The organism is Micromonospora sp. CB01531 (assembly GCF_001905095.1).
Taxonomy (GTDB): Bacteria; Actinomycetota; Actinomycetes; order Mycobacteriales; family Micromonosporaceae; genus Micromonospora.
Map to the genome: position 1 here is coordinate 1 of NZ_LWLS01000074.1, position 57671 is coordinate 57671.

Annotated in this window: 33 protein-coding genes and 4 pseudogenes (1 of these 37 running past the window's edge); 20 read left to right on the forward strand and 17 right to left on the reverse strand. The window is 67.2% G+C overall.

The genetic code is table 11. The features are described from left to right. Positions 1–42: 42 nt before the first annotated feature. Positions 43–537 (forward strand): annotated as a pseudogene (locus A6A27_RS43275) (DUF6308 family protein); the annotation flags it as partial. 49 nt (positions 538–586) lie between these two features. Here the strand turns inward: A6A27_RS43275 and A6A27_RS43280 are convergent. Continuing rightward, positions 587–1891: a DUF6602 domain-containing protein gene (locus A6A27_RS43280; protein ID WP_143194094.1), complete on the reverse strand. Its 1305-nt coding sequence runs from the start codon at positions 1889–1891 to the stop codon at positions 587–589. 353 nt (positions 1892–2244) lie between these two features. On the opposite strand from A6A27_RS43280, the gene A6A27_RS21315 reads away from it, so the two are divergent. The 3 genes and pseudogenes from A6A27_RS21315 to A6A27_RS46070 all read left to right on the forward strand — a co-directional run. Continuing rightward, positions 2245–2451: a hypothetical protein gene (locus A6A27_RS21315; RefSeq protein WP_198940391.1), complete on the forward strand. Its 207-nt coding sequence runs from the start codon at positions 2245–2247 to the stop codon at positions 2449–2451. Then, the gene (locus tag A6A27_RS21320) at positions 2435–3232 is read left to right on the forward strand and encodes an IS110 family transposase (RefSeq protein WP_198940392.1); all 798 of its coding nucleotides are present in this window, start codon (positions 2435–2437) and stop codon (positions 3230–3232) included. The genes A6A27_RS21315 and A6A27_RS21320 overlap by 17 nt, the downstream gene beginning before the upstream one ends. Before the next feature lie 201 nt (positions 3233–3433). Continuing rightward, positions 3434–3661 (forward strand): annotated as a pseudogene (locus A6A27_RS46070) (IS110 family transposase); the annotation flags it as partial. A 3-nt stretch (positions 3662–3664) separates the two neighbouring features. On the opposite strand, the gene A6A27_RS43285 reads toward A6A27_RS46070, so the two are convergent. Further along, positions 3665–4591 (reverse strand): hypothetical protein, encoded by a 927-nt coding sequence (locus tag A6A27_RS43285; protein ID WP_143194095.1) that lies wholly within the window; start codon positions 4589–4591, stop codon positions 3665–3667. Further along, positions 4591–5415, reverse strand: coding sequence for a hypothetical protein (locus A6A27_RS43290; RefSeq protein ID WP_143194096.1), 825 nt, complete (start codon positions 5413–5415; stop codon positions 4591–4593). The genes A6A27_RS43285 and A6A27_RS43290 overlap by 1 nt, the downstream gene beginning before the upstream one ends. A gap of 474 nt (positions 5416–5889) precedes the next feature. Between A6A27_RS43290 and A6A27_RS21335 the strand changes: the two genes are divergently transcribed. From A6A27_RS21335 to A6A27_RS47550, 4 genes and pseudogenes are all read left to right on the forward strand, one after another. Beyond that, the gene (locus tag A6A27_RS21335) at positions 5890–6087 is read left to right on the forward strand and encodes a hypothetical protein (protein WP_073836409.1); all 198 of its coding nucleotides are present in this window, start codon (positions 5890–5892) and stop codon (positions 6085–6087) included. A gap of 121 nt (positions 6088–6208) precedes the next feature. Continuing rightward, positions 6209–7605 (forward strand): annotated as a pseudogene (locus tag A6A27_RS21340) (IS1380 family transposase). Positions 7606–7989: 384 nt separating this feature from the next. Beyond that, positions 7990–8574, forward strand: a complete 585-nt coding sequence (locus tag A6A27_RS21345) for a hypothetical protein (protein WP_073836410.1) — start codon at positions 7990–7992, stop codon at positions 8572–8574. Between the two features lie 355 nt (positions 8575–8929). Beyond that, positions 8930–9217: a transposase gene (locus tag A6A27_RS47550; protein WP_443189988.1), complete on the forward strand. Its 288-nt coding sequence runs from the start codon at positions 8930–8932 to the stop codon at positions 9215–9217. Between the two features lie 189 nt (positions 9218–9406). Here the strand turns inward: A6A27_RS47550 and A6A27_RS21355 are convergent, their stop codons facing one another. The 7 genes from A6A27_RS21355 to A6A27_RS21385 all read right to left on the reverse strand — a co-directional run bounded on the left by A6A27_RS21355 (position 9407) and on the right by A6A27_RS21385 (position 24666). Beyond that, a complete protein-coding gene (locus A6A27_RS21355; protein ID WP_073836411.1) occupies positions 9407–12289 on the reverse strand; it encodes a pPIWI_RE module domain-containing protein in 2883 nt (960 codons plus the stop codon). A 36-nt stretch (positions 12290–12325) separates the two neighbouring features. Then, entirely contained in the window at positions 12326–15841 is a 3516-nt protein-coding gene (locus A6A27_RS21360) for a signal recognition particle (RefSeq protein WP_073836412.1), read from the reverse strand. Further along, positions 15834–16988 (reverse strand): restriction endonuclease-related protein, encoded by a 1155-nt coding sequence (locus tag A6A27_RS21365; RefSeq protein WP_073836413.1) that lies wholly within the window; start codon positions 16986–16988, stop codon positions 15834–15836. The genes A6A27_RS21360 and A6A27_RS21365 overlap by 8 nt, the downstream gene beginning before the upstream one ends. Continuing rightward, complete coding sequence (locus A6A27_RS21370; RefSeq protein WP_241825381.1) at positions 16960–18681, reverse strand: PD-(D/E)XK nuclease family protein; 1722 nt, start codon at positions 18679–18681, stop codon at positions 16960–16962. Before A6A27_RS21370 ends, A6A27_RS21365 begins: the two co-directional genes overlap by 29 nt. 273 nt (positions 18682–18954) lie before the next feature. Then, positions 18955–20568 (reverse strand): GTPase domain-containing protein, encoded by a 1614-nt coding sequence (locus A6A27_RS21375; protein WP_073836414.1) that lies wholly within the window; start codon positions 20566–20568, stop codon positions 18955–18957. Between the two features lie 2 nt (positions 20569–20570). Further along, positions 20571–24371, reverse strand: coding sequence for a GTPase (locus A6A27_RS21380; RefSeq protein WP_073836415.1), 3801 nt, complete (start codon positions 24369–24371; stop codon positions 20571–20573). After that, the gene (locus tag A6A27_RS21385) at positions 24343–24666 is read right to left on the reverse strand and encodes a hypothetical protein (protein WP_073836416.1); all 324 of its coding nucleotides are present in this window, start codon (positions 24664–24666) and stop codon (positions 24343–24345) included. The genes A6A27_RS21380 and A6A27_RS21385 overlap by 29 nt, the downstream gene beginning before the upstream one ends. Positions 24667–24995: 329 nt before the next feature. On the opposite strand from A6A27_RS21385, the pseudogene A6A27_RS46075 reads away from it, so the two are divergent. Next, positions 24996–25234, forward strand: a pseudogene (locus tag A6A27_RS46075) (IS5/IS1182 family transposase); the annotation flags it as partial. 200 nt (positions 25235–25434) lie between these two features. Here A6A27_RS46075 and A6A27_RS21390 read toward each other — a convergent pair. From A6A27_RS21390 to A6A27_RS21415, 5 genes are all read right to left on the reverse strand, one after another. Next, positions 25435–25899: a DUF4190 domain-containing protein gene (locus tag A6A27_RS21390; RefSeq protein ID WP_073836417.1), complete on the reverse strand. Its 465-nt coding sequence runs from the start codon at positions 25897–25899 to the stop codon at positions 25435–25437. Next, complete coding sequence (locus A6A27_RS21395) at positions 25896–26300, reverse strand: hypothetical protein (protein WP_143194097.1); 405 nt, start codon at positions 26298–26300, stop codon at positions 25896–25898. The genes A6A27_RS21390 and A6A27_RS21395 overlap by 4 nt, the downstream gene beginning before the upstream one ends. Further along, on the reverse strand, positions 26297–28762 hold the full coding sequence (locus A6A27_RS21400) for an AAA family ATPase (RefSeq protein ID WP_073836418.1): 2466 nt from the start codon (positions 28760–28762) through the stop codon (positions 26297–26299). Before A6A27_RS21400 ends, A6A27_RS21395 begins: the two co-directional genes overlap by 4 nt. A 118-nt stretch (positions 28763–28880) precedes the next feature. Continuing rightward, on the reverse strand, positions 28881–29813 hold the full coding sequence (locus tag A6A27_RS43295; RefSeq protein WP_143194098.1) for a hypothetical protein: 933 nt from the start codon (positions 29811–29813) through the stop codon (positions 28881–28883). 79 nt (positions 29814–29892) lie between these two features. After that, the gene (locus A6A27_RS21415) at positions 29893–30423 is read right to left on the reverse strand and encodes a DUF4352 domain-containing protein (protein WP_073836421.1); all 531 of its coding nucleotides are present in this window, start codon (positions 30421–30423) and stop codon (positions 29893–29895) included. A gap of 99 nt (positions 30424–30522) precedes the next feature. On the opposite strand from A6A27_RS21415, the gene A6A27_RS21420 reads away from it, so the two are divergent. From A6A27_RS21420 to A6A27_RS21450, 7 genes are all read left to right on the forward strand, one after another. After that, a complete protein-coding gene (locus A6A27_RS21420; protein ID WP_073836422.1) occupies positions 30523–32475 on the forward strand; it encodes an N-6 DNA methylase in 1953 nt (650 codons plus the stop codon). A 99-nt stretch (positions 32476–32574) separates the two neighbouring features. Next, positions 32575–33639 (forward strand): serine/threonine-protein kinase, encoded by a 1065-nt coding sequence (locus tag A6A27_RS21425; RefSeq protein ID WP_073836423.1) that lies wholly within the window; start codon positions 32575–32577, stop codon positions 33637–33639. 14 nt (positions 33640–33653) lie between these two features. Further along, entirely contained in the window at positions 33654–36455 is a 2802-nt protein-coding gene (locus A6A27_RS21430; RefSeq protein WP_073836424.1) for a helicase-related protein, read from the forward strand. Next, entirely contained in the window at positions 36452–41362 is a 4911-nt protein-coding gene (locus A6A27_RS21435; protein WP_073836425.1) for a restriction endonuclease, read from the forward strand. The genes A6A27_RS21430 and A6A27_RS21435 overlap by 4 nt, the downstream gene beginning before the upstream one ends. Continuing rightward, positions 41359–47787 carry a DEAD/DEAH box helicase gene (locus A6A27_RS21440; protein ID WP_073836426.1) on the forward strand — a complete coding sequence of 2143 codons (6429 nt, stop codon included), beginning with the start codon at positions 41359–41361 and terminating at the stop codon, positions 47785–47787. The genes A6A27_RS21435 and A6A27_RS21440 overlap by 4 nt, the downstream gene beginning before the upstream one ends. Next, a complete protein-coding gene (locus A6A27_RS21445) occupies positions 47787–49955 on the forward strand; it encodes a UvrD-helicase domain-containing protein (RefSeq protein WP_073836428.1) in 2169 nt (722 codons plus the stop codon). Before A6A27_RS21440 ends, A6A27_RS21445 begins: the two co-directional genes overlap by 1 nt. A gap of 46 nt (positions 49956–50001) precedes the next feature. Then, complete coding sequence (locus A6A27_RS21450; protein WP_073836429.1) at positions 50002–51267, forward strand: serine/threonine-protein kinase; 1266 nt, start codon at positions 50002–50004, stop codon at positions 51265–51267. Positions 51268–51523: 256 nt separating this feature from the next. Here the strand turns inward: A6A27_RS21450 and A6A27_RS21455 are convergent, their stop codons facing one another. Beyond that, on the reverse strand, positions 51524–53620 hold the full coding sequence (locus A6A27_RS21455) for an HsdM family class I SAM-dependent methyltransferase (protein WP_083672754.1): 2097 nt from the start codon (positions 53618–53620) through the stop codon (positions 51524–51526). Positions 53621–53716: 96 nt separating this feature from the next. On the opposite strand from A6A27_RS21455, the gene A6A27_RS44330 reads away from it, so the two are divergent. Next, positions 53717–53890 (forward strand): hypothetical protein, encoded by a 174-nt coding sequence (locus tag A6A27_RS44330; protein WP_158074023.1) that lies wholly within the window; start codon positions 53717–53719, stop codon positions 53888–53890. 47 nt (positions 53891–53937) lie between these two features. Beyond that, positions 53938–54645 (forward strand): hypothetical protein, encoded by a 708-nt coding sequence (locus A6A27_RS21460; RefSeq protein ID WP_241825376.1) that lies wholly within the window; start codon positions 53938–53940, stop codon positions 54643–54645. 288 nt (positions 54646–54933) lie between these two features. Here the strand turns inward: A6A27_RS21460 and A6A27_RS21465 are convergent, their stop codons facing one another. Continuing rightward, positions 54934–55863: a serine/threonine-protein kinase gene (locus A6A27_RS21465; protein WP_241825377.1), complete on the reverse strand. Its 930-nt coding sequence runs from the start codon at positions 55861–55863 to the stop codon at positions 54934–54936. 340 nt (positions 55864–56203) lie between these two features. Here A6A27_RS21465 and A6A27_RS43300 point away from each other — a divergent pair, with 340 nt between their 5' ends. Beyond that, positions 56204–56557: a hypothetical protein gene (locus A6A27_RS43300; RefSeq protein WP_143194099.1), complete on the forward strand. Its 354-nt coding sequence runs from the start codon at positions 56204–56206 to the stop codon at positions 56555–56557. 39 nt (positions 56558–56596) lie between these two features. Next, on the forward strand, positions 56597–57671 hold the 5' portion of the coding sequence (locus A6A27_RS21475; protein ID WP_073836432.1) for a hypothetical protein. Its footprint extends 32 nt past the window's final position; only the first 1075 of its 1107 coding nucleotides appear in the window; the start codon lies at positions 56597–56599; its stop codon lies off the right edge, out of view.

A 57671-nucleotide genomic window follows, 5' to 3' on the forward strand; every position in this document is an offset into this window, starting at 1 on the left:
CCACCGTGATCGGCCAGTAACACAACACTCTCTAAGTATGCCGGCGACACGTTCCTCGGACTTGCTCCCAACGAGCCGTACGCGGTCGGCGTCGCCGACCTGCTCGCCGTCACGCTGCTGGACGTGAATCCAGGTGCGGCTGCGGCGCGAGCGCTCCTGCCTGGGGGGAAACTCGCCAACCACACGTCGACGCTGCTGGCCAGGATTCCACTCGGTGTCGCCATCTGGGAGGCGACCGACGACGACTTGGCTTGGTCCGGTTCGTTGTGGTCGCTGCTGCGAAACGTTGATGGCGTAGGGAGGACGATTGCTGGGAAACTCTTGGCGCGGAAGCGTCCCGAACTCATCCCGATCGTCGATGATGTCGTGCACGGCCGTCTTGGCTGCATCAAGGGCACCTACTGGAAAACATTTCGCCGCGTCCTCCAGGACCCCGCCCGTCGAGCGCGCATCGCCTCGCTCGCACCTCACGTGCCCGCACTACGCGCACTGGACACCTTGATGTGGATGCATTGGAAGAAGCATGGTCTGTCCTGAACACGAACTCGGCGCAGGACGGCATGAAAGTAGACCTCTGTGGATCACTTCAGCTGCCGCCAACCGTGCGGCGTCCGGCATCTAGGTGGCGCGCTACCCATCTCGACAGGCGCCCAGTGTTATTTTCTGCGGCAACCGCTTGGCCATCCGGAAGCATGACGCATTGACATTCTTCTGTAATCAGCTGAAGTTCGCGTCCGCTAGTTCCAACCAGGCCCGTCTCTAGAAGTCCATTAATGAAGCTCTCAGGATCTATTCCCGCTTGACTCAAAAAGGTTAGAAACTCATAATTATCAGTCTCGACAACCCAGCCGTTACACAGGGCCTGAATTACCACGAACTGCTCATGAGAAAGGCGGGCGGGTTCCCATTCAACCGATGTCTCTTGCGCCGCTAGGTGCTCTTCGCTTGCGTCTACTATCTCATACACCCAGCCGGTCCTGCCGTCGCTTTCGACAGCGTCCGCCAACAAGAATGCACTGAAATTCTCAATTGATAGGTCTTCCCCCCAAGGGTCACCCATTCCGAACTCGCGGTGAAGCCGCGTCCAAATGAGTTCTAGAAGCAGTTGCAGGGGGTTGGTCGACGATGAAACGCAAAACGGCCACTTGCCATCTTGCAAACGCGTAGAGAATGGCTGGCCGTTGGCTTTGAGCAACGAGTAGCCGCCCGACACGATAAGCTGCGGAAAACTTCCTGGACCGAAGCCACGAACGCCAGTGTTGCTCCCTAAGTACTCAGCCAGCGACCTTCGGAAGTTGCGCTCCCTTGCAAATCCGCGATATCCGAAGATTACTCGGACAGCACAAACCTGCTCCATCACGAGAGCATGCAAGATCAGTTGATGGCGCAGAGTTAGCCTCGACTTTATCTCGCTGAATGGTGGGGCGACAACCCCAGTTGTCTCCGCAAACGCTTTTTGAGCCGAGCGGACGTCCACGCGTCCCGCCTCACTGTCTCGAGATCGAATATAATTCGACTCCAGTGCGCGCACGTTGGCGAGATGCTCGAAAGCATCCGCTAGGTCACTGCTATAAAGCGTCTTTTTGATTTCAAATACAGCAATTACATCCCGCACGTGCCAGATATATTCTTTAATGTACGGGAGCCTCTGCCCTTCGCCTCGCACTAGCATGCAATCGATTTGCCCGGACTGCCCGCCAGTTCCGTCAGTGATGAACCCACTCACTACCTGCAGACCAAGGTGTTGCGGGACCGCCTGGCTCAGGATCTCCTTGGACAGGCCCTCGAACATGTCTCCGATAGTTGGCCCGTGCTTGATGTTGACGGCTTCCAGTCTCTTGATCTCCTCCTCTTTGAGGCGGAGTAGCAGCTCGGCAACCGTCCGGATCATGACTACTCCACACTCATCCCGCGTCAGGTCAGCATGTTCGACGTGTCAATACAGACTATAGATGGCCAGCGACACGTATCCGCGCTCCAGAGGCGTCAGCTACCTCGGTGGCAGGCAATAGCTATCAACGCACTCTTCTCGGCTACCTATTGACTGGTGGTACGACCGCAGCCCGGCCAGGCTTGGTCGAGGTGACCGGTGGGGTCGCTCTCATCTCGGCTGCCCACCGCAGGCTGGTGTGGCTCTCATCTGGCGTGCGCCCCGCCGGTCACCGCGGCGGAGAGAGGCTCAAGAGGGGACTGACCGGCTCAAGGTAGCGCTCGACGAACACTGCCGGATCGAGGGAGGACACGATGGCTCAGGCCATCATCGGCGTGGACCCGCACAAGCGTTCCGCCACCATCGAAATCATCAACGCGCGGGAGAAGACGCTCGGGCAGGGCCGGTTCGGCACCGACCGCGACGGCTACCAGGCCATGCTCGCCGCCGGCCGCAAGCACAAAGACCGCCTTTGGGCGGTCGAGGGCTGCAACCCTCGAGACGGTGCGGATCGGCAATGACCCGGTCGCGCTCGGGTTGGAGATCGCCAAGGCGGGTCCGGACCCGGACGTGGTCCTGGAGGCCACCTATGGCTGGTACTGGGCGGTGGATGTGCTGACCGCGGCCGGTGCTCGGGTGCATCTGGCGCATCCGTTGGGAGTGAAGGGGTTCGCCTACCGGCGGGTGAAGTACGACGCCCGGGACGCCGCGGACCTGGCGGATCTGCTGCGGATGGGCAGGCTGCCGGAGGCGTATGTCGCGCCGCCGGCGGTGCGGGAGCTGCGGGAGCTGGTGCGGCATCGGGCCAAGCTGGTCGCGTGGCGTTCGGGGTTGAAGGCGTCGGTGCATGCGGTGTTGGCCAAGCAGGGCGTGCACATCGCGGTGTCGGATCTGTTCGGCGTGGGCGGGCGAGAACTCCTTGCCCGGGCGCCGCTGGACGGGGCGTATCGGGGTCGAGTGTCGTCGCTGTGCCGGCTGATCGACGCGGTCGATTTCGAGATCGACGCGATTGCCGGTCCGATCCGGGCCAGACTCTGCGGGCACGGCGGTTACACGGCGATCCAGGCCATCCCCGGTATCGGACCGGTCCTGGCGGCGGTGTTCGTCGCCGAGATCGGCGAGGTCGACCGGTTCCCCGGCCCAGCGCAGCTAGCTTCGTGGGCTGGGCAGGTCAAAACCCTACCCTTGACCGGCCCCGCTCCTTCATGGATGACGTGGCGGGCCGGGCGGCGGCCCGCTCCCCGGAGGGCGGGCCGATGGCAGACAGTGAGGATGGTGGGGTGGGTCGCCGGGCCGGTCTGACTCACCGGCAGACCGACGGTTGCTGTCCTCATCCCGATCCGTCGGCCGGCCCGGTGGCTCCGCGAGCAGCATGTCACCGGTCAGGCGTCGTGACCTGATAGGAGCCTGTGCGAGAGGCGCCCACCACTGTGTTGTCCCTCTGCCTGACCGGTGACGTGTCCACACATCTCGACGCAGACGAGAAGGGCGGACCTCACCAGCATGGCAGCCAAGAAGCGACCCGTGATCGGTGGTGTCGACACCCACCACGCGGCGATGATCGACAGCAATGGCGGACTACTGGCCGACGCCGAGTTCCCCGCGACCACCGCCGGCTACGCGGAACTGCTGGCCTGGATGCGCTCCTTCGGCCGCTTGCTCGCCGTGGGCGTCGAGGGCACGGGCAGCTACGGCGCTGGGCTGGCCCGTCACCTGGCCGCCCGCTCACTCGGATTATCGCGGGGTCGCTCGGCGCCACCATTGATCGAACGGTGGCCGCTCGGAAGTAGGAGAGATCTCCGAATAGTCGTTCTTAAATAAGGTGTTGATAGGAGGAACGTTCCAGACAACCTTGTCGTCGCCCAGCCAGCGGTCGTGCCAATCTCGCACGCCCCGGCGATCGACCCGCCATTGGGCGACGATGTTGTAATTGCTCATTTCCTGTTGAAAACGCTCAAAGTCTTTCAGTGACTTGTTGCTGATCACATTCTCGGCGTCGCCTGAGATAATCCTAATTTCTGTTACATCCTCTAGGCGAAGCTCCTCGGCCAGTTCCTCTAATGCTCGTGCGCCGAAGTGGGGGTCGGCCCACCAGACAACGCCCTTCAGTGGTCTAATAACCCGACGAAGCTTTACCACATTCAGGAAAGGAGTTCGCGGGGAGATCATGGATGCTATCGCTTGAACCTCACCCGCAAGTGCCGCATCGGGGGCTGGCGCAAGACTTCGGACGGTCTTGAGTTTGGTCGAGTAGGCGAGAAGTCCTACGCCGCTCAACCATCGCAACGTGGGTCGGATATCTGTAACAGTCGTTTCGGTCGAGACTGCGCGATGCTGATGCAGCAAATCGAGTACGCCATCTTCTGGCACAGGGCCAAGTCCTCTCAACTCCTGTTCAATCACTTGTAGGGGATTGAGTTGTCGCAGCGCTTGCCCAAGCGCTTGGTTGGCTTCCTTATCTTTTCGCATCACCCAGGCAAGCTTGAACAGCGCGAGTCCCGCATCCGTCAGTTGAGACTCCCCGAGTAGGCCACACCGAGCGAGGAGGTATTTGGGTATCGGTTCAACATCACCGCCTGAGGCGGCAGTACGAATTGCGGACAATAGCTGCTGAGGAGGTATTTCGAAGAGGGAGCTATCATTTGGTGTGTCGGCAGCCACTACTGGAATCCCCTCAGGGATTGCAAGATTTGAATGACTTCATCCGCCCTATACTTCGATAAATCGAGCGATACCGAGATCGACAAGGCGGGTTGAGGGTACGCTGCACCGGGCCGGCTGGTGCTTTCAATGCTCTGCTCCGGATCTTCTTCATGTGGCGGCTCGTCCTCAGCCTCAAATGCTCGGTCCAGTTCGGCATCGTCCGCGTCCGTGTCCTCGACCACGTCTCTTTGGACGGGGATGGAAGCTTGCTCCTGGTCTGCATTGGCCGGCGGCATATCTCCGATTCCCGCTTTGCGGACGATGTTCAGGCCGTCGACCATTCCCGCATGGTGAAGCGATTCAACGAAAGCCTGCGCGGCTTTCTCGGCAAATTCCGCGGACTTGCCATAGTCGAACTGCAAACGCGAGGACAGGGCCGACAATTGAGGAAGCTCCGTGCCATCGAAACTATCCACCAGTTCACGGTATGCCTTCAGGTTCAATAAGGCGATCCGTCGAGCTTCGCGTTGACCATCTGCATTTGATGTGTTCACCAGCTTCTGACCTAGCTCCGACAGCCCAATCTGCTCGCCATCGATGTTTATCAGCTTAAAGCCGCGTAGAAGTGCTATCCGCGTATCCCAGTGGTTGCCCGAGGCGCGGTTCCAACCAAGCTGCTTCGCGAACGCTTCCTTGGAGGTCATGCCAAGCCGCGCGATGTTCCATAGCTTTGAGGCTGAGCTCTCGGCCACTGAAAGGCCCTGGCTAGGCAGCCCTTTCTTGAATGCCGGATTTCGAGCGGGCGTTGACGAGATAGCCGGGGTGGATGGCTGCTGCGACAAGTGGTCCTCCGGTAACGACGGCGGCAAGCAACACTAGGACGCGGCGGGGCGACTCGCCTCCGCCAGCTGGGTCCTACACGATCCTCCCTTAGTTCCGCACCTAAGGCATCCCGCGACACTGCTGCTTCGCATGGAGTCTGATGAGGGGTTTGGCAAAGCGTTGCCAGCAATCCCATCGGGGATGCCGGGAATCGGGCACGAGGTGGCACCAGGCATGATGGGGCAAACGGTGCTGATTCGGGCGTCACCCAGGTGTTTCCGGGCCGTGGGGGGTCGTCAAGTGGGGACCACCGCTGACCGACGACAACAAGCAGCGCTTTACAAGCGAGGGGGGCGAGCGCCTCGAACTGTCGTATCGCGGACAGAAGACCATGCAACCTCGCTCAGCTAGGCTGACCGCTCGACCTCTTGGAGGCTCAGGTGTCTGTCGGCAAGGTCTCTGTCGAGCGTAGCGCTCTTTCGTCTACTCATCTCATGATCATGCAGTTCGATCACACAACCGCAGAAATGGTTAGGTTCGGCGACACCTATGCGGACTCGGACTACAACCGGGCCGAGGCGGAACGCGACGCAGCCAACTATGCGCAGCAGGCGGGGGCGAAGGGCCTGTCGTTGCAGTATCTCGTCGTGCGAGTGGAGACCTTGGTGGCGTTTGGACCCGACAAGTTCTAAGCCTGAATCCACCGATAGGCATCGGGTTACGCCGGCGCGGTAGACAGGAAGATGCCCTCTGACCGGGGAAAATGGGAGTTCTCGAAGCTTCCATCAGCCTGGTCGAGAGGGCATCTGTCAGGTGCGATTGTTGCATGGCCGCCGCGGCGTGGACGCGGTGTTTGATGATCCGAATTTGGTGTCGTGTGCCGGGTTGGTCCCGGTGATGCGCTTGGCCGAGCAGGTGGATCTTGCTGGCCTGGTCGCAAGGCGGGTACGCCCTGACCTGTCGACCGGAGCCAACGCTGGGGGTAAAGCCGCGGCGATTGTGGCCGGGATGGCCGCCGGCGCGGACTGCATCACCGATCTGGACGTGCTGCGCCACGGCGGGATGGGTGGCCTTTTCGCCGGGGTGTACGCGCCGTCGACGCTGGGATCGTTTTGCGGTTCTTCACCTGGGGTCACACGCTGCAGTTGGAGGCCGCCGCACGGGACCTGCTGGCTGCCCTCGCCGCGCGGATGCCGCTGTTACCCGGCGCCGGGCAGTTGGCCTATGTGGATGTGGACTCGCTGTTGCCTCGCGTGTACGGGCACGCGAAGCAGGGCGCGGCGTTCGGGCACGCCAAGGTCGGCGGCTACAACGTGCGGCTTCGTGGCCTGTCACCGTTGGTCGCCGCGATCAGCACCCCGCAGGCCGCCCCGGTGGTCGCCGCCACACGGTTGCGTGGCGGTAACGCCGGTTCGGCTCGCGCCGCGGCGTCGCTGGTGAAACAGGCGATCTCCACCGCCCGCGCGTGCGGGGCGACCGGTCAGATCCTGGTACGCGCCGACTCGGCGTTCGGCTCCGGCCCGGTGGTCTCGGCCTGCCGCAAGGCAGGCGTGAACTTCTCGGTCACCCTGCAGACCAACCCGAAACTACGGGCCGCGATCGACGACATCGGGAAGTCAGCGTGGACGCCGGTGCGCTACCCCGGCGCGGTCCGCGACGACGACACCGGGCAGTGGATCTCCGACGCCGAGGTCGCCGAAACCGTCTACACCGCGTTCGAAACAACCACCCACAAGATCACCGCCCGGCTGGTCGTGCGCCGTGTCCGAGAGAAGAACCCGGCACCAGCCGGACAGGAAGAGCTATTCCCCACCTGGCGCCACCACGCGTTTCTGACCGACACCAGACTGTCCACCGTGGAAGCCGACCTGACCCACCGGGCCCACGCCATCATCGAGCAACTCTTCGCCGACCTGATCGACGGGCCCCTGGCCCACATGCCCTCGGGCCGATTCCCGGCCAACGCCGCCTGGCTGACCCTCGCCGCGATGACCCACAACCTCACCCGAGCCACGGCGACGCTCGCCGGACCGGCCCACGCCAAAACCCGCGCCGCCACCATCCGCCGGCAACTCATCAACGTCCCCGCCCGGATCGCCCACCGAGCCCGACGAATCATCGTTCACCTGCCCACGCACTGGCCCTGGCAGACCGCCTGGCAGCAACTGTTCACCGCCGCCCACGCACCACCCGCACCCGCCGGCCCCTGACCGACCACCCACCACAGGCCCGAGCACCAACACGGAGCAAGCCGGAACAAGCCGGCAGGCTAACCACGCCCGCCACCCCAACCATCAACACACATCAACGAATGATGATCAATGCCGCCAACCAAAGATCACAGCGGTGGATTCAGGCTAAGCCGTCGCCAGGCCGTCAAACGGATGAAGCGCCCAAAACGACAAGCGCGGGGTCAGGGGGTTGGCCGAGTTGAAGCCCGCGGCTCTTCGTTTCCACTACAGCCAGCGTCGGCGAGCAGCAGGGGAGCACCGAGCGCGGCCGCCATCCGACTCGTCGCGCTCGGCATCGGCATAGCGGCGAAATGACGCGGCACGGTGGTCTAATGAGGACTCGCCCCCAGTGAGGAGCTTGACGTGGGTCTCGCTGACTTCATTCGGATCGCCCGAGGAAACCTGACCGCCGAGGAGCTAGCCGAGCGTGACGCTCTCGCCCGCGAGCGCTCTGAAGCTCGGCGGGCCGAGGCCGAGCGGGCGCGTGTCGAAGCCGAGCAGGCGTTGCAACGTCGACGTGCGCAGATCGCCGCGCGGGACCGGCACCCGGAGCGCATGGAGGTGGCCGTTGGCATCTCCTCGATCGAACTGGTCTGCCATGCCGACACGCTGACTGCGTTGCTAGTCATGCTCCAGGACACGTCCGGCTGGACGAGCCCCCGAGCGCAGGAAGGGCGGATCGAGGCCCTCGACGGCAACATGGTGCGTGTTCACCTCTCTGGTCACCAGGTCTCCCTCATTCTCTTCAGGACGGCTGAGCGCGCGCAGAATGCCTGGCAGGGACAGGCTGTTGTTGCCAAACGTCTATACCGAGCGTTTGCCGGGATCATCGACCAGGTGGATCCGGACGCGCCTTCTGCTGAGCCGATTCCGCCGGTGGTGCTGGACGACCGGGTGGGCGTGCGTCGCGGTGAGGATGACGAGATGGCTGAGCCCGGCCAGTCGTAGCCGAGGAAGGGGCCAGGCGGCGTGCGGCTGGGCCTAGCATCTGGGGGCACGACGTCATGGTCCTTGGCGCCTTGATCGGTTGCACGCCTACGAGGCAGCGAAGAGGCAGCGAGACGACCGACAGCACCCGGTAAGGGATGACGAGAGGCAACAGAGTCACCGTGCTCGGCGGCCAAGGACGCCAGCGGATGACATTTAACCGTGCCGCGGACCCGCGTTCACACCGAAGCGTTCTGTGCAGATGCGCCCAGGCTGATCCAGCACCGAGTGCTAGAGCACCCACCGCGGCTGTTGTCGGCAGCCGTAGCAGATCCTCGCCATGATTTGCAGCCGCTAGATCCTTGGGTTCGAGAATCTGAACGATGCCCAGTGGGCCCTGGTCGAGCCACTGCTGCCGGCGCCGAACAAGGGCGAGCGCCCGGAAAAGCATCCGCGAACTGGTGGACGCGATCTTGTATGTGGTGCGTACCGGCTCGGCTGCTCGTGGCGGCAACTGCCGGTCGATTTCCCGCCATGGCAGACGGTGTACTGGTACTTCACCCGCTGTGAGGAGAACAAGGCCGCCGAGCGGATGCTGGTCGTGCTGCGCCGCCGGGTTCGTGCCGGAAGTCGAGGAGGAACTCCTTCTTGCCCTGGCCGATGATATCGGAATGATGGTCGACGAGGCACCGGGAAGCGCTACTGATCCGCACGCGCGATAGGCGAAAACAGCGCCCCACTCGATAATTCACAAGTGATAGTTCTGGGACGCGGCCGTCGGTGCCTGGGCCAGGCTGGGCACCTCGTGCGGAGTGAGGTGCCCAGCCCGTGTGTCCGTTTGTTGCGGAGGGCCTCAGGACTCGAAGTCGAAGGCTAGTTGAATATCGCCTTCGGGTTCGGGTTGATCGTCGATGTTGTCGCCTTCGTCTTCGAGGGTGTCGTCGGCGGGTAGGGCGTATTGGTTGGTGAGTCGTGCGACGTGCATGATCAGGGGCCTGCTGAGGGCTGCCCGGTAGTCGTCAAAGCAGTGGCGTTGCTGGTGCAGAAACCCGGCCCAGGTTGCAGGGTCTTCACCCTCGGGGTGAGCGACGACGACGAACTCGAGTAGTTCAGCGTTCCAGGCGTTCTTAGAAGGGTCGAGATAGTTCCTCGCACCTTCTAGCTTTCCGTCGTCGGGGGAACGGCCCTCTGAGGGATCGGGAGCATCGGCCTTTGCCGGGTTCTCCTTGTAATGAGGCGTAAGTTTGGCTAAGTCGATGACGATGGAGCTGTGGGTAGCCGGCTTGTCAACCGTGCTGTAGTAGACGCGCGTCTGCTCGGTGTTTCCGGTTCCGTCGTCGTGTCGCCACAGCCCGTCGGAAATGCCGATGCTGTCGCCCTCGAAAGCCCATGACTCGGGGGTTTCGAGGCGATCGTTGCCGCAGATCCGCACCAGCCTCATTTTCTTGCCGAAAAGGCTGATTTTCTGGGGTCGCAATTCGCCAAGCTGGAGGTGGTTGGGAAGCATATGAGCGTTCTGTACCGTGGTGAGCCGATACCGGATGTTGTGGGCTTCAGTCACGATCAGGGTCTGCGTGTTCCGGAACCGGGTTAGGGTGCTTCGGATGAAGGCAGCGAGCCGCTCCTTCTGTTCGTCTTCCTTGGCGGGGCTGGCGTGGTAGTTCGTGCCGGCCAGGGTCTTGAGCAGGGTCGGGTAGGGCACCCAGTCGGCCATGCCCTCCGTTTTGCCCATGATGTGCTTTTGGCCGGGCCGGATCAGGATGGCGATCGGGATGAAGATCTGGTGAGTGTTGGTGTCGTCGTTGCGCCGTTTGACGACCCAGAACGCGAGCTGCTCGAGGTCGTCGGGGATGGCGCTCTTGAGGCGATGTTGCGGGACGAATCGGACGCCGAGCTGACGTAGGCAGTCGTCCCAGGCGGCTTCGGCCCGGTGCTGGTTGCTGGCTTCTTCTTTGTCGAGGTCCTTGCCGGGGAACTCGTCGGGGCGGATGAACTGGCTGACCATGCCGGCGTCGGCGCAGCCCATGCGGATCGCGAATTTCGGGTCGGTGGTGCGTGCGTTGAAGGCTTTCGCGCCGTCGAGCTCGATGAGGGCGAGTTGCAGGCTGTCACCGACTTCTTCGGCCAGATCTTCCATAGCGGAAGCGACCAGCTTTCGGCGTGTGGCGACGGCTTCGTCGTGCTTCCTGCCGCGCCGGGGAACGGAGCCCTGCCCGAGCACTGCGCCGAGCCTGCCGAGGGGGCGGGCGTAGATCGTGAGGGTGAGGTCTCCGACGTCCCATGTCCAGGTGTCGTTGCTGACGGGTTGCTGATGGGGCAGATCAAGTAGTCGTTCGACGGTAGCGAGCAGGCGGTCCCGCATTCCCTTGCCGTCTCCCTGGTAGAGCAAGACGACGGAGAGCCGGCCGTCCACCGCAGCGGCCAGTTGATGGCGCCGGATGACCGCGTTCGCCCTCGAGATTTCAGCGTTTGCGGCGTGGACGGCTTCCTGCCGTTCGACGAGCTGGATGCGCTCGGCGTCGGTCTGGTCCTTCTTGCCCTTGGGGACGCCCTCGAGCTTGGTGAGGCTTCGGCTCGCCTTGCCGCCGATGAGCACGCGGGTCAGGGGCTGGTCGAGGTCGAAGTCGGGCTGCAGGCACTGGCCGATCCAGCGGATGAGGCGGCTGCGTTCGGCTGGCATGATGCCGGTGCCGACCTGGTGGTCGGGGCCGCGCATGGTGGTGTGGTAGGTGACGGCGGCAGTGACGCCATCTCGGCCGAAGATCCAGGCGTCTGACTTACCGGCGAGCTGCTCGGCAGCCGGGAGATTTTCCAAGGCGCCGATCCGGTTGAGGATCTGTTCGGTGCCGCCGTTGCGCCAGCCCATTTCCCGGGTTTCTCGGTCCCAGATCAAATGGGCGACCGCGAATTTCTGCGATGTCGGTGCGTCGGTGACGAAGGGGCTGGTCGACTGTAGGAGGGTGGAGGCTCCCCAGCGGCCCTTGGTGTGTAGCTCGCCGCTGGTCCAGCGGCGGATGCCGGTGTCGACGTGTAGTCGCAGGGTGGGGTCGAACGCCTTTGTACGCAGCGCGATCTTGATTGTGGCGCTATAGTACCAGGTCCGGATGTTGCTGCCTTTGCCGGTGTGGTGTTCCAGCGGTGGCCAGGAGACGAGTTCGGCGTAGCCGTTGGCGGGATTGGTCGCGACCTGCCGGAATCGTATGGATTTGCTGCCGTGATGGTAGGACTGGCCGGCGATTTTAGCTGCGGCGTAGTCAGGCAGCAGGGTGAACAGGTGAGGCTGCGGGACGGCGGTGTTGCCGTCGGAGAGTTCGTGGGCGAGCAGGTCGACGGTCTTCTGCGTCCATTGCAGGGTGCCGGAGCCGAGTTTCGTGATTGCCGGCAGGACGAGCGCTTTGCCGTCGTCGGTGGTGGGCAGGTCATACAGCCAGGCGTTGATGAAGGTCCGCATGATCGCCGGAGGGAACGGCTTCGCCGCGAATAACCAGGGGTTGCCTTCGTCGAGGTTGGCCCGGGTCGCGGTGGAGACCAGATCGGGGGCTGCGGTGCGCATCAGTGCGTTGAGGCGCCCGATTGGCACCTGCTGGGCGCGCGCGCGCGATTCCTCGCGCCAGCCGGCGGTGTATAGGTCGAGGATGGGGCGGCGCCAGGAGACGGGGAAGGTGAGCGTGTGCAGCGGGATTTTGAGATCGCGTGCTGCCACGAAGGCTGCGGTCTGGGTGTGGTCGTAGCGCATCGAGGGCCTTTCTGAACCGGTCCGAGCGTGGGGCGGTCAGTTCATGTCGCGCAGGGCGCGGTAGAGCGGGTCGTAGAGGGCTTGAACCAGCGATCGGTCGATCGCCGTTTGTGCCGTCTCGGGGTCGAAATAGGGAGCGAGTTCGTGCAGCATGCTGGCGAGCAGGCTGGTCGCTGGGGTGTCGTCTCCGGTGAAGCCGGCCTCGCGGGGTGAGAAGGCTCCGTCGACGAAGTAGACGCGGGCGGCGACGCCGCCGCGCACGAGTCGTCCGATGACCTGCCAGATGACCACGAGCTGATCCCAGGTGAAGGCCGACTTCTCATCGGGAGGCAGGCTGGTCCAGGACAGGCGGCGGGTGAGGAAGCGGTGCCATTTGCGGGCGGCTTCGGCCCGGAAGCGCAGTCCGGCGTCGTCCGGGCTGCCAGCGGCCAGAGCGGTCTGGGTGAAGTGGCGGCCTGGACCGCGGACTTGGCGGACCGCCCAGTCGTTGATCGCCTGGGTGGCCAGGGTGATGTCGTCGGGGCGGTGATGCGGGCGGGCGAGGAAATACACGCTGCCGATGGCGGCTTTGCCGCCAGGAACCACGATGTTGTGCCCGCGCTCGACGGCCAGCAGCGGCGCGATCAGCAGCTGCCCGCCGATGTCGGGGAACTTGGTCAGCTCGCCGCGGCGAAGGTGCAGCTGGCGGGTGTCGGCGGGCAGGTTGCTCCAGGAGTGGTCGAGGTCGGTGTCGTCGGATACCAGGACCGTGACGTTGCCGGTCCATTCCGGCAGGTTGTTGAGGTAGTGCCCGGCACGGTGTGCCTCGGCGTAGCTGCCGACCAGCAGCAGGATCCTGCGGCGTTGTGGGTCGTCGATGTCGTCCAGTTCCTGCTGCAGCAGCGAGGTTGCGCCCGTCAGGCTGCGGTCAGGTACGGCCAGTTGGTGCAGCATCTGCTCGAGCTGGGCGGGCCGCTGCCGGGGGTCGGTGCCGGACAGCCTCAGGGCGGTGGTGACGCCGGGTGGGTAGAGGAAGAGCTTGCGGAAGGTGCTCTTCTTGATGGCGGCGACCTCGTGCTCGTGGGGCCGCAGCACGGCGTCGACCTGGGCGTGCAGGTGGTAGCGGCTGGAGGTGCCGGCCCAGCTGGTGGCCGACATCAGCAGCACGTGCGGGCCGGGCCGGTTGTCCACGGCAGGGATGTCGGCGAGCTCCAGCAGCAGCTCGCGGCCGACGCCGTTACAGCGGAAGAACCGCAGCTCGCCGCTTTGGTCGCCGTCCTCGTTGCGGTCGCCGGCCTGGAACTGAAAGCCGAGCACGTTACCCATGGGGGATTCGGGGACCACCGGCATGTAGTCCTTGGGCGGCCGGCGCGACAGCACGTTGGAGGTCGAGTCCAGGTTGAGCGCGGCTTCGACGCGCGGCCACAGAATGGTCATGCGGTCAAGACGATCGTGCAGGACCGCCAGGACGAGGGTGAATTCGAAGCGGTGCAGGTTGGCGTCGAGGTCACCGGCGACGGAGGCGTTGTTCGGGACCAACTGGCGGAGCAACTTCTTGAGCCGCTCACGGCTGAACTCGCGAACGAATACCCCTCGGGGGGCGTGCAGCAACTCGGTTGCCATCGCCACGAGCGCGTTGACCAGGTCCGTGGTCGTATCCTCGGGACCACGCCCGCGCAACGGGGTCAGCGGCGAGTCGCGGAAACTGCCGAGAACGGTGTCGACACGCTGGAGCTCGGCCCGCTGGGAAGCAAGTTTGTCCTCGTCGGGGGCCACGGCATTCTCGTCATCGTTGCGGTTGCGCCTGCGCAGCTCGGGAAACCACTCATTGATCAGCCATTGGTGCAAGGTCATCGCGCTGAAGTAGTCCTGCGTGATCCATCGCCGCAGCGGCTCGTCGTTGATCAGCATGGAGTAGATCCGGTCGGTGGCCGTGATGACCGTGTTGAGCGCGTTGTTCCAATCGTCGATCTCGTCACTCGACAACTGCAGCCGACCCTGCGCGGCCAACTCGGTGAGCTTGTGCTTGCCGACCTCGTCGAGCCACGACTCCGCACCACGGGCCACCAGCGTCGCCGCCGGCGCGAACGCGGTGTCGAGCTGCATCTGTACCCGGTCGGCCTCGTCAACGATGATCAGGTCGCTGCGGCGGCAGGCCAGCTCCAGGTAGCGCATGTTCTCGTCGTTGAGATGGTCGGGCACACGGCTGTGCACCAGCGATGCCGGCGTGGCGACCCAGATCTGCGCGTCGACCAGGTCGCGGGCCGCACTATGCCGCGGGCACGCAGTCCACAACGGGCATCCGTGACGTTTCGGCCTGGCTGGCCTACGGCGACGCCGGAACCCCGTGCTGACGGGGTCGGGATCGTCGTGCTCGATCTCGGCCTTCTCGACATCGTCAGCGTTGTACAAGCCGGTGCATGGCGCAGCGGTGATTGCCAGCGCCCGGCGCGCCTCGAACCCCCGTAAGGCGTCGAGCGGGCAGGCGCTCGACAGGTGCGCGAAACCCGGGTTGTCATGATTCAGCATGGTCTGTGTCGCAGACTCGCTGCGCCGGTGCAACCGCTGAATGTTGCGTTCGAGGGTGGACTTTCCCAGGATCGGCGCGGCGTGCACACCGAGGCGGCGGAACTGCTCGGTGATGGTCAGCACTTCGGCGACGTCACCGACGACGATCGTGGTCCGGCGTCGGTCGGCCGGGCGCTCGCGGGTGGCGAGCTGGAAGGCCAGAATGTCACGGATCGTGGACTTGCCGGCGCCGACCATGCCGACCAGGTTCATCAGCCTGTCGATGCGCAGCCGGGGATGGGTCACGAACGCCCCGGCGGCTTCGTCGCGCAGCAGCAACTCGACCCGCCGTAGACGCTTCTTCCAATCGTTGGACTTGCCCGGCGTGCGGTTCTCCGCCAGATCCGCGGCGTTGGCGGCGACCTCCAGGGCATCCATAGCATCAGCGGCGGCTTCCAGCTCGGTCATGGTGACGGTGATCGGCTCGCCTTTGCCTGCCGGCACCGCCCCGACGTCATGCCCGATCCAGGGCTTGAGGCCGATCAGCTCGACGGGGATGTTCACGGAGTGGCGCTGGTCGCGGACGTAGAACAACTGATCTCCGGCACCGGCGATGGGCAGCTCGCGCCGCTCCAGAGGAGGCGGCTGGGTCAGCAACCGTTCGTAGACGTCCCCGCGGTCGTGCGCGCGCGTGGGCTCGAGCGCCTTGGGCAGATCGTCGATGGTCGCGAACGTGTAGCCGCGGAGCGTGATGTCGACGTCGAGATACATGTGCAGCGAGTTGTGCCAGGTGTAGCGGCGGCTGCGGTCCCACAGGAAATGCCGGGCTCGCCGGATCATCAGCCGCGCTTCGCTGGTGCGTACGTCGCCGAACGCTTCCTCATAGGGGTAGCCGCTGAGCAGCGTCCAGATGTCGCGCACCGGCCGGGTCGGCATGACCCGCGTGCCGAGGTAGATTGCCAGCTCGACGTCGAGCAGGTCACCGATGCCGAACCCGGCAGGCGCCTTCCACGCGCCACGGAATTCGCCGGCGAGGTCGCCGTGCCAGCTACTGCGATCACGCATCGTCGCCTCCCGCGCCGTTCTTACGCAGCCGGGCCAAGGTGGTTGTCAACATGCGGAGAAACGCCTTGTCGCTGAGCAGGGTCACTTGCTCCTTGACCTCCGGCGGGCAGAAGTGCTCAAAGACGATCTTGTAGTCCTCGCGGTCGTCGAACCGGTACTGCGGCACCACCAGGAAGGCCCGGTTGTACGGCGGCTCCGGCCGGAACCGGGTGGCGCTGTGCCCGAGCAGGGCCGGGTTGGCGCGGTCTTTCACGTCGACGGCCCAAACCTGCCGGTTCGGTAGCGTGATCCTCAGGTCGTAGGCATCACAGCCCGGCCACATCTCGGGGACGAGGCCCTTGCCGATGAGCTTCTGTTCGAGCTCGACCTCGGCCAGTCCTGGGCCGGTGATGAACATGCGCAGCGGCGCTCGCAGTAAATACAGCCCGCCGGTCGAGCGATCGTCGATGAACTCTTTCGGGGTGGCGTGGGCTTCGCGGCGACAGCGGTCCAGCTCGCACCGCCAGGACCGCCCATCGGGTTTGAGTAGGCAGTGGCAGCGTGCGCATGTAGCGAAGCGTCCGTCGGTGCCTCGGTATGCGGCCGGGGCCGGCTCGTAGCACCGGTTCACCGTCTCCAAAACGGTGCCCAGCTCGGGATGCTCACCGATCAGCGTCGCCTTGTCGATACCGGTCAGGACCGGCTTGTCGATCAAAAGGTACCGGAACGCGGTGTAGGACTGCGGCGATCGTGCCGCCTCGCACTGTGCGAAGACCGTACGGATGATCTCGTTTTCGAAGAGCTCGGCTGCGGCATCGGGACCTGAGACCTCCCACTCGTAGCATCGCTGGGTGGGGACCCCGGTCTGCGCGTCGACCAGGAACTCGTCCAGGTTTTCGGCTTCCGCCGGCAGGTCAAACGGCCATTGTCCGATCGGCCTGGTCGCCGCCCAATGCGCCATGTCTGCGACGCTGGCCGGCGGCTCCATCTCGCGCAGCAGGCACTGCAGGACCAGGTGGTTGTAGGCCTTCTGCACCTTGTCGGAGTAGATCGGGTCCGGGGACCTGTCGTGACGCGACAGGTCGACCAGAGCGGTCGCGACCATGCGCAGCAGCGTCACCCCGGTGAAGGTGGACAGATCAGGCGGGCGGTTCTCGGTCAGCACCACGGGCGGTCTCCTGAGAGGACGGCGGCGTGTCCGTTTCCGCCGCGCGGGGACACCACCTACTTACCGGACAGGTACGACAGTTATCCCCAGGCGCCGCGGCGAAGGTGTTGTCCTCGCGCCACGGCTGCGCCATCTTCCGCAGGACTGCGTACGCCTTATCGAGCTCCTGCGGATCTGACGGGTCGACCATGATGAGATCCGCTCCGGCCGGCCGGAGAATCTCCAGCTCCACTCGGGAACCGTCGACGGGTCCGCCGAGCAGGCCTCGCCCGAGGATGGCTGTCGCGAGCGCGACCTGCGGGAATTCTGTGACGACATCCTCGCCACCACGCTGGCGGCGTCGGGTGGTCTTGGTCTCGCGCCACACCCAGGCGCCGTCGTCGCGGTAGACGAGGTCGGGCTTGGCGATCACCAGCGTCTGGGCAGCTGTGTCATGAAAGACGAAGGTCTCTTCGATCCTGAGGTCTGAAGTGTTCTCCTCAAGCGGGCACACGGACGGGTGATGCGCGAGCATCCGCATGCCGGCCTCGGCTGCATCAGCATCGAGCTCCCAGCGCGGGTCGGGCCAGCTGGTGTCAGCTGGCATGTCCGCGTGCTGGCATGGTCCGCTTGCTTTCGCGTGCAGCGTCTCTAAATAGCGATGAACTGCCTGGCCGATCCGGGCCGGAGTGGCGTACTCGTTGACCTTCGGCAGATGCAACGTCTGCAGGTAATGCTGGGCCGGGCAATTGTCGTAATAGCGTAAGTCGGTGATCGACACCTGGCGCAGCTTCGCTCGCCGGTACGACCGCAGTCCCAGTAGTCCCGGAGCTCGCATCACCTCGTCACAGGTCAGCGCGAGGCGGCATTTGAGACAATCGCCGCCTGGGCGGCGCGTCTGGCCATGAAGGACCTGAATCGCTGCGCGACGTCCATCCTTCTCGTAAAGAGCGGCGGCATCCTCGATGGTTCCGTCGAACAGGACTCTTCTCAGGCCTTCGGTGAGGTCGATGTCGGCGACCACCACGCGAGACACCTCTTCGCGTGCCCGGACAAAAAACTTCTTCTCCCACTCATCGGGCCACGGCGCGGGACGGCCGTATGCGGCCGTGTAGGCCGCGGCCGCCACCTCGGCCTCGCTGCGCTGTCGCTCTAGCATGTTCGCGAGGCGAATCAGCCGTAGTTCACGCACCGCACCATCGGCCGAGCGGTAGCGCCGACCCCAAGCCCATAGCTCGCGTACACCTTGATCGACATGCTGGACCACCCACCAGTGGGCGACCGGCAACATCGATGGTTCCGCCTCACAGATCGACAGGTAGCTGCGCACGGCATGCTTGATGAAGGCTGCGAGACCTTCGTGAAGCGGCTGCTTCGCCAGCACCGAGTTCAACGCCTCGTCAACCGGTCGGCGGTCGAACTCCACAGCGTCCAATACGTCCATGACCAGCCGCACCGGCACCGGCGGCTTGTCTCGACGCGGCCAGGCGGCGGGCTTGAGCCCTGGCCTCGACTTCACCGCAAGATGCATCGCGCACCTATGGTCTCCCCCAGCCAAGACGCTCGATGCCACACGAATGGGCGACGCGCTGCCGACGAGTTCAGGCGGCGCGGTCCAGGTTCTTGCAGGCGGTGCGTCCTCGGGTGTTCTCTGACCGGGAACGAGGGGAGGGGTGCCGCGTTGTTCCAGGGGTAACGGTTTCCTGTCTGACATCGCGCTCCCATGACGAGGGTGCTGGTCCAAGCCGACCTGGCTCTTGGCCGCCTGGAAGGCTTCCTCGACGGTCCAGCGGATGCCCGCGACCCGCACGAGCTGAGCGAGGGTGGCCGGGTTCGGGGTCCAGCAGCGGTAAAAGGCCAGCTCACTGGTGGTGGTGTTCTTTCTGATCAAGAGACTGTGCCGACCGCCGTCGTCGGGGTCAGCGTCGGTGCACACGTCGTCCAGCCAGGCCCAGTCGTAGAAGCCGGGACTCAGGAGCCCACTCGCTTACGCCTCTGTCTCGAGCAGCGGCACCGTACCCCCTCGAAGGAGGCGCTCGCCTTCCGCCACAGCCACTTGCAGCTGTTCGACGAGCTGGCGCAGGTTCTTGTCGAGATCGACCTGGTCACTCGTTTCCGCGACAATTGTTGTCCGCACATCGTCGACAAACGGCTTCCACGCATCGTGAGCGTGCTGCGTGCACTCAGTGACGACCTGTTGGCGCTTCTCGGCCGCCGTCTTGTCCTGGTTCAGGCGTGCGCGATCTGCTCTCTGCTCGTCGATGACTTTCGCCAGGTAGACGGCAAGGGGAAGCGCGGCTTCGGCGATGCCGATGTGCCGTCCCAGGTCCCTAGGCGCCTTCGTCGAGCTGGCCTTCCCGCCGGCGGTCGGCCCGGGTGCTTTGTTCGCGGCCTTCAACATACCGATCAACATGGTCCCTACCGTCTCGACATGTCCTGGGGCAGCGCCGGGCCCTGCCGGGGTCGCGGAGGCATCCTCCTCGGCCCGGAGTGTCGCGACCAGCGAAGCAAAGCCGGCCCAGGAGGGCCGGGCGCGCTCTCGCTCCCTGGTCTTGCGGATCGACTGCTGCAACCGCTGGAGGCGGACCTCGTGCTTGGTGAACCACTCGTCGAGCGTGCGCCGAATCTCGGCCTGAAGTTCATCGGTGCCGGAACCCGCCTCCCACGACTGCCGCATCACCTCCTCGACGAGACCGTCGAGGCTGGCTTGGGCTGCCCGATCGAGAGTGTTGAGTTCGCTCTCCCACGCGTCGCGGCGAGCGACGCCATTGGCAGCTACTTCGGCACGTGCCGTGTAGTCCGACAGTTGCCTCCGCAGCTCGGTCACGGTTTCGTCCAGGACCGCTGTCCAGTACCGTTGCCCGGCCGCATGTCGCCATCCGGGCAGTGCCGAAGGGGACACCGCCACGACAGCATCCGCAAGGTCCCTCATGCCGTCCCAGCCACGGAAGTCATCCCAGGTCTCTCGGCTGAGATCTGTGTCCGGTCCTGCCGTCTGGAACGGGTCCTGCGAGACAACGAAAATCGGTGTCCTGTCGTCCAGTTCGAACAGTTCCTGCAACTCGCGAACCTTGCGATCACTCAGCTCCCGGTACTCCGCGAGGTCGTACTCCGGGTCCACACCCGCCTCGTCGAACCGCGAGATGACGAACCACATCGTCCCCACCGGCCATCCCTGCGTGAACAGCTTCTGAAGCACGTCACGTTCGGCGGTCGCCAGCTGCGGGGTCAGTACCGCGATGCCGACGTCCGTGAGTCCGACCGCCGCCATTGCTCGGCGCGAATTGTTCTGTGCACGAATGTCGGACGCACCGACCGCGAATCCGGGAGTGTCGCGGATGAGGCACCCGCCGACCTCGACGTCGTTGACCTCGAAGGTTTCGTGGCGTGCGCTGATCGTGAGCCAGCCGGGAACATCGCGGCCCGAATCGACGAGCAACCGGCGGAGCAGGGAACTCTTGCCGGTGTCGTAGGACCCGAAGAGGGTCACGACCGGTCTGTCCAGCTTCTCGAACGCGTCCCAGTCGTCGACATACTGGCCGACCAACGATCCGCCGGGAAGTCGCGCCAGCCAGTCACGCACTGCACCGATGTCAACCACTGTTACTCGTTCCTCCCTGGTGTGCCGATCAATTCGTCCGCGGCCGCGATCAAGGCCCCGACCACCTCGGCCCGCGCTTTCGCCGAGTCCATCCGTTCCCTCATCGACGATTCGAGATCGAGGTGCTCGTCGAGCAATGCTTCGAGTTCCTTGGTCCGCTGCTTCAGATATCCGACGGGACCTTCCCCCTGTGCGCCGTGCATGACCTGTTCGACGATCCCCGCAGCCGCTTCGTCGATTTTCTGCGACGCCAACTCCTGCTGGTGCTCGTGTTCTCCAGCCGTTCGGATGTCATTGGCCATCGCTGCAACATCCACGGCGGCAGCAACGGCCCCGAGGACCACCCCGAGCTTGGCAACGTTGGCGCCGCCCTTCACCGCACCCCACGGCTTGAACTTGTGGCCGAACTGCTTGCCGATCGCGTAGACCGCGTCCCGATTTCCAAGGGCTTTCGCAAGCGACGCTGTGGCTCCTGCGACGTTGCCAGCACCCTTGGTCAGATCCTCGTACCAGGCGTTTCCCTGAGCCTTGAATTCTGCCGCGAACTCGGGTGTCACCTGGAACTCGGCAGCGCGCATCTCACGTCCGATTGCTGATATGTGGTCGCTGTACCACTCGTCCAGTTTGCGTGCCGCGTCGGCAAGGTACCGCTCGAGATCAGCTTCGAACTGCGGAGCCCTCCACCAGGACTCGACAAGGTCCTTCAGCTTCTGGCCGTCTTTCCGGTCGAGTTTCGCGACTGCGGATTTCGTAGCTACCAAGTGGCGGTCCACCATCCGGCGGGCGTCCTCTCGCAGTGAACCTTCGAGGACCACGGCGTCGTTCACTGCAGCCCGGAGGGCAGCGATCACCGGTGACGAGCGGCGCAGGTCTTTCGTGCCGTCGACCTGCACCTGGTGAAGCGTGTGCTGGTGACGCTTGAGGTCGGTGACCGCCGCATCGAAGGCGGCCGACGACGCCGCAGCGGACAGCTGCTCGTCGGAGAGACCCGGCATGGCGCTCGTCAATGCGGTCACGCCGTCCCACAGCCGATTCTCGTCGAAATCACCGGGTTCCGCCGTTGCATCGCCTCCCACCAGGCCGAACGGATCGCCGGACAAGCAGTGAACTCTGTCGATATCGACTTCGATGGAACGAGCGGCGAAGGCCGCACGCAGTTCCTCGCGTTTGCGGTTCTGCAGGTTGAGAAATGCCTCGGGTGCAGTCAGCGGATCCACGCCCAGTTCGTCGCACCGGTTGATGAGGAACACCATCCGCCCGCCTTTGGCGGCGATCGACTCCGAGCCGCGCGAGAGTTCTTCCAGTATCCCGGTGTTGCCGACCAGCAGATTGATGTGGACGACGACGAACACGAGAGCGGCTTCGGCGATCGCCTCGAGCGCGGCGGTGTCGTGCTCGCCGTGTCCGCTTTGCAAGCCCGGTGTGTCCACGAGATCGAACCGCGGCAACTGGTAGCGGTTCGCGGCTGCGGTCGCGGGCAACGCCCGGATGTCGAACGCTGCGTGCGGTTGCCGGCCGCTGTCCACCATGATCCGGCGGATCAACGACGACTTTCCTGAGTTGTAGTCACCGAGAACGGCAAGGACTGGTCTTGCCCCGTCGACGCGCCAAAAGGTTCGTGCGATGTCGAACAGTGCCGGATCGCGTCGGGCCGCGTCCTCGAGGTCGTCTCGCCACGAGTGGATGTTCGCCGTCGACGGTGCGTTCCACGCCGCAGCTATTGCGCGCGTCAGCCGGCGGCGGTCCTCCTCCCGGCGGCTCGAGTACGCCTCGTGGACGGCATGGTCGATCTGCGCCGGCTGGTGGTCGACGCCAGACTCGAGCCAGTCCTCGCCCAACAATGCCCGGGTTACCTCGGCCGGGGATTCCCCCATCCGACGCTGGGCCCGCAGCAGGACGTCGGTCACAGCGGGTGCGGGCTTGATCGAACCGGCGTAGGTCTGCAGGCTGTCGATCAACCGCACGATCCGGCTGCGCGCCATACGAAGCTCGATCGCAGCGCGGAGCGACTCGCCGACCGCGGGAGCCAACAACGCCCACGCCGCTTCGCGGCTGTCGCGGACGAGGGCGTCCTCGTAATCGACGAACGTCTGATCCACAGCGCGCTGGCAGTCTGCAATCGCCTGAGCCTTCGCTTCTCGTGCTCGCTCCGACGCTTGCCGGCTCATCTTCTTGCCGAAATGCTGCTGGAGCTGTCCTGCGATCCCGACGCCCGCGGCAGCTACGCCTAGGACCCAACCTGCGGGGTTCCAGATGAGGGCCAACGCGGGTCCCGCAAGGGCGACCGCGATGCCCGCCCCCCTGACAACATCACCCGCCACACCACCACCCTCGTCGCCGAGGATCATCGCGGCGTGCGATACCGCCGTCCCGTTGTCGATGGACTTATGGTCCACCGCGACTTCAAGCTCACGCTGCAGGAAGGCTCGACGATCCGCCCAGACGGCTTCCGCCGCAACGGAAATGGAACCTTGATCGAACACGACCTTCGTAAACTTCGACTCGTCGACTGCACTGCGTTCGTCGAATGCCCTCCGGATTAGATCATCCGCGTTGGCCTTGGCCTGTCGGCGGCATCCTGCAAGGTGCGAGGCAGCGAGGTGCCGGACGAAGCGGTCCAGTGCACCCTTGGCCGGCGACGTGTACGGGCGACCCCGCGCCAGTTCGGACACCTCAACCAGATCCGCGCTGAGAGCCGCATCGTGCAACCACTGGGCGCGTTCGGCGTCTTCCGGGTAGCCCAACATAGCGAACAGCGACTCGACCTCGCGTTCGAGGGATTCCGCTTCCTGCTCGATCTCGACCGCCAGGGCATCGAGTTCGCCGACCCCTCGGCGGCACCGTGATCGGATGTCCTCGCGCAGCGCGGTCAACCGGAGATCGGCGCCGCCTTCCGCGATGGAGGTGGCGATCAGGCGCTCGAGCGTCCCGAAGTTCGACCAGCGATCGAGGTAGCCTTTCCCGAACTCCTCCCGTTCGTGGTGGAAGTCCCTCTGGGCTGGGCCGTGGAAGGGGGTCGTGGCGCGCGCGAACAAGGCCCGTCGGCTGTGGATCGCGACGACCGGTGTGTCGGGCAACCCAATCTGTACGAGCTGGGTCCGAATATTGTCGGTGTGCTGGCGAACCGATTCGGACAGATTCCTGCGGCGAGCCTCGGGTACTTTCGCGGGGTGACGCCAACGCGGATTGCGGACGTTGAGGACGGCCACCACAGGCTTCCCGTGGTCGCGGATCCACGCCGCGATCTTCTCGAACTCCATCTCCTGCTGAGACTGATTGTCGAAGCACAGAAGCACGATGTCGGCGATCTCCACTGCCCTCCGGGCCTTGGCCTCGAGGTTGCTCCGGCTCTCGGTCCGTCCCCAGCCGTTGATCCCGGGTGTGTCGAACAAGCGGCAATCCCGCCACTCGACGTGATGCACATCGGTGGTCCAATCGCTGACACCCGGTGAGACGTGCTCACCGTCGAGCCGGCCGAACGCCGATAGCAAGGTGCTCTTTCCAACACCGGTGCGTCCGAAGAACGCGATGTTGAACGACCCGAGCGACTCGCGCTCCCGATCGAGGTGACGTCGCAGGTCCCCCGGAAACTCGCGAGTGAAGTCGTCCAGTCGGGCGATCAAGCCAGACGAGGACGGCGCGACGTGCTGCCCTCGCCCGAACGCCCCGACCAGGTCGTCCGTAACGTCATCCAGGCGCGTCAGTTCCGCGTGTCCCTGCTCGACGGCCGATCGGATGGCCTCCTCGAGCGACACCACCTCTGTCGTCAACTCGTCATCCCCTTCCGCTGGCAGCCCGGTCACGGCGCGAACGCACCGCCAACTCCCCGGGCACGCGCTTGCCGAGAAGTTTGTCTACGCGGTGTCGGTCGATCCGATCCGGCGTGAAGCTCGACTCACGGCGCGTCAGAGGGCTCATGTCCGAAGCGGAGGGGTCCGGGACCTCAAGCGCGACCACGCGCGCTTCGTCGGCGTCGATGTTCTCGGAGGCCCATACGCCCCCATCGTTTTCTCGCCGATGGTCCTCGATCACAAACCAGTTGGCGACGAACACCGAGCTGTTCGGCACCAGTGTCCAGACCTTTTGACGATCGATCACTGACCGAGCACCTGGCCGTGTGACGGCAAGCCACTCCAGCGTCGCGTCCGCTGCTCGGGTAACCGCCAGATCTCCCAGCCGTCTTTCGCCATCGAATGTCCCCCAGACTCGGTTTGCATCACCTTTCGATGAGGCCGTTGCCCGCGCATGTCTCCAACCCACTAAGCCCTTCCGAGCAAGGCCGCCGTGGCGGTCAGTGACCGTCCATAGGCGACTCGCCGGAGCCGTTGAGCTGCAATGAAATGCGTGAGGCTCCTGGTATGAAGTGGTCTTTCCAGAGATCAACTTCATAGGTGCCTCACGTGGCTGCCAGTGTCACATATTCTGCAGTGCTCGATGTCCGTAGGGAGACCGTGATCTTCCTGTCCAGCCTGCTGCACGCCCACCGGCGTGCTGTCGGCACACGCTGTGGCACCCGAGCCCTGGGTTGCTTCGCCCAGGCTTTGCTCGTGCTGCACAGGTTGACGGCACCCGCCTTGCCCAACTCGCCGTCGACAACGCGATCGGCCGCTCGACCACCTACCGCTACCTGCACGAAGCCATCGACCTCCTCGCCGAGCGCAAGCCTCGCCGCACGCGGCCGGTCCGCTGATTTCGTGCGACCGGCCGTCGCAGTTCCAGCGGGCCGTGATGACGTAGCCCTCGTCCTCGCGGGACAGCTCAACGGCCCGGTCGCGGTTTTGCTGGGACATGCTTCCTGTCTTTCCGGCGCTTCGTGGGCGCCTGTTGCCCGACTGCGGCGGCGGTCAACTACCTGCTCCGCCCGGGTCAGGGCGTGGGAGTGGCCGCGCTGAGGACGCTGCCGAAGAACACCATGACGGTGAAGATGATCATCGGGCCGACGAAGACGTAGCCCAGGACGAGACCGGCGACGGCCATGCCGTGCCCCGACCGCGTGCCGTCGCGGGTTTCCCGCATGGCGACGTGGCCGAGGATGACGGCCAGGATGCAAGGCAGCCCGAACAAACACCACCCGCCGAGCACGCCCAGGATTCCGAGCACCAGCGACGCCGTGGCCATGCCCGAGGTCAGCGGCGGCTGCACGGCGACCGGCCGCGCAACCGGCGGAAAGGCCGGGTACGGCACCGCCGAGACCGGTGAGTACGCGCCAGCCGGTGCGGACACCGGCGGATACGGCCCGCGAACAGCGGACACCGGCGGATACGGCCCCGGCAGAGCGGGGAGCGGCGGCTGCGGGCGGGTGGGGTCGACGCCCGGCTGCGGGTAGGTCATCGTTCGGGTTCCGTTCTTCTGTCAAGTTGGGTGAGCAGGGCGCCCACGTCGGTGTGCAGGCGACGCAGCTCGGCGGCCGTGGGCGCCAGCTCGTAGCAGTGGTGGTGGGCGGCGGCCGACAGCGCCGCCCAGGTGAACGCGACCCGACGGGCGACCTGGACGCCGGGCCCGAGCCGCCCGCGCAGCATCAGCTGCTTCGCCCGGCCCTGCCGGCACGCGGCCACGGTCGGCTTGACCCGCCGCCAGTAGGCGTCGACGCCACCCTCAAGGGCGAGCCGGATCAGGCAGGCACACGCCCGCGGCCACCAGCCGGCGGTCACCGCGGCCGCGCCGAGCCTGCCGGAGCCGCGCAGCATCTCGTCGGCCGCCGCCAGGCAGCGCTGTGGCGTCGGCGCGGTCACGACCGGACCTCCCCGCGACCCGCGCGAGGCGGTGGCAGGACCTCCGCGAGGTGGCGGACGTCCGCGACCAGGCCGGGCAGGTCAAACAGGTACGCCCCGTGCACGCCCTCCTTGCACGCCTTGTACGCGCCGACGGCCCGGGACCCGTGCCGGCGGCTCAGATACCCGAGCACGTCGGCGCCCCGGTCGGCGTCGTCGAACAGCGCCAACGCGAGCGTCGTGGTCAGCCGCCGGGACGCGGCCACGACGGCGGCCTCGATGTCGTCGTGCGGCACACCCCGGGCCACCCGCCGCCACCACACGATCCGGTGGCAGGCCGCCTCGATCGCCGAGCGGCACAGCTCCGCCACCACCGGCCCACGCACCTCGGCGGCGATCTCCTCATTGCGAGCCAGGGCGTACGCGTCGTCCAGGTAGCGGCGCAACGGGTCGGACCCGGGACGCAGGGTCACCACGGACCGCTCGGCGCGGGTCACCTCGACGATGCGGGACTGACCCAGATCGAGCCGGCCGAGGGCATCGGGCAACCGGGTGTCGTGGGTGAACACGATCACCTGCCGCTGCTCGGCCAGCTCGGCGAGCACCCGCGCCAGCCCGTCCACCTTGGCCGGATCCATGCTCTGCACCGGGTCGTCGACCACGATGAACCTGAACGGGCTCTCCGCCGCGCAGCCGCGCGGCAGGAACGTCGCCAGCCCCAGGGCGTGCATCTCACCCTGGCTCATCACCCCGAGCGCGGTGCCGTTGTCGGCGCCGTCCACGCTGACCGGGATCACCACCCGCCGCCGGGTGTTCGTACCCTCCAGGGTCATCGCGCCCAGCTCGACGTTGCTCTCCTGCCGCAGATGCCCCCAGATCCGCTGCGAGTGCTCCGCGAAGGGCGCCACCCGCTGGTTACGCAGCTCCGCCCCGGTCGCCTTCAGCCACGCCCGTGCGGCCTTCACCCGGGCGAGGGCGGATTCCCGCTCCGGCAGCGCCCCGGCTGCCGCAATCCAGGAGCGCAACTCACCCGCCGCGGCCTGCCAGCCGGTGTCGCGCTGCCGGAGCAGGCCCTCCGCGTACGCCTGCGCGGCCTTCGCCGCCGTGAGCAGTGCCGGGTACCGGGCGGTCAGGTGGTCGGCGAGGTCCTCCGGCCCGCCCGGCGCCAACCGCAGCGCCGCCACGGCCGCCCGCAGCTCACCGACTGGGACTCCGGCGGGGTCGCCGTCGGGCACGTCGAGGTCGTCGATCAGGTAGTGCGCCCGCTGCAGCATGACGGTCAGCCGCGCGGCGGCCGCCTGGGCGGCGAGGGTGCGGTCGCGCAGCTCCGCCAGCGACGCGTTGGCGCTGGCCCGCCAGTCGCCGTCGAGGCGACCGGTCGCGCAGACCGGGCACGGCCCGTCACCCCGGTCGTCGTGGTGCTTGAGGGCCAGCCGGAGCAGCTCGGCGCTGCGCAGCGACGCCCGCGACCGGCCGCCGTCGTGCCAGCGCGCCTCGGCGGCCGCCTCCCACAGCTCCCCGGCGAGCCGGGTCACCTCGTCGGCATCGGGCAGCTGCATCGCCACCAGCTGCCGGCACAGCAGCACCGCCTCGTCCGCGGTCGCCTCATCCGGCTCGTCGAGGATCGCCGCCAGCGCCGCCAGGTCGGGGCGCGTCACGAGCAGTGCCGCCGCCCGGCGCGCCCGCTCGTCGGGTACCTCGGCCAGGGCGGCGGCGAGGGTGGCGCGCTGTGCGCGTACCTCCTTGATGGCGGCGTCAAGGGGGCGCGCGGCGGTCATCAGCCGGCGGTCGGCGTCGGTGATCGCCTCCAGGCCGAGGATCGCGGAGATCGCGTCGAAGAGCTGGCTCTGCGTGCCGGCGGTGAGCCGGCCCAGCTCGGCGGCGGTGAGGAACGGCCGGTACAGCTCCAGCGGCCGGGTCAACCCCAGCTCGGCGAGATCCTTGTGGCTGCCGTGCCCGCTGGTGACGCTCACCTCGGCTTCGCCCAGCTCAGCTTCGGACGGCCATTCGCGGACCACGCGGGTGGGCGTGGCGACCCCGTCGACTCGCAGGTCGACGGCGATTCGGCACGGGTCGCCGGCGTGCAGGTTCCGCCACCCGGTCCGCCACACGCTGTTGCGGTCGGCCCAGCGGGCACTGTCGCCGGTCAGGGCTAGCTCCACCGCCTCAGCGAAGCTGGACTTGCCGGAGCCGTTGCGGCCGACCACCACGGTCAGCCCAGGGCCGGGCTCGATCGCCAGGGTGCGCTCCGGGCCGACGCCGCGGAAACCGGCGACGGTGACCGACGAGAGCCAGATCCGCTCCCGCGACTCGTCCGCTGCCGTGCGCTGCGGTGCGAGGGTGGTCGGCTCGCCGGCGAGCGCGGCGGCCAGGTCGGTCTCGCCGCTGAGCGCGGCGAGGACCACCTCGGCGGTGTCATCAGGTACGTGATCGGCGGCGAGCCGGTCGAAGATCAGCTCGACCAGGGGCTCGGTGCGGTTCATCAGGACCTCCGCTGATGCGGCTGGGGGAGGGCGTGCGGTGCCGGCGGCTCCGGCTCGGACCGGGCCGCTGGCATGTGTGGTGCTGCGGGGATGCTGTGGAGCTGATGTCATAGATGGATCAGGCGGGCGTGATGGTCCAGTAGCCGTCGGCAGTGACCTGGACGAGCGCGGGCGCCGACAGCGGACGGACGCCGGAGTAGCCACCGATCTCGTTGACCAGCAGCCCGCCCTCGCCCGTGTCGATCGAGTAGGCGTAGACGACGAAGTTGGAATCGCCCCGACGGTGGGTGATTTTGGCGGCGGTGGCGTCGCCACCCAGCACCAGCACGTCGTCGCCCTTACCGGAAGCCTTGCCGGTCGGGAACTTGGTGGCCATCTGGGCGATGGTCCCGATCGTCAGCGTCCAGGATCCGCTCGCCTCGATCTCGAACTGGGTGGTCAGCGAGCCGTCCTCCAGGTTGATCCACCGCTTGCCGGTGTACGAGCCGATCTCGTTGACCAGCAGGCCGTCGCCGTCACTCTTCAGCACCGTGTTGCTCGTGCACTTGCAGGTGAACTTCACGACCGACAGGTCGCTCAGTTCGCCGACCCGCACCAGGTCGTCACCGCGTCCCTTGATCACCTTCGGCTTCGGCGTCGGAGGAGCGGTGGTGGGCGCCGGTTCCGTGGTGGCAGGGGCCGCCGACGTGGGCGCAGCCGTGGTCGGCGCGGCTGTCGTCGGCGCCGTGGTGGTGGGGGCGGTGCTGCTCGGGCTGGCCGACGTGGCGGCGATGGACTGCGGCTCAGCGCCATCGTTTCCGTTGATGGCGTTGATGGCGGCGCCGCCGCAGCAGAGCGCAACGACAAGGGCGATACCACCAACGGCCCACGCGCGAGCGTTGGACCGCTTCGCGGGAGCGGCCGGGATGGGCTGGCTGAAGAGGGTGGCGTCCTGGGGTTGAGGGGCGGGCGGAGGGCCGGCGGCGGAGAGCGGGGGCGGCGCCGGTTGCGGCGGGCCACCGGCCTGGTTGGCGGGCTGGTCAGGCGGCATCGGGCTGGTGGGGTCAGTCACGACCGTCTCCTCTGTGAACGGGAATCGGGGACGGGAAGGCTGGGGCGGGCGGTTGCGCCCGCCCCGGCGCCTCGGTTGATCAGGTGAGGGAGACCGTCACGCCGCCGGAGAACGGCGAGTCGTGCAGCTCGAGCTTGGCGAGCTTGACGTTCTTCGGGATGTCGAAGACGACGACGCCGGTGACCTGGTTGCCGGGGTTGATGTCGTTGAGGAACGTCTCGGCGTTCTTGTTGGCGTAGATCGCGGCGCCGCCATCGGCCGAGTACTCGGTGCCGTCCGCGGCGTACGCCTTCTGGCTGCTGCCGTCGAACATCTGCGACTCCTTGCCGATGTTCTTCACGTTGATCGTGACCAGGCAGAACTGGCCCTGCGCCTTCGTGCCGACCAGGTCGGTGCCGATCTTGGCGACGCCGCACTTCGACGACTTGACGGTGAACTCGAACTTCCCGTCCCGGGCCGGCTGGCCGATCTTCGCGGTCTTCGGCTTGTCGTCGCCCTTGCCGGCGCCGGCGTCGGCCTTGCTGCCGGTGCCCTCGTCGGTGCTGCCGGCGCCGCAGCCCAGCGCGACGAGGCCGGTAGCGATCAGAGCGAGGGTCGTGGTCTTGCGCATCGTTTTCCTCCTGCTGTGAACGTTGCGGCGTCAATGAGAGCATCATCTGTGAACACTGTCAACGCACATGATGCTTGACAGGTGTGACACACTCCGAACGTGCAGGAGACCCCGACCATCACGGCGGCGGAGATCGCCCGGCTCGCCGGGGTCGGTCGCGCCGCGGTCAGCAACTGGCGCAAACGGCACGGCGACTTCCCCGCCCCGGTGGGCGGCACCCCGGCGAGCCCCGAGTTCGACCTCATCCAGGTCGAGCAGTGGCTCCGCGACCAGGGAAAACTGCCCGAACTTGCCACCGCCGACCGGCTCTGGCAGCGCCTCGCTGCCGCAAGCCAGTCACCGGCCGCCGGCCTGGCCGCCGTGGGCGCCCTGCTCCTGGCTCGGCAACGCGGCAAACGCCCCGACCGATCAGCAGGTCCGCAGCTCACGCCGCTGCTACCCGACATCGACGCGCTCGCCGGCGAACTCGGACCGCAGGGCGCCTTCGACGCGCTGTGGCAACGGTTCTCCGCCCCCGGACCCGGCCGACTCTTCGCCACCCCCGACGACCTGGCCGACCTCATGGTCGGGCTCGCCGGTGTCGGCGGCGGCTCCGTCCTCGACCCGGCCGCCGGTTCCGGCGCCGTCCTCCGCGCTGCCGCCCGCGCCGGCTGCACCTCGGCGCACGGGCAGGAGATCGACGAGGACCTTGCCCGGCTCGCCGGACTGTGGCTGGCCCTGCGCGACGTTCAAGGGGAGCTGTCCACCGGCGACTCACTACGTGCGGACGCCTTCGCCGGACGCACCTTCGACGCCGTGGTCTGCAACCCGCCCTTCGGAGCCACCAACTGGGGCGACGAGGAACTCGGTCACGACCCACGCTGGATCGTCGGCACCACTCCGCGCACCGAACCCGAACTGGCCTGGGCCCAGCACGCCCTCGCCCACCTGCGCGCCGGTGCCCACGCTGTCCTGTTGATGCCACCCACTGTCGCCAGCCGCCGCGCCGGCCGGCGCATCCGCGCCGAACTGCTCCGCCGCGGCGCCCTACGCGCCGTTATCGCACTCCCGCCCGGCGTGGCCGCGCCGCACGGCGTACCCCTGCACCTGTGGGTCTTGCGACGGCCCGCGCCTGAGGCTCCGCCACCCGCGCGAACGTTGCTGATCGACGCCGCCGCCGGCGATGTCGCCACGAACTACCCGCGGATCCTCGGCACGTGGCGGTCCTTTGCCGCCGCACCGGACGCCGACGTCGAGGAAGCCGGCTTCGCCCGGGCCGTCCCGGTGATCGAGCTGCTCGACGAAGAGGTCGACCTCACCCCCGCACGCCGCCAGCCCGCCATCGGGGGCGAGGCCACCGGAGAGCATCTGGTACGCACCCAAGAGCGCCTGGCCGCCATCGTCGGCGACCTTCCGGCGATGATGCCGCAGGTCACGCCGGCGCCCGCCGAGCAGTCGTCCTCGCCGATCCTGACCGTCGCCGAACTCGCCAAAGTCGGCGCGTTGCAGCTGATCGGCCCGCTGCGCCCGACAACAGGCCGGCACACTGAAGACGAGCCGGAGACAACCGACGAAACCGCAGTGCTCACCGCCCGCGACGTCGTGGAAGGAGCCGCTCCTTCCATAGGCAGAGTTGCGGGTCAACCCGTCCGGCTCGCCGAGGGTGACGTGGTGGTGCCGATACATGCCAGTCGACTCACCGCCCGAGTCATCACCGACGAGAAAGCCCTCCTGGGCCCCAACCTATACCTCCTGCGGCCCAACCCTGCCGCGCTGGATTCGTGGTTTCTCGCCGGCCAGCTGCGCACCTCGGCGAACGAGAAGCAGACGTCGAGCCTGTCCGGGACATTGCGCTTCGACATCCGCAGAGCACAGGTCCGCCGGCTACCGCTGGACGAGCAGCGGATACACGGGGAGACGTTCCGGCGGCTGGACGCCTTTGAGTCGGCAATCCGACAGGTGGCGGAGCTCGGGGCGGAACTCGCCCAGCTGTCAACGGATGGACTGGCGCGAGGCGACCTCACGCCGGGCGCCCGGCGCCGAGACCAGCGCAAACCGCCGGACGGGCACTAGCCGCATGATCGTCCAACGTTGTACGGTCATGCGTCCGCCAGGTGTGGGGCCGATACGGCGGGCAGCAACTTCAGACGGGTGTCATCGTGAGGGGGCGGGATGACGCTGGGCACCATTGGTGGCTTCGAGTTGATCAAGCCACTCGGGTCGGGCGGTATGGGCGACGTGTTCTTCGCCGTCTCCCCGACCGCCGACCGGGTCGCACTCAAGGTGATCAAGCAGCACCTCATCTCGGCGCCGACCGTCCGCGAACGGTTCGCCGCCGAGGTGGAAAACCTCAAGCTGGTCTTCGGCTCCCGGGTGGCCCGCTTCGAGGACGCCGACCCCTACGCCGACCCTGCCTGGCTCGCGGTGGAGTACGTGCCCGGTGCCACCCTGCGCCAGCACGTCGACGCCCGGGGAGCGATGCCACTACCGGTGGCGGCCATGACCGGCGCGATGCTCGCCGACGGGCTGGCCCGGGTGCACCAAGCCGGCCTCCTGCACCGCGACCTCAAGCCACAGAACATCATCCTCAGCCCGGACGGACCGAAGCTCATCGACTTCGGCCTGGCGATCCTGATCGGACGAGACGAATACCTCACCCAGACGGGAGAAATGGTCGGCACGCCCGCCTACATGGCTCCCGAGCAGGTGCGCGGCGAGCGGGAGCTGACCGCGGCGGTGGACATCTACGGCCTCGCCGCGACCCTCGTCTTCGCCCTCACCGGGCACGGCCTCTACCCGTCGACGAACTCCTGGAACCTGCTCCTGCGCATCAGCGAGCCGACCGATCTGCCGGACCTGGCGGACGTGCCGGGCGAACTGATCGGACTGCTCGGCGCGATGCTCGCCTACGACCCGAGTGCCCGGCCCGCACTCGACGACGTCCGCGCCCGCCTGCTCGCGGTAGCCACCGCGACCAGCGGCAAGAGCATCCTCGAGCTGCGGCACGAAGTCGCCGAGCTCACCTACGACGGCGGCACCGAGCTGGGCGTTCCGCCCGCCCTGCAGGATCCGAAGCAGGACCCGGAATCCGCCACGGTCGTCGAGGACGAGACCAGCCCAGAGCCGGATACCACCCCGACCAAGGCCGACCCGGAACGAGTCGCCGACCAGCGCGTCGACGTCAGCTGGCTGGTCGACAAGATCCGCCGCCAGTACGCCCGCCGCTCGACCCTGTAGGAAGGCTCCACCAGATGACCACCTCCCAGGACGCCACCTTCGCCCCGGGCTCCCGCATCGTCGTACGCGACGAGGAGTGGCTGGTCCGCAGCGTCAAGACCGGCACGGCGGACGGCACCATGATCAAGGCCGTCGGCGTGTCCGAGTTCGTGCAGGACGTCGAGGCGACCTTCTTCACCGCCCTCGAAGACATCACGCCGCTGGTCCCCGAGGAAACGGAACTGGTCCCTGACCACTCGTCGCGGTTCCGGCAGAGCAGGCTCTTCCTGGAAGCGGTGCTGCGGCGCACTCCGCTACCCCGCACCGAGCGCGGCCTGGCCCTGGCCGACCGGTTCCTGCTCGACCCGCTGACCTACCAGCAGCGCCCGGTCGAACTGGCACTGTCCGGCCTGCGACCGCGGATCCTGCTCGCCGACGTGGTCGGCCTGGGCAAGACCCTGGAAATCGGGCTGATCCTCGCCGAGCTGATCCGCCGGGGCCGAGGCGAACGAATCCTGGTCGTCTCCCCGCAGCAGGTGCTCGAGCAGTTCCAGCGGGAGCTGTGGACCCGCTTCGCTATCCCCCTCGTTCGGCTCGACTCGACCGGCATCCAGCGCATCCAGCAGGAGATCCCCGCCGGGCGGAACCCGTTCACCTACTTCAAGCGGGCCATCATCTCCGTCGACACGCTGAAGGACGCCGGGCAGTTCGGCCACCACCTTGACGCCACCACCTGGGACGTCGTCGTCATCGACGAGTCGCACAACCTCATCAACAAAGGCACTCAGCGCAACGAGCTGGCCCGCCGGCTCGCCGCGAAGACCGACGCGCTGCTGCTGGCCAGCGCCACCCCACACAACGGCGACAAAGACTCCTTCGCACAGCTGATCTCGCTGCTCGACCCGGCGGCCATCGCCAACGAGAAGGACTACGACGCCAAGGACATCGCCCACCTCTACCTGCGCCGCACGAAGATGAGCCCCGAGGTACGCGACCAGATCGGCGACCGCTGGGCCGACCGCGGCCCGTCCCAGGCGGTGCACTGCCAGGCCAGCCCGCCCGAGGAGCAGATCTTCGACGAGCTGACCGACGTGTGGCTGGCCGGCAAATGGAGCGACGAGGCGATCACCGGCCAGCACCGGCTTTTCCCGTACACCCTGCTGAAGTCCTTCCTCTCCTCCCACCGTGCCCTGCACGAGACGGTGACCAACCGGCGCAAGAAGGCCACCGGTGCCGAGCGGGCGGCGCTCGATCGGCTCGCGGAACTCACCTCCGCGATGACCGACCGGGCCTCCAGCAAGCTGCAGAAACTGGTCGAGGAGCTCAAGAAGATCGGGGTCGGTAAGGGCAGTAACACCCGGGCGGTGGTGTTCTCCGAGCGAGTGCCGACCATCAAATGGCTCGCCGACGCCGTTCCCGCCATGCTCGGCCTCAAGCCGAACGCCGTACGGGTCCTGCACGGCGGCGTCGCCGACATCGACGAGCAGAAGATCCTGCAGGAGTTCGAGCTGGCCGGCAGCGAGGTGCGGCTGCTGTTCACCGGCGACGTCGCCTCCGAGGGCGTCAACCTGCACCAGCAGTGCCACCACCTGATCCACTACGACATCCCGTGGAGCCTGATCCGCATCGAGCAGCGCAACGGCCGCATCGACCGCTACGGGCAGAAGCACCAGCCCCAGTTCCGCGCGCTCATCCTCACCTCCGACCGCGAGGACGCCAAGGACGACCGGACCGTCTCCGAAAAGCTGCTGAAGCGCGAGGAAGTCGCCCACCGCAGCCTCGGCAGCGTCGAAGCCGCCACCGGCCTTTACGACGCCAAGGCCGAGGAGGACCGGCTGGTCCGCGACCTGCTCAACGGCAAGACCGTCGACGAATCCTACGAAGCCGTCCACGCCGAGATCGACGTGATGGCCGACCTCTTCGGCGAGGTCGGCACCGCCCCCGTCGCCGCTGATATCGCGCGGGCCCGGGTGCCGAAGCTGTTCGACTCCACCCGCGACTTCGTCGACGCAGCCCTGCACGAAATCTACGAAGACCGGCCCGAGGACCACATCGACCTGCGCCGCGAGGACGAACTGCTGACCTTCCTCGCCCCCGACGACCTGGTCCACCGGCTCACCGACCTGCCCCGCTCCTACCTGCGCGCCCACGGCGAAGGCGAAGACCTTCGGCTCAAGGTCACCTTCGACCGCACCCTCGCCCAACGCAAACTCGACCAGGCCCGGCAGAGCAAGACACCGATGTGGCCTGAGATCGCCTTCCTCAGCGACGTCCACCCGATGGTCGACTGGCTGGTCGACAAGGTGCTCATCCGCCTCGGCCGCCAGCAGGCCCCGGTGCTCACCGCCGACGTGGCCACCCCGACCTACCTGATCCAGGGCGTCTACGCCAACCGCCTCGGCCAGCCGACCGTGGTGCAGTGGATGGCCGTCTCCGGCCTGCCCGTGGCGCCGGAGATCCGGCCCATGGACGTGGCACTCCGCGAGGCCAACGTCGACCCGTCGATGGTCAACCGCGCGGAAGCGATCGCGCTCGAACCGCTCAGCCAGCTCCTGCCGCAGGCCGTTCAGGTGGCCCGGGAGTACCTGGAGGGCAAGCGCGACGAGTGGGCCGCGGCCAACGCCGAGCCGTTGGAGAAGTACCGCCAGCAGCTGACCCATTTCCAGCAGGCCAGCATCTTCGACGAGTTGCCCGCGCCGCACCGCGAGAAGCGCCGCCAGCGCGTGCAGACCACCGTCCAGGAGCAGCACGATCTGCTCGACCGCCTGGAAACCGCCGGCGACCCGCTGCTGCGGGTGCTCGCCGTCCTCGTACCGTCCCCGGAGAGTGCAGCATGAGTTTCGAGTCGCTGACCAACCGCGGCGAATACCTCTCCGCCCACTACCTCGCCGAGATCCTGCCCACCACCCTCAAGGGCGGCCTGCTCAAGCAGTGGTCGGAGGACGAGAAGGGCGGGCGTGTCACGCCCCGCGCCGGACTGCGCGGCATGCGCCGGCCTTACTTCGACGCCAAGACCGAGCTGGCCGACGACGAGTTCTTCGACGCGGAACGGCTGCGCAAGCTGCACCAGGACCTGCTGCGGGAGCTTGGCTTCGAGCCGCAGCCGCAGACCATCACCGTCGAGCGCGCCGGCCAGGAACACCAGATCACCGTCGCCCACGCCGAGCTGACCACCGGGCACGGCATCGTCGCGCTCGACTGCGGCTGGGCCGTCGACACCGAGGCCGCCCAAGACCCGGACGAGGCCGGCCGCCTCCTCGACGCGGTCACCCTGCCCGGCAACGAGACCATCACCACCGGCGCGAAGCTCGCCTCCTGGCTCTTCGCCGCCGAGAACCCGCCCCGCTACGTACTCATCCTCAGCGGCGGCGTCATCACCCTCGCCGACCGCAGCGCCTGGGGCGAAGGCCGCTACCTCGCCGTCAGCCTAGACACCGCGTACGCCCGCAACGACGACAAGGAGTACGACGTCGTCGCCGCCCTCTTCGGCGCCGACTCGCTGCGCCCGCCCGCCGAGGGTGGCACCGAACCCCTCGCCGACCTGGTCGCCGGCTCCCGCCAGCACGCCGTCGGCGTCTCCAGCGAACTCCGCGAGGGCCTGAAGGTCTCCGTCGAACTCATCGCCAACGAGGTCCTCGACCGCATCCGGCAGGCCGGCTACCAGCCGCAACAGGTGATGGACCTCGACGAACTAGCCAAGGAGCTCGGCCGGGAAGCGCTGCGCTACCTCTACCGAATCCTCTTCCTGCTCTACGCCGAGGCCCGCCCCGAGCTGGGCGTGCTGCCGGTCAACGACCGCGAGTACGTCGAGGGCTACAGCCTCGCCCGCGTCGGCGACCTCGTCTCCCGCCGGCTCGCCCCCTCCGCCGAGGGCGGCTTCCACCTGTACGAGTCGCTCGACCTGCTCTTCCGCATGGTCAACGAGGGCCACCGGGAACGCGGCGGCGCGGAAGTCGACGACAAGGCCAGCGAGGGCGAGGGCCTGCGCTTCGAGCCGATGAAGTCGGACCTCTTCCTGCCGGAGAAGACCAAGCTCATCGGTCGGCTCATTCCCAAGCCCGACAGCGACGATCCGGACGCCCCTGGCGCGCCGACCATCGACACCCGGCTGCGCAACAAGGTCCTCTACCAGGTGCTGCGCCGGCTGATGCTCACCAAGGGTGCCAGGAAGCGCCGCGGCGGCTTCATCTCCTACGCCCAGCTCGGCATCAACCAACTCGGCGCCGTCTACGAAGGCCTGATGTCCTACACCGGCTTCGTCGCCACCGAGCAGCTCTACGAGGTCGCCAAGAACGGCGACCCCAAGGACGGCTCCTGGATGATCCCGGCCTCCAAGGCCGACGAATACGACGACGGCGTCTTCGTCTACAAGGAGGACCCGTACACGGGCGTCCGCAGCCGGGTCAGCTACGCCCCCGGCGCGTTCGTCTACCGGCTCGCCGGCCGTGACCGCCAGACCAGCGCCTCCTACTACACCCCGCAGTCGCTCACCGAGGTCACCGTTCAGCTCGCCCTGAAGTACCGCCTCGACCAAGACGGCACGGTCACGCCGGCACGCGAGCTGCTGAACTGGACCATCTGCGAGCCGGCGCTCGGCTCCGGAGCGTTCCTCAACGAGGCGATCAACCAGGTCGCCGCCGAATACCTGCGCCGCCGGCAGAAGGAGCTTGACACCACTCTCGACCCCGAGCAGTACCACCTGGAACTTCAGCGGGTGAAGGCGTACATCGCCCTGCACAACTGCTACGGCGTCGACCTCAACCGCACTGCGGTCGAGCTGGCCGAGGTGTCGCTCTGGCTCAACGTCATGCACGCCGGCCTCAAAGCGCCCTGGTTCGGTCTGCACCTCCAGCGCGGCAACTCCCTCATCGGCTGTGGACGAAAGCTCTACGACCCGAAGCAGCTCGCCGACAAGTCGTGGCTGACCACCGCACCGACGGAGAAGCCGTTCCGGGACGGGCCGATCGGCGAGGGCAGCATCCACCACTTCCTGCTCCCCGCCGACGGGTGGGGCGCGGCCGCGGGGGAGAAGGAGGCCCGCGAGCTCGCACCCGAGGAGACCGCCAGGCTCAAGGCATGGCGTACGGCGATGAAGCGGGTGCCGTCCGCCAAGGGGAGGAACTCCCAGGTCAAGAGGTTGCAGGCGCTGGCCCGCCGGGTAGAGTTCCTGTGGGGGCTGGTGCAGCAGCGGCTCGACATCTCTGAAGGGGAGATCCGCCGCGACATCAAGGTCTGGGGCGCAGTGGACCTGCCGCCCGTGACCGAGGCGGTAGCCCGGGACAAGATCCTCTCCGACCTGACCGCCCCCGGCACTCCGTACTGGCGGCTCAAGACGCTAATGGACGTGTGGTGCGCACTGTGGTTCTGGCGGCTGGACAAGGTCGGCCTGCTCGACGGCTCCGACCACGCCGCATATCCGCCCAGCCCGGTTCAGGTCACCCACGTCCGCGAGGAGCCGGTGCACGAGGAGCCAGCGGTCTACGAGGTCGCGGACTTTTTCGGGCAGGTACAGCCGCAGCAGCTCAAGATGCCGACCAAACTGACCGGCGGCACAAGGCAGATAACGATAGCCGAACAGCTTCGCCAGCAGGTGCCGCTGGTCGACCTCGACGACTGGCTCACCTTCGTCGAGGCACTCATCGGCAGGCGTGACCTGGACGAGGACACCGAACGGTTCTTTGGCAGGACCTTCACGAGCCTGAAAGAGATGAGCGAGTTCGAGGGTCGGCTGGAGGGCTTGGTCGGGGTGGACTCGTCCTGGACCCTCGCCGACCGGTTCCCATGGTTGCTCGCCGCCGAACAGCTTACGGAACAGCAGGGCTTTTTTCATTGGGAGCTCCTTTTCGCCCAAGCCTTCGCCAATGGCGGCTTCGACCTGCAGGTTGGCAACCCACCTTGGGTTCGCCCGCGCTGGGAAGAAGACGTTGTTCTCGCCGAACTTGAGCCTGCCTTCGCGGTGAAGGGTGCCTTCGATCAATTTAATCGGAGTCGGCGTAAGGCTGAGGTGCTCACAGCGGGCGCGCCGACGTACCTTAGCGAGATGGCGCGAAATGCGAGCGTTGTAGCGTTTCTCGGTGCCGGGGCAAACTACCCGCAACTAGTGGGAACGCAAATCGACCTCTACAGGGCATTCATTCTTCACTCTTGGAGCGTGGCCGGGTCGGATGGAGTAATTGGCCTACTGCATCCTGACTCTCACCTGACCGGGACCAATGAGAGGCGTTTGCGGTCTAGCACTCTTCAGCGTCTGCGAGTTCATGCCCATTTCCGCAACGAACGAAAGATTCTCGCCGACGTTCATAACAATTTCTCTTTCGGAGTCCATATTTATGGGCGGGCTCAAGGTCCGGACTTCCTTCACCTAAGCTACCTTTTCGATCCGTCGGTTTTGGTCGCCTCGCTGAATCATGACGGCATTGGGCCAAGACCAGGAACGAAGCTTGGATCGCAATGGGACATTCGGCCACATCGGGATCGGGTCGTAAAAGTCGACGAGGCTGTGCTCGCAGAATGGAAAGAGCTTTCCGGCGTAAAAGACCTCGCGATTTTGGAAACTCCGATTCGTTACCCGGTTACGATGGCCGAACAGGGCGCGATGCGTGCCTTGGCGCACGCGAGGCTCAAACTCGGTTCACGGCGGCCATGGATCAGTCGTGGATATGTCGAGGGCCTTGCCAAGCGTGAAGGCGTTCTCCAGGAGTTCAGCGGCAGGGTCGAAACCCTCGCGGACGTTATTCTTCAGGGTCCACATTTCGCGGCCGCAACACCCTTCAGCAAGGAGCCGCGGGAGCCCTGTCGGAGTAACAACGACTGGGATCCGGTGGACCTAGGCTGCCTGCCCGCTGACTTCGTTCCATCTACGACGCTAGTGCGCGGGCCGAATGAGAGTCAGTTCAACTCGCTGAAGGAGCGGTGGGACGGAAGGGATTTCACGGATTTCTTTCGCGTGTGTTGGCGTGAGATGATCCCATTTGACACGGAGCGGAGCCTTTTTGCGTCCCTCGTGCCGCCTGGGCCAACTCACGTGAAGGCCGTTCACACCCTCGCTCTTCCAACCAATCGAGAAACCGCCCTTGTCGCCGGCTTCTGGGCGAGCCTCCCGCTCGACTATTTGATCCGAATAGCAGGCAAGTCAACCTTGTATGGAGGGGACGTGCTTGCAATGCCAACGCCTGCAATCGACCATCCTCTGGCAGCGGCCCTGCTTCTGAGGGTGCTGCGCTTGAATTGCCTGACCCGCCCCTATGCCCCATTATTGCGAGAGTTGGCGGAGCCTGGCTGGGTGCATGAAGCGTGGGCGATCAAGTCCAGTGGCCTCCAGTCGCTTGGGATAAGTGGTGAGACATGGACAGAAGAGTTTCCTCTACGGACCGAATGTGCACGGCGGCAGGCGCTGGTAGAAATCGATGCGATTGTGGCTGTTTGGCTCGGCATCTCCTTCGAGGAACTGGCCGCCGTCTATCAGTCTCGATACGCTATCCTCGCCGATCGTGAGAGCGAGATGTGGTTTGACTCGGCCGGTCGTAGGATAGCGAGGGCGCATAACGCTTTTGGGCTTGGGCAAGAAAAGATGCACTACGAAGAGTTGATGGCGTACTTGAGCGACCCGGATCGGAACCCCCCACCTGAGGGATACAAGGCGCCGTTCTACAGGGCGCATCGGGAGAACGAGTACCGACAGGCGCACGCCGTCTTTAGCAAGCGCCTTCAGGATGCCATCGACGCGGGCTGGCAGACAGCATGAAGCCGACCATCGCCGCCGACACCCTGCGCCGGGCCCTCACGCAGTACCTGACGACCACCTTCGGCCTGACCGAGGAGGGCGTACGCCAGGGCCTGGAGGGCTTTCTTTCCCACCCGGAGCAGGGCATCTTCCGCGGGCCGTACCTGCGGATCCGCACCCCCTTCCGCCCGGCGGAGGGGGACTGGCGGGCGTGCCTGGACTGGGCACCGGCCGACTTCACCCCTTACCTGCACCAGGCGAAGGCGTTCGCCCGACTGTCGACCAAGGGCAGGGCGGCCGAGCCGACGCTGATCACCACCGGCACCGGCTCCGGCAAGACCGAGTCGTTCCTGATTCCCGTGCTCGACCACTGTCGCCGGCAGCGGCAGCAGGGCAGGGCCGGCGTCAAGGCGATCCTGCTCTACCCGATGAACGCCCTCGCGACCGACCAGACGCAGCGCATCAACGAGCTTCTCTCCGATCCGGAGCTCAGCGGGGTCACCGCCGGCCTTTACATCGGTGACGTGGCGGCGATCGAGTACCCGCATGTGATGACCAAGCGGTCGGAGATGCGGCGCACTCCGCCGGACATCCTGATCACCAACTACAAGATGTTGGACCTGCTGCTGCAGCGCGCCGATGACCTGCCGCTCTGGGAGGGAGCCGAGCCGGCGTACGTGGTGCTGGACGAGTTCCACACCTACGACGGCGCGCAGGGTACCGACGTGGCGATGCTGCTGCGGCGGCTCGCCGCCGCGCTCGGTCTTGACGAGCCGGACCGGCCGCTCGGGCCGATCTGCCCGGTCGCCACCTCCGCCACCCTCGGCGAGGGTGGTGGCCGGGACGGCCGAACGGCCATCCGTGAGGTCGCCGAGCAGGTCTTCGGCGTCCCCTTCGACGCCGAATCGCTCGTGGGGGAGGACCGCTACGAGCCAGGCGAGTTCATGGCCCGCCAGGACTTCAACCTGCCGCTGCCCAGCCCCGAGCAGCTCGCCGCCGTCGACGAACGCCACCCCGACCGGATGATGGCCGAGGTCGCCGAACTGGTGCTCGGCGAACCCTGCCTCGACAACCCCACTCGACTCGGTGAGCTGCTGCGCCAGCACCCGCTGACCAAGGCGGTGCTCGACTCGCTGCAGGCACGGCCGGGCACCCTCGACGAGATTATCGACGTGCTGCCCCGGAAGAACGCCACCGGCTGGGGCAGCGCCATGAAAACCCGCCCCGAGGTCACCGCGAAGGCCCTCGCCCGCTTCGTCGGCCTGCTCTCGATGGCGCAGAATCCGCAGGCGCCGGGTCGCCCGCTGCTCAACATCGAGACCCACCTGTGGGTACGCGCGGTCTCCCGGCTGCTGCGCGGCACCTCCCACCAGCCCGCCTTCGGCTGGTACGGCGAATCACCCCGCGAGCTCGACCCGTACGCGCCCGACGCGGACGTGGTGGTCGCCGACAACCGCTACCCTCGGCTACCGGCCATCTACTGCCGGCACTGCGGCCGTTCCGGCTGGATGGCGCTGTCGCCGGAGAAGGACCCGCAGGAGCTGGAGACCGACCCGGACAAGATCTACCGGGCCAGTGTTGGCAGGGACAAGCGCCGAGTCCGCGCGCTGATCGCCGCGACCGAGGATGAGATCCGGCAGCGCCCCGGCGGCCTGTTGGTCCTGGAGTACGGCCGCCGGGTGCGCCCCTTCGACCCGCAACGGGACAGCGAGCCCGGCGACGACGCGATCGTTGTGCTCGGCGACCTGTCCGCGATCGACGCGGCGGAAAAGGACCGCTGCCCGTCCTGCGAGATGGACCACGGCATCCGCTTCCTCGGTGCAGGTCTGGCCACCCTCGCCTCGGTAGCGATCACCCAGCTCTTCACCGGCGGGGAGCTGGACGAGCGCGAGAAGAAGACGCTCCTGTTCAACGACTCGGTCCAGGACGCCGCGCACCGTGCCGGTTTCGTCGCCAACCGCTCCTACGCCTTCTCGCTGCGCTCCCTGCTGGCCGACCAGCTCTCGCCGGGTGAGCCCGTAGGGCTCGACGATCTTGTGGCGAAGATGGTGGAGGCGGCCGCCCAGCCGGAGATCCTCTCCACCGTCGTCCCGCCCGACCTGCACGACCAGCCGGGGGTCGACAGTCTCCTCGCCGGTGAGCACACCGGCAGCCGGGAGACCTGGTCGCTGATCAGCGAGCGACTCGTCTTCGCCGCCGTGATGGAGACGGGGCTGCGCTCCCGCCAGGGGCGCACGCTGGAGCTGACCCGCAGTGTCGCCGTCGAGGTCGCCCTCGATGATCCCGCGAAGGCCGCCGCGATCTGCCGGGACGTCCACCTCACCGGCCCCGCGCAGCTCAGTGCCGCGCCCCCGGACGACGCCCGCTACCTCGCGTTCCTTCGCGGCCTGCTGGAGCGGCTGCGGACCCGCGGCGCGGTCTACCACGAGTGGCTGGTGCCGTACCTGAAGCGGGGTGGCACCCGGTGGCAGGTCTGGGGTGGCCGCCCGGCCGGTATGCCCGCGTTCCCGAAGGGTGTGTCGGCGCCGGCGTTCCTGCTCGCGACGTCGAAGTCCCGCTCCGAGTTCGACGCGATCGCGGCCCGTGGCAACTGGTACCAGGACTGGACCTCGCGGTGCCTCGGCATGGACCTCGGCGACACCGGCACCTATCTTTCCCGGCTGCTGCCGGCCTTGGCCGCCGCCGGCATCGTCGCCGCTGGCGAGGCCGAGGACGGCAACGCGGTGTACGGGCTGATGCCCGGCCACCTGCGGGTCACGCGGCTCGCCGACGCCGACGCCGTGCGCGCGGGAGTCGGCTGCGACACCTGCCACTGGCAGCAGACCGAACACCCCGACCGGGTCGGCGACTGGCTCGGCCAGCCGTGCCGCCAGTACCGCTGCCGCGGCCGGCTCCAGGCCGCCCACGACGACACCGCGCCGGACGACTACTACCGGCGGCTCTACCTGGAAAGCTCCGTCTTCCGGGTCGTCACCGGCGAGCACACCGGCATGCTCACCCGCGCCCAGCGGGAGACTGTGGAGAAGCAGTTCCGCGAGGGCCAGCGGTACACCGACCCGAATGTGCTCTCCTGCACGCCCACCCTGGAAATGGGCATCGACATCGGGGCGCTCTCCGCGGTTGTGCTGGCGTCCCTCCCGCACGGACCGGCCAACTACGTGCAGCGGGCCGGCCGGGCCGGCCGTAAGAGCGGCAACGCCCTCGTGCTCACCCTGGTCGGGCGCAGCGAGCGGGACCGTTACTACCTGACCGAGCCGCGGGACATGATCGCCGGGCACATTGTGCCACCCGGCTGCTTCCTGTCCGCCGTGGAGATCCTGCGCCGGCAGTACCTGGCGCACCTGATCGACCTGGCCGCGCGCGGCCGGCTGCCCGGAGTGCTGCCGATGCCCCGGCGGGCGCACGTCCTCTTCGGACCGAGCGGCTGGCTCACCAACCTCGCCGAAGCCGGCCGCCGCGACGGCGCCCGGCTGGTGGAGGACTTCCTGGCGCTGTTCGGTGACAAGGTCCTGCGCGCCGCCGCCGACCAGCTTCGGGAGTTCGCGGTCGACGGCATCGTGCACCGGGTGAAGGAGGCCGACGAGACCTGGGAGGAACGGCTGGCCGATCTGCGGCGCCGCCTCCAGGAGATCGCCACCGCCCGCGGCGCCCTGGTGCCCAGCGACCCGGACCACGCCCGCGAGATCAGGATGCTCAAGGCGGAGGAAGCCGCGGTCCGCCGCCGCCTACGCGAGGTCAGCGCGGCCGCCGCCCACGGCACCATGGTCGAGTTTGGGCTGCTGCCGAACTACGCGCTCATCGACAGCCGTACCGACCTCGAAGCCACCCTGACCTGGGAGGAGCAGACCGACGGCGACCGCCGGTTCCACAGCGAACTGCGCGAGTACGCCCGCCCCGCCCGCCAAGCGCTCGTCGAGATCGCCCCAGGCAACAGCTACTACATCCGCGGCTACAAGCACGAGATCTCCGGCCTCGACGTCGGCCCGGCCGACCGGCCCGCGTACGAGCAGTGGCGGGTCTGCGCCCAGTGCGGGTACGTGCGCACCCACCTGGCCAAGGAGGACACCAGCGTCTGCCCGCGCTGCCAGGATCGGGGCATCGCCGACCACGGACGGCTGTTCCAGGTGCTCCAGCCGACCCGTGTCTACAGCCGGGACAAGCGCGACGACGCCCGGATCCGGGATGACAGCGACGACCGGGACCGCCGCTTCTACGCCACCACCGTCGCGGTCGACATCGACCCCGCCAAGGTCGGCTCGTCGTGGCGGCACGCGCACGACACCTTCGGCGTCGACTACAGCCGGCACGCCATGATCCGCCACTTCAACCTCGGCGCCCAGCGGTACGACCGCGCCGCCGAGCTCTTCGCCGGTGACGAGGTGCGGATCAACCGGTTCCACACCTGTACCTCCTGCGGTGGCACCACCGTAGACGGCCTGCCGGCGGCGAGCCAGCAGCTCGCTGCGCAGGCCTCCGGTGCGACCGTCGTGCAGGGCGCGGAGCATCACCGGCCCTGGTGTCCGTACCGGCGCTCCCCGGCAGTGCCGGAGGCGCACGTGGACCTGATCCTGGCCCACGAGCTCGAGACCGAGGCGCTGCGCATCCTCATTCCGGCGGCGACCGCGCTGGTGCAGGAGAGACTGCTGTCCTTCGCCGCCGCGATCAAGCTCGGCATATCGGCCCAGTACGGCGGCGAGCCGGCCCATCTGCAGGCCGTGTCCGCCACCATGCCGGATGGGCAGAGCGACGGCACCCGCAACTTCGTGGTCGTCTACGACACCCAGCCGCAGGGCACCGGCTACCTTCACCGGCTGGCGAAGCCGGAGGAGTTCCGCGCGGTGCTGGAGCTGGCCCGGCAGCGCATCGCCGACTGCGACTGCCGGCACGAGGCGAAGCCGGTGTGCCACCGGTGCCTCTTGCGTTACGCCCGCAACGAGCACTTCGCGCTGATGAGCCGCGACGAGGCGCTGGGCATGCTCGACAAGCTTCTCGACACCTGGGATGTCCAGGAGGGCACCCGTACCGATGAAATCTCGCTGATCCATCAGGTGGAGAGCGAACTAGAGCTGCAGTTCCTGACCAAGCTGCTCACCCTCGGCGAGACGCCAGGCTCCGGGCTGCGCATCGACCGGCGCCGCGACCACGACGGCGCCCGCATCGCCGACCTGCGATTCATCCGCGACGGCGGGCAGAGCGTCACCCACTGGCAGATGAAGCTGCAGAACACGGTCAAGGGCACCCGACCCGACGTGCACTTCAAGCGACTCGACGCGCCCTCTCCTGAGGTGGCGGTCTATCTCGACGGGTTCAAGTACCACGCCACACCCCAGTACAACCGGCTGGCCGACGACGCCGAGAAGCGAGCCCGGCTGCGCGCCCACGGCTACCTGGTCTTCGCCGCCACCTGGGATGACGTCAAGACCTGGGGGAGCGCCGAGGGACACGGGCGCTGGATGCCGTACGGCGGGGTCTGCAAGCAGGCGGCCCGGGACAACTATCGGAAGTTCCTCCCGGGCGCAGACCCGGACGAACTCGAAGAGACGATCTGGACCAACCCGGTCGAGCAGCTGATGCGCTTCCTTGCCGACCCTGATCTCGTGCGATGGCAGCGCCGCGCGGAAGCGACCCTGGCCGGGATGCTCAAGCAGGCCCGCGACAACAGCCCCACCGACTCCGCCGGCGTCGGTGAGCGACTGCTCGCCTCGCTGCGCGGCGAATCGCTGCCCGCGCCCTCCCCGCAACGCCACATCATCGTCGCCCGCGCTCGCGACAACGCCGATTGCGCAGTGACGCTCGTTGTCGACGGCCGCACCAAGCCACTGCCGACATGGTCAGCGCTCACCGTCGTCGACGACCTGCCGGCCGCGGTCGCCGACGAGGGACACAAGGAGCGCTGGACGGCCTGGCTCGCCTGGGGCAACGTCATCCAGTTCCTCGGCAACGGCGGTGGTGACGCCGGCCAGCTTGCGGTCTCCGCGCTGGACGCCTTCGATCCCGCGTCGATGGCGGTCACCGAAGGCACCGGGCTGGTGCTGGCCCAGCGCGCACTGCCACTGGACGAGGAAACCGCCACCTGGCTCGGCGTCGCGCCTCAGCCGGTGCAGGCCGAGCCGGATCCGGTCGACGACGAGTCGCCCTGGCAGGAGGTCCTGCGGTACATGGACCGCGACGAGAACACGCTGGAGCTCCTCGTCCAGCAGCTCGCGCGGCAGAACCTGCCCGCGCCGGTGGTGGGCTACGAGCTCGGCGACCAGGCGTGGCCGGCCGAACTCGCCTGGCCCGACCGGCGGATCGCCATCGTGCTCACGGGACCGGTCGACGACCCGGAGACGGAAGACCGGGACCGCGCGTACGCCGAGGCGGGCTGGCATGCGCGGACCGCGCGGGAGTGGTCGGTTGAGGAGCTGGCAGCACAGCTCACGGGGACGAGTGGGGGACAGAGCTGATGAGCACCGGAGCCACCCTGCGGATGCTGGACCGAGCCGACAAGGAGGTCATGAAGCTCACCCGCGCCGAAATCGGCGCAGTCTACGAGTTCATGCACAAGTTCCGGCACAACCCGGAGAACCCGGGGCTCAACCTGAAGTCGCTCAACGGCGACGCCCGGCTAATGTCCGCCCGGGTCAACCGGGACTACCGGGCGCTGCTGCTGCACATCGCCGACCGGGACTATCTGCTCGTCGACGTCAAGCACCGGGGCGAGGTGTACGACGACCTGTCCCGGTACGCGTACCGGATCAACCGGATCACCGGCGGCATCGAGGTCATCGACCTGGCGCCGGTCGGCGACAGCATCGTCGGCCGGGTCGTGCCGCCGGACACCGAGCCGAAGCCCGCTCAGAAGCCCCTCTTCGACGTGTACACCGACGCCCAGCTCCTGGACCTGGGCGTCTCCGAGCCGCTGCTGCCGCAGATCCGCGAACTCACCACCGAGGCCGAACTGCTGGAACTGCTCGACCGGGCGCCGCAACTCACCACCGACGTCCTGTTCGCGCTCTTCGACGGCACCCCCTACGACGAGGTGCTCAAGCAGGTCACCGACCCGGTACGCGCCGACGAACCGGTCGACCCGGAGGATTTCGAAGCGGCGGTGGAACGCCCCGCCACACAGGTCACCTCGGACGACGAGGCGCTGCAGGCGATCATCGGTGAAGCCTTCGAGCGGTGGCAGATCTTCCTGCACCCCACTCAGCGAAAGCTGGTCGAGAAGAAGTACAACGGCCCTGCCCGGGTCGGCGGCGGCCCCGGCACCGGCAAGACGATCGTCGCGCTGCACCGGGTCGCGCACCTCGCCCGGCAGCTGCCGCCTGGCACGGACAAGCCAATCCTGCTCACCACATTCAACCGCAACCTCGCCGCCGACCTGCGGACCCGGCTGCTGGCACTCGGCGGCCAGGAACTGGTGGCGCGCGTCGACATCGTCAACATCGACCGGCTTGCCAGCCGCGTCGTGACCGAGGCGAAGGCAGGTGGGAGCCGGCGGGTCGTCGACGACAACCGGGTCCCCGAGCTGTGGAGCGAGTTCCTCCTCGAGACCGGCGAGTCCGGCTGGGACGCGGAGTTCCTCGCCGCCGAGTGGACCCAGGTGATCCTCGGCCAGGTCCTCAACTCTCGGACTGAGTACTTCAAGGCGCGTCGCCCCAACCGAGGCCGCAGTCTGACCCGCGTCGAGCGGGACCAGATCTGGCAGCTGACCGAGCGTTTCACCACGTGGCTCGAAGGCCGCGGTGTCTGGACCTGGCGCCAGGTTGCCCAGCGGGCAGCACGCCTGGAGATGGACCGCGCAGCAGCGTCCAGCGAATCATCCGGCGGCTTCCACCGCCCCCGCTACCGCCACATCGTGGTCGACGAGGCCCAGGACCTCAGCGCCGCCCACTGGAAGATGCTGCGCGCCATGGTTGCTCCAGGCCCGGACGACCTGTTCCTCACCGGCGACACCCACCAACGCATCTACGACAACCACGTGACCCTGAGCAGCCTCGGCATCAACATCCGCGGTCGCTCGTCCCGCCTCACCCTCAGCTACCGCACCACCCGGCAAATCCTGGCCGACGCACTGCAGATCATGACCGGAGAGGTGTACGACGACCTGGACGGTGGCGAGGAGGACCTGGCGGGTTACCGCTCGCTGCTGCGGGGCGCCCGGCCGGCGTTCCGAGGCGCGGCGACCTGGGCGCAGGAACGGGATCTGATCGCCGAGCAGCTGCGGGCCTGGGGCAACCCGACCGACGGCTCGGTGGCCATCTGCCTACCGACCAGGGAACTAGCGGCAGACGTGCTCAGCCGGTTGGAAGCCGACGAACTGCCGGCCGTGGAGATCGGGCCGGACGGCCCGAAGCAGCCGGACGGCATCCACGTCGGCACCATGCACCGGTTCAAGGGCCTCGAGTACCAGCGCATGATCATCGCCGGCGTCAGTGACGGGCTGGTGCCACGCCAGATGATCAGCCGGTACCGGGACACCGACCCCAAGCGCTACCAGCGCGAGCGCCAGCGGGACCGTTCCCTGCTCTTCGTGGCGGCCACCCGGCCCCGCGACGAGCTGGCGGTGTTCTGGCACGGCACGCCCAGCCCGTTCCTGACCGCCCGCCTCGTGCAGCGGCAGCTAACGTAACTGCTGGCCGCGGTAGGGGCCAGCACGCGAAGAGGGAGAGGCAGAGGTGCAGGCGCGGGACCGCATCGCCGACCGGTATGAGCTCACGTACCCGATCGGGCGTGGCGGAATGGGCCAGGTCTGGGCAGGCTACGACGAGCGGCTCGACCGGCCGGTGGCCGTCAAGTTCCTCCGGCAGATGGAGGTGCCTGAGGACGAACGGGACGTCGCGGTCAAGCGCTTCCGGCGGGAGGCGCGTGTCACGGCACGTCTCGACCACACCGGTGTGCCGGTCATCCATGACCTCGGAGAACACGGCGAAGACCTTTACATCGTCATGCAACTCGTGCGGGGCATCGAGCTCGCCGACCTCATCGCCGAACGGGAGCAGCTCAGCGTCGGCGAGTCCACCTCGATAGCCAGCCAGGTCTGCTCCGTGCTCGCCACTGCCCACGATGCTTCCCTGGTGCACCGCGATCTCAAGCCCCAGAACCTCATGATCACTCCCTCGGGAGGAGTCAAGGTCCTGGACTTCGGTGTCGCAGCCCTGCTCGGTCCCGCCGAGGCGTCCCGACTGACGGCTACCGGTCACACGCTGGGCACTCCGCCGTACATCGCACCGGAACAGGCCGCCGGAAACCCGACGGGACCCGCGGCCGACCTGTACGCGCTCGGCTGCATCCTCTTCGAAATGCTCACCGGACGCCCACCCTACGAGGCCAAGAACGCCCCGGACATGCTCCGCCGGCACATCCAGGCACCGATCCCCGTCATCACCGAATACCGGCACGACGTTCCCGACGACCTGGCACACCTGCTCTACTGCCTGCTCGCCAAGAAGCCGACCGACCGCCCCGGATCGGCATCGGACGTCGAACAGCTGCTCGCCCCGTTCCATCCGGAGACGGATCAGGCCTCAACGGGAAGTGGACGCCGGACACCGCCGGCAAGGACTGACGGGTCAATTGAGCGGATAGGCCCGGCAGTGGCTGGTGAGCCGCAACAACTGGAAGAACTGCGTGAGCGGGGACGAGAGTTGGCCGAGGCGGAACGCTTCGCGCAAGCTGCGGAGGTCCTGCAGCAGGCGTTGCTGCCGACGCGAGCAGGCCTCCTTGAGCCGCAGGTCATCGCTGTCCGGATGGACCTCGCCAACGTCCGCATGCTCGCCGGGGACTATCGGAATGCCCGGCGTGACTTCGACGCACTGGCGCAAGACCTCGGGGGACCGGGCGGTGACCTCGATCTCGCGCAACGCTGCCGGCAGCAGGCCCTCGCGTGCGACGCTGAACTGGCTTTCTCGCCGCTGCCGGCACCTGCCGATCTGGCCGATTGACGCGGCCGCCATCACGAGTGGCGGTCCGGCTCGTTCCCAACCCGTTACCACGTCTCGCGGTCGCCGCGGCTCCGGTCGCCGATTGAGCAGGACGGTCTCGCGCGCCTGACGCGCGCCCGGTTCGATGTGAAGCCGGCGCGAGACCATGCAGTCCTCCGCCTGGCGATTACTGTTGGTGGGGCGGCTCGTCTGTTGCGGCTCGGCGACGTTCCGCTGTTGGGATGCCATGAACAACGGCTCGCCAGCCATTTCGTGGTCAGGGCGAGACGCCGAGAACGCCGGCGGTGAGACCGTCGGCGATATCGCGGGCCAAGGCGGTTCCGGTAGCGGCGGCTTGGTCGAGCCTGGTGCGAAATGCGGCGAGTTGGTGAAAGGCTTGTCCGTACGTTTGCTGCTGGTCCAGCGGCAGCACGGGGATCGTGAGTCGCCTGATGTCGATGCGGAGTGTCCCGCTTCCAGTGCTGGAGGCGCGGCCGGCGACGCGCAGGTTGTCTGTGCGGGAGATGACGCCAGCGACGAACCACGGGTCGAAGCGGGTCGTGTCGACGCGCATCAGCTGCACGCCCGGGCCCAGTTCTGCTCCGATCTGCTCCGGGGTTGCTACGTGGGCGATGATCTCGCGGGCGATGATCGGGATGAGGATGTCACCGGCCTGCACGCGCGGTCCCGGATGGTCGTCTTCAGCCTGGTCGTTAGACCCGGCTGCCGAGCGTCCGGACAGGATGTTGGAGGCAGTCAGCACTGCGTTGTCGGAGGCGGTGCTGACTGATCGGGTGCGTGAGGTCGCGCGATGCACGGAAATGCTCCCTGATCGGATCAGGTCGGCAATGTCGGCTTGTGGGGCTGCGTGTAGTGCTGCGGTGTGTACCTGCTGTACGGGTGGGAGGCCGCGCCGTAGCTCCTCAAGGAGCTCGTCGAAGTCGCTGATCTTGGCGAGGATCTGCGCCGGGGTGGCGGCGAGCTCGTTGGGCTGAGGTACGTAGCGTTGCGGTGTCAGGTCGACCTGGTCATCGAGCACATCGATGGCGGGTACGGTGCGGTGGACGCCGGGCTCTTCGGCGGTGTCGTTGGACAGGTAGGCACGCCATGCTGTCCCCACAATGTCGTTCAGGGGGCGGGTCTTCGAGGCGGTTGTGGTGTCGACGACCAGTAGACCTGCCGTGGGTGGCTGCTGCGGGTTGGGCTGGGTGAGGACCCAGACGTGCAGGCCGATGCCGGTCGGTGGCATGAGGCCGGCGGGCAGGGCGATGACGGCGCGCAGCGCGCCGCGGCGTACCAGTTCGGCGCGGACGCGGCGGCCGGCCGGGCGCAGCGCGGCAGCTGGGGGCATGAGTACGACGGCGGTGCCGTCGGGGGAGAGGTGGGCCAGGGCGTGCTGCACCCAGGCGAGTTCGGGTTCGGTGCGCGGGGGCAGGCCGTAGGTCCAGCGTGGGTCGTAGGCGAGGCGGTCGTGGCCCCAGTCATGGATGCCGAACGGGAAGTTCGCCACGACGACGTCGGCCCGCAGGTCGGGCAGGGCGTCGGCGAGCAGGCTGTCGCCGACGTGTACGACGGGCGGCTCCGCGGGGTGCCCTGCGCGTCGGGCACGCAGGTGTACGAACCATAGGCGTAGCAGGGTGATCAGCGCGTACTGCGGCTTGATCTCCTGCGCGTAGCAGCGCGTGATTGTGGCGTTCTTAAGTGCGAGGTCGGCGGCCATGCGCAGGATCGATCCGGTGCCGCTGGTGAAGTCCAACGTGCGGGCGCCGGTGCCGGCGAGTGCCAGCATCACCTCGGCGACGCTGTCCGGCGTGCCGGCGAGGCCGGACAGCGGGTTGGCCGATGTCACGTACCGGTTGTGCAGGTACTCGAAGGCAGCCTCCGGGGCCTGCTCGAAGGCAAGTTGGTTCACCGTGCGCAGCAGGGTGGTGAGCTGCGGCGTCCATTGTTTCGGCAGCAAGTCGCCGACGAGTTCGGCCAGGCCGGGGTCGAGGGCGGCCAGGCGGGTGGCGAGTTGTATCGGAGTGAGTAGGGCCTCGTCGGCGGGCTCGTTCTGCTGGGAGCGGACGAGTAGGTAGGCGCCGCAGATGCCGAGGGCGTCGGTGATCTGTGCAGCCGGCTGGTAGCTCTCGATGTGTCGCCAGACCCACTGCTCGATGCTGGCGCGGTGCAGCCGGCCGTGCTGGCGGAGCCACTGCTCTACTTCGCGTGCGTCGAAGGATGGGCTGGTCGGGGTGCCGCCGACTGGTGACGGGAAGTCGGCGTAACGGCGGCGCCAGTTGCTGACCGCGGCCCGGCCGACGTTGGCCAGGCGCGCAATGCCGCTGGCGGTCAGGGTCGCGTCTCCGATGGCCATGTTCGGCTCTCTTGTCACACGTGAACGCTACCATGTCGTCGGCTCTTGTTTACAGGGTTCACAAGCGCTACATTGCTCCTGGTTCCGATATACAAGCCACCTTTGGGGGTATCCATGCCTCGTCGTGGACGTAGCACCACCGTCGGCAAATTCGCCAAGTTCTATCAGGACCGTCGGGTCTCCGAGATTCGCGTGCTCGGCGAGCTGCTGCGCCGCGAGCAGCACGCCGCGTCCGGCGACGGCGCAGAGGTGGCCGACGTGCGGGAAGGCGCCATCGCCGCCCACTGAACCGGATTCGTTTCATCCCAACGATCGAAGGAGGACCATGAACACCCTTGCTCGCGTCTGCGCTGCCCACCGCCTCGACCTCATCCTTCTCGCCGGTCGCGTACCTGCTCGCCGGGGTGCAGCAGTACGGCTCGGGGAACAGTCGGGCCATCGCTCCCGAGGCGTATGCGCGTGTGCGCCTTGACCCCGTGGTCGGCGCGGCCATCGCCGACGCCTACATGGCCGCACCGACCCGGGACGAGCGGGCCTTTACCGCGTACGCCGCGTTCTGCCGGGAGACCGTGCGGCAGTACCACTTCCTGGTGGGCCGGGTCGAGTTCGGTGGCCTTGGCGTGACGGTGCGGATCGTCGACGAGGACCCGTACCTGGACGTGGAGTCCATGGTCGAGGACGTGCAGGGGCGCCGGTTGAAGGTGTGGGCCAGCGCCGCGACCGGCAACCCGCACCCGTACCTCAGTGACTGCGAGAACGACATGTTCCGCGCGGTGCACGACGCGTTCGGTCACGCGTCCAGCGGCCGGGGCTTCGACCGGCACGGCGAGGAGGCGGCCTGGTTGAAGCACAGTGCGATGTACTCGTCGCTGGCCCGGCGTGCGCTGGCGACTGAGACGCGCGGTCAGAACTGCGCGCAGATCTTCCACTACGGGGGTGGCCGGTTCGCGGAGCAGAAGGCCGTGCTGTTGCCCCGGTCGTTCAGCGATCCGCGTCTGGTGCGGATCGGTGGGATGGGGGTGAAGACGAGAGCTGCTTGTTGAGCCGCTCAATCTCCTGCCGCAGTTCCATCACCGTGGCGTGTTCCGGTCCGTCCAGTCGGACACGGTCCTCTAGCAGCATGTTGAGTTGACGCAACGCCCGCCTTTGCTCGCCGAGTGGTACGTGGGCGCGGGCGGCGCGCAGCCGGAAGTCGAATACCAGCCGCTGGTCCTCGCCGTGCCGCTGCGCGAGTTCACTGGCGAGCCGCCGCCACTCTCGCGCGGCGGCTCGGAACTCGCCGGCGGCGTGCAGCTGCTCGGCCTGCTTCGCGGCCTGCTCGACATCCAGGTCTACGTTCCCATGCTGTGCGGGGTCGGCTGCGGCACCCGCCCGATGATCGCGGCGTATGCCCGCACGGGGCTCATGCCGTCGGCGACCACGCCGGGGAGGGGAGGAAGGTCCTGGGCAAGTGGCGCCAGTACGCCGTACACCTCGGCAGCGTTGGCGGGCCGGTCCTGTGGGCGGGTCGCCAAGAGCGCGTGGACGAGATCATCGAGCTCGGTGGGGATGTCTTCGCGCAGCTCGGCGGGGCGCGGTGGGGGGTCGGCTAGCTGGTGCCGCACCGTGGTCATGGTGGTCACGCCGGCAAACGGTGCGCGGCCGGTGAGCAGGTCGAACAGCGTGGCGCCCAGGCCGTACAGGTCGGTGAGGTGGTCGGAGGCGCCGCCGAGGATCTGCTCCGGTGCCATGTAGCCCACGGTGCCCAGGCTCTGTCCGCTCAGGGTGATCCGCGAGTAGCGGTCATCGTCGCGCATGACGGCCAAGCCGAAGTCGAGCACTTTGACCGCGCCGCTTCTCTCCAGCATGACGTTGCTCGGCTTGATGTCTCTGTGCACCAGACCGATGTGTTGCGCGGCGAGCAGGACGCTGCTGACCTGTGCTCCGATGGCGGCTACCCAGGCGATCGGAAGCTCTCCCTGCTCGGCGACCAGGTCCGAGAGAGTGATGCCGTCGATCTTTTGCAGTACCACGTAGGGCAGGCCGTTGTGCTCGCCGAGGTCGTAGACAGCGGGGACCCCGGGATGATCGAGCCGGGCGGTCAGGAGCGCCTCGCGGCGGAACCGACGCACAAGATCAGCGCTCGGGACGCTGACGACCTTCACGATCACACCGCGGTCGAGCAAGGTGTCGTGAGCTGTCCAGACCTCGCCCATTCCTTTGTGCGCCAACGGGAGCCGGCTCACGTTGTACCGGTTCTTGAGGCTCGCGCCCGCCACCACGGGGGCCAGCATAACCGCCAATGACCGGCCAGGCACGGACGGCTCGGGTGAAAGGCGCCATAGTGAACTTACGCAACAAGATGATGCTTGCAAGCGGCGTTCACAATATGATTCACTGTGGTCGGTTCGGGGTGCCAGGACGCCACCGGGCGGCCGTACGTGTCGCGCGGGCGCCGCCGCTCACCCCTGTCCAAGGCTCACGACAGTGCCAGCACATGGCGCCTCGGTCTACCCATGGCGCCGGCGACGGGGGGAATGGTATGGCTGAGCTGGCCATCGACCGCGGATTTCTGCCCGCGTACCCCAGGCTGGACCGCCGAGTGCAGCGGGCCGTCGACGCGTGTTGGCGCAGCAGCTGACCAGCATGGAGGCATATCACGATGCCCCCCGCCGGGGCCGTGGCGAAGGGCTGCGCGCGACCCAACGCGAGCCGGTGTGGACCATGATCGACACCGTGGTGCGGGAGCTCGCGAAGCGACGGCTGCGCACCGGCGGTTCGCCGCCAACATCCCCGGTGCCGCCGCCAGCGTCGACGCGATGGCCGCCGCAGCCCTCGTCGAGGCGGCCGAGGCCGAGCTCGAGATCCACCGGGACGCCGACCGGTCGCACCGCGAAGCGGGCCCGCGAGCAGCTCGACGACGTGGAGCAGCTCTTCGGCAGCCGGCTGCGGAGCATCTCCGCGACCGGCTCCTGACCCCCTGGTAGCACTTCGTCTTCCGCGAAGGACGACTCGATGGACAACGACACCCAGGACCGGCTGCGCCGTATCCGCGGCGCCAGCGCCGCGAAACGCCACAATGCCCGTACGGTCGCCGCGCTGACCGGTAACCCCGGCTGCACACGCCGCGCCGTCCTCGACGCCGCCGGCGTCGACAAGGACGCCTTGGCGCGCCACGTCGGATTCCCGGCGAAGTTCGGTCAGTCCCAGTTCGCGATCACCCGCGGCAACGCCTTCGAGGCTCAAGTTAAGGCGAACGGATACGCCGAACTGCTCCGCCTGCTGCGCGAGACCTTGGGCCTCGAGATCCGGGAAGTCGGAAGCACCGACCTGGGGGACGTCGGTGGCAACACCGGGCAGGAAGTCCGGCACGCCCGGTCGCGACAGAAGCTCACCAGCGCCGCGGCCGACCCGAATGCTGCCGCCACCTTCTACGACCACCCACTCCTGCTCCTTGATGTCGGCGGGAACGACGTCTACCTCGAACCTGACCTGGTCGCCTTCCACCACCACGGTGTCTTTCACGTGGTCGAGATCAAGTCCTTCGCGGTGATCGACGATCAGGCCGACGGCCGGAAGGTCGCCGCTGCGGCCACGCAGTCCGCCGTCTACGTGCTGGCCCTTCGGCGGCTGCTCGGCGATGACAAGGTCGCCGACGAGGTCGTGTTGGTTTGCCCGAAGGACTTCTCGAACCAGCCGGTGGCCACCAAGGTCGACGTCCGAAAGCAGCTCATCGTGCTAAACCATCAGCTGTCCCGGCTCACCCGCATCGAGAGCCTGGTCGCGGCGTTGCCGCCGACCCTGACGCTCGACCTCGCGCCGGACGACGACGGCAAACCGAGCCGGCCACCCACCGACGTGATAACCGCATTGGGCGAGATCGAGGCACGGTACGCACCCGACTGCCTCGCCAAATGCGAGATGGCCTTCTTCTGCCGGCGCGAGGCTACGGGCTGCACCGCCGCCCTGGGACTTAGCGTGCGCGAGGAACTCGGCGGTGTGGAGACCGTCGCCGAGGCGCTCGGCCTGGCCGACGGCACCCTGGTGGCGAGCGACGACCAGGCCGAGGCGGCGGCGATGCTCCGCACAA

Excerpts from the sequence above, each read along its gene's own strand:
- A6A27_RS43280 (WP_143194094.1), bottom strand. The coding sequence starts at position 1,891 with ATGATCCGGACGGTTGCCGAGCTGCTACTCCGCCTCAAAGAGGAGGAG.
- A6A27_RS21315 (WP_198940391.1), top strand. The coding sequence starts at position 2,245 with ATGGCTCAGGCCATCATCGGCGTGGACCCGCACAAGCGTTCCGCCACC.
- A6A27_RS21335 (WP_073836409.1), top strand. The coding sequence starts at position 5,890 with ATGATCATGCAGTTCGATCACACAACCGCAGAAATGGTTAGGTTCGGC.
- A6A27_RS21355 (WP_073836411.1), bottom strand. The coding sequence starts at position 12,289 with ATGCGCTACGACCACACCCAGACCGCAGCCTTCGTGGCAGCACGCGAT.
- A6A27_RS21360 (WP_073836412.1), bottom strand. The coding sequence starts at position 15,841 with ATGCGTGATCGCAGTAGCTGGCACGGCGACCTCGCCGGCGAATTCCGT.
- A6A27_RS21370 (WP_241825381.1), bottom strand. The coding sequence starts at position 18,681 with ATGTCAGACAGGAAACCGTTACCCCTGGAACAACGCGGCACCCCTCCC.
- A6A27_RS21390 (WP_073836417.1), bottom strand. The coding sequence starts at position 25,899 with ATGACCTACCCGCAGCCGGGCGTCGACCCCACCCGCCCGCAGCCGCCG.
- A6A27_RS21400 (WP_073836418.1), bottom strand. The coding sequence starts at position 28,762 with ATGAACCGCACCGAGCCCCTGGTCGAGCTGATCTTCGACCGGCTCGCC.
- A6A27_RS21415 (WP_073836421.1), bottom strand. The coding sequence starts at position 30,423 with ATGCGCAAGACCACGACCCTCGCTCTGATCGCTACCGGCCTCGTCGCG.
- A6A27_RS21425 (WP_073836423.1), top strand. The coding sequence starts at position 32,575 with ATGACGCTGGGCACCATTGGTGGCTTCGAGTTGATCAAGCCACTCGGG.
- A6A27_RS21430 (WP_073836424.1), top strand. The coding sequence starts at position 33,654 with ATGACCACCTCCCAGGACGCCACCTTCGCCCCGGGCTCCCGCATCGTC.
- A6A27_RS21435 (WP_073836425.1), top strand. The coding sequence starts at position 36,452 with ATGAGTTTCGAGTCGCTGACCAACCGCGGCGAATACCTCTCCGCCCAC.
- A6A27_RS21440 (WP_073836426.1), top strand. The coding sequence starts at position 41,359 with ATGAAGCCGACCATCGCCGCCGACACCCTGCGCCGGGCCCTCACGCAG.
- A6A27_RS21445 (WP_073836428.1), top strand. The coding sequence starts at position 47,787 with ATGAGCACCGGAGCCACCCTGCGGATGCTGGACCGAGCCGACAAGGAG.
- A6A27_RS44330 (WP_158074023.1), top strand. The coding sequence starts at position 53,717 with ATGCCTCGTCGTGGACGTAGCACCACCGTCGGCAAATTCGCCAAGTTC.